The 56,995-nt window shown below is 60.4% G+C and carries 51 protein-coding genes and 1 pseudogene (2 of these 52 running past the window's edge); 21 read left to right on the top strand and 31 right to left on the bottom strand.

The window, feature by feature from the left end:
• Positions 1-708: the 5' portion of an NAD-dependent epimerase/dehydratase family protein gene (locus tag ACA043_RS17595; protein WP_187681090.1), read on the bottom strand. It extends 117 nt beyond the left edge of the window; only the first 708 of its 825 coding nucleotides appear in the window; the start codon lies at positions 706-708; its stop codon lies beyond the left edge, outside the window.
• A 295-nt stretch (positions 709-1,003) separates the two neighbouring features.
• A pseudogene (locus ACA043_RS17590) lies at positions 1,004-2,299 on the bottom strand (OprD family porin).
• Between the two features lie 230 nt (positions 2,300-2,529).
• Here ACA043_RS17590 and ACA043_RS17585 point away from each other — a divergent pair.
• Together ACA043_RS17585 and ACA043_RS17580 are read left to right on the top strand one after the other, a co-directional pair.
• On the top strand, positions 2,530-4,194 hold the full coding sequence (locus ACA043_RS17585) for an MFS transporter (RefSeq protein ID WP_497657547.1): 1,665 nt from the start codon (positions 2,530-2,532) through the stop codon (positions 4,192-4,194).
• On the top strand, positions 4,191-5,333 hold the full coding sequence (locus ACA043_RS17580) for an HlyD family secretion protein (protein WP_497657546.1): 1,143 nt from the start codon (positions 4,191-4,193) through the stop codon (positions 5,331-5,333). The genes ACA043_RS17585 and ACA043_RS17580 overlap by 4 nt, the downstream gene beginning before the upstream one ends.
• Before the next feature lie 85 nt (positions 5,334-5,418).
• Here the strand turns inward: ACA043_RS17580 and copD are convergent, their stop codons facing one another.
• Together copD and copC are read right to left on the bottom strand one after the other, a co-directional pair.
• On the bottom strand, positions 5,419-6,276 hold the full coding sequence (gene copD, locus ACA043_RS17575; RefSeq protein ID WP_497657545.1) for a copper homeostasis membrane protein CopD: 858 nt from the start codon (positions 6,274-6,276) through the stop codon (positions 5,419-5,421).
• A gap of 3 nt (positions 6,277-6,279) precedes the next feature.
• Complete coding sequence (gene copC / locus ACA043_RS17570) at positions 6,280-6,645, bottom strand: copper homeostasis periplasmic binding protein CopC (RefSeq protein WP_497657544.1); 366 nt, start codon at positions 6,643-6,645, stop codon at positions 6,280-6,282.
• A gap of 140 nt (positions 6,646-6,785) precedes the next feature.
• Between copC and ACA043_RS17565 the strand changes: the two genes are divergently transcribed.
• Positions 6,786-7,406 (top strand): TetR/AcrR family transcriptional regulator, encoded by a 621-nt coding sequence (locus tag ACA043_RS17565; protein ID WP_187681191.1) that lies wholly within the window; start codon positions 6,786-6,788, stop codon positions 7,404-7,406.
• Positions 7,407-7,451: 45 nt separating this feature from the next.
• On the opposite strand, the gene preA is transcribed toward ACA043_RS17565, so the two are convergent.
• The 3 genes from preA to hydA all read right to left on the bottom strand — a co-directional run bounded on the left by preA (position 7,452) and on the right by hydA (position 11,692).
• Positions 7,452-8,726 carry an NAD-dependent dihydropyrimidine dehydrogenase subunit PreA gene (gene preA / locus ACA043_RS17560; protein ID WP_187681190.1) on the bottom strand — a complete coding sequence of 425 codons (1,275 nt, stop codon included), beginning with the start codon at positions 8,724-8,726 and terminating at the stop codon, positions 7,452-7,454.
• A complete protein-coding gene (locus tag ACA043_RS17555; protein ID WP_187681189.1) occupies positions 8,727-10,094 on the bottom strand; it encodes an NAD(P)-dependent oxidoreductase in 1,368 nt (455 codons plus the stop codon).
• Between the two features lie 158 nt (positions 10,095-10,252).
• Entirely contained in the window at positions 10,253-11,692 is a 1,440-nt protein-coding gene (gene hydA, locus ACA043_RS17550) for a dihydropyrimidinase (protein WP_401264421.1), read from the bottom strand.
• A 624-nt stretch (positions 11,693-12,316) separates the two neighbouring features.
• Between hydA and ACA043_RS17545 the strand changes: the two genes are divergently transcribed.
• From ACA043_RS17545 to ACA043_RS17535, 3 genes are all read left to right on the top strand, one after another.
• Positions 12,317-13,801 (top strand): NCS1 family nucleobase:cation symporter-1, encoded by a 1,485-nt coding sequence (locus tag ACA043_RS17545; RefSeq protein ID WP_489880970.1) that lies wholly within the window; start codon positions 12,317-12,319, stop codon positions 13,799-13,801.
• A 132-nt stretch (positions 13,802-13,933) separates the two neighbouring features.
• The gene (locus tag ACA043_RS17540) at positions 13,934-15,217 is read left to right on the top strand and encodes a Zn-dependent hydrolase (RefSeq protein WP_497657543.1); all 1,284 of its coding nucleotides are present in this window, start codon (positions 13,934-13,936) and stop codon (positions 15,215-15,217) included.
• A 110-nt stretch (positions 15,218-15,327) separates the two neighbouring features.
• On the top strand, positions 15,328-16,269 hold the full coding sequence (locus ACA043_RS17535; RefSeq protein WP_497657542.1) for a DHH family phosphoesterase: 942 nt from the start codon (positions 15,328-15,330) through the stop codon (positions 16,267-16,269).
• On the opposite strand, the gene ACA043_RS17530 is transcribed toward ACA043_RS17535, so the two are convergent.
• Positions 16,239-17,105, bottom strand: coding sequence for a CAP domain-containing protein (locus ACA043_RS17530; protein ID WP_401264427.1), 867 nt, complete (start codon positions 17,103-17,105; stop codon positions 16,239-16,241). The genes ACA043_RS17535 and ACA043_RS17530 overlap by 31 nt on opposite strands.
• A gap of 256 nt (positions 17,106-17,361) precedes the next feature.
• Positions 17,362-18,132, bottom strand: a complete 771-nt coding sequence (locus ACA043_RS17525; RefSeq protein WP_497657541.1) for an alpha/beta hydrolase — start codon at positions 18,130-18,132, stop codon at positions 17,362-17,364.
• Between the two features lie 112 nt (positions 18,133-18,244).
• On the opposite strand from ACA043_RS17525, the gene ACA043_RS17520 reads away from it, so the two are divergent.
• The gene (locus tag ACA043_RS17520) at positions 18,245-19,189 is read left to right on the top strand and encodes an aldo/keto reductase (RefSeq protein WP_489880966.1); all 945 of its coding nucleotides are present in this window, start codon (positions 18,245-18,247) and stop codon (positions 19,187-19,189) included.
• Positions 19,190-19,196: 7 nt separating this feature from the next.
• Here ACA043_RS17520 and ACA043_RS17515 read toward each other — a convergent pair whose 3' ends face one another.
• Entirely contained in the window at positions 19,197-20,090 is an 894-nt protein-coding gene (locus ACA043_RS17515; RefSeq protein WP_497657540.1) for a LysR family transcriptional regulator, read from the bottom strand.
• Positions 20,091-20,185: 95 nt separating this feature from the next.
• Here ACA043_RS17515 and ACA043_RS17510 point away from each other — a divergent pair, with 95 nt between their 5' ends.
• A complete protein-coding gene (locus tag ACA043_RS17510) occupies positions 20,186-20,662 on the top strand; it encodes a (R)-mandelonitrile lyase (RefSeq protein ID WP_401264434.1) in 477 nt (158 codons plus the stop codon).
• A 90-nt stretch (positions 20,663-20,752) separates the two neighbouring features.
• Here the strand turns inward: ACA043_RS17510 and paoC are convergent, their stop codons facing one another.
• From paoC to ACA043_RS17490, 4 genes are all read right to left on the bottom strand, one after another.
• Positions 20,753-22,951: an aldehyde oxidoreductase molybdenum-binding subunit PaoC gene (gene paoC, locus ACA043_RS17505; RefSeq protein ID WP_497657539.1), complete on the bottom strand. Its 2,199-nt coding sequence runs from the start codon at positions 22,949-22,951 to the stop codon at positions 20,753-20,755.
• Positions 22,948-23,904: an FAD binding domain-containing protein gene (locus tag ACA043_RS17500; RefSeq protein WP_401264438.1), complete on the bottom strand. Its 957-nt coding sequence runs from the start codon at positions 23,902-23,904 to the stop codon at positions 22,948-22,950. The genes paoC and ACA043_RS17500 overlap by 4 nt, the downstream gene beginning before the upstream one ends.
• Positions 23,901-24,524: an aldehyde dehydrogenase iron-sulfur subunit PaoA gene (paoA, locus tag ACA043_RS17495; protein WP_497657538.1), complete on the bottom strand. Its 624-nt coding sequence runs from the start codon at positions 24,522-24,524 to the stop codon at positions 23,901-23,903. The genes ACA043_RS17500 and paoA overlap by 4 nt, the downstream gene beginning before the upstream one ends.
• 270 nt (positions 24,525-24,794) lie before the next feature.
• A complete protein-coding gene (locus ACA043_RS17490; protein ID WP_187680489.1) occupies positions 24,795-26,549 on the bottom strand; it encodes an L-lactate permease in 1,755 nt (584 codons plus the stop codon).
• Positions 26,550-26,793: 244 nt separating this feature from the next.
• On the opposite strand from ACA043_RS17490, the gene ACA043_RS17485 reads away from it, so the two are divergent.
• Positions 26,794-27,006: a hypothetical protein gene (locus ACA043_RS17485; protein WP_187680490.1), complete on the top strand. Its 213-nt coding sequence runs from the start codon at positions 26,794-26,796 to the stop codon at positions 27,004-27,006.
• 43 nt (positions 27,007-27,049) lie between these two features.
• Here the strand turns inward: ACA043_RS17485 and ACA043_RS17480 are convergent, their stop codons facing one another.
• Entirely contained in the window at positions 27,050-27,325 is a 276-nt protein-coding gene (locus ACA043_RS17480; RefSeq protein ID WP_305438430.1) for a hypothetical protein, read from the bottom strand.
• Between the two features lie 283 nt (positions 27,326-27,608).
• Between ACA043_RS17480 and ACA043_RS17475 the strand changes: the two genes are divergently transcribed.
• Both ACA043_RS17475 and ACA043_RS17470 read left to right on the top strand, forming a co-directional pair.
• A complete protein-coding gene (locus ACA043_RS17475; RefSeq protein WP_497657537.1) occupies positions 27,609-28,688 on the top strand; it encodes a hypothetical protein in 1,080 nt (359 codons plus the stop codon).
• Between the two features lie 2 nt (positions 28,689-28,690).
• Positions 28,691-29,044, top strand: coding sequence for a DUF1428 domain-containing protein (locus tag ACA043_RS17470; protein WP_187680494.1), 354 nt, complete (start codon positions 28,691-28,693; stop codon positions 29,042-29,044).
• A 111-nt stretch (positions 29,045-29,155) separates the two neighbouring features.
• On the opposite strand, the gene ACA043_RS17465 is transcribed toward ACA043_RS17470, so the two are convergent.
• A complete protein-coding gene (locus ACA043_RS17465; protein ID WP_187680495.1) occupies positions 29,156-29,350 on the bottom strand; it encodes a hypothetical protein in 195 nt (64 codons plus the stop codon).
• Positions 29,351-29,455: 105 nt separating this feature from the next.
• Between ACA043_RS17465 and thpR the strand changes: the two genes are divergently transcribed.
• The gene (gene thpR / locus ACA043_RS17460) at positions 29,456-29,974 is read left to right on the top strand and encodes an RNA 2',3'-cyclic phosphodiesterase (RefSeq protein ID WP_497657536.1); all 519 of its coding nucleotides are present in this window, start codon (positions 29,456-29,458) and stop codon (positions 29,972-29,974) included.
• 236 nt (positions 29,975-30,210) lie between these two features.
• Here thpR and ACA043_RS17455 read toward each other — a convergent pair whose 3' ends face one another.
• From ACA043_RS17455 to ACA043_RS17435, 5 genes are all read right to left on the bottom strand, one after another.
• Complete coding sequence (locus ACA043_RS17455) at positions 30,211-31,308, bottom strand: polyamine ABC transporter substrate-binding protein (RefSeq protein WP_497657535.1); 1,098 nt, start codon at positions 31,306-31,308, stop codon at positions 30,211-30,213.
• A gap of 107 nt (positions 31,309-31,415) precedes the next feature.
• The gene (locus ACA043_RS17450) at positions 31,416-32,291 is read right to left on the bottom strand and encodes an ABC transporter permease subunit (RefSeq protein ID WP_401264454.1); all 876 of its coding nucleotides are present in this window, start codon (positions 32,289-32,291) and stop codon (positions 31,416-31,418) included.
• On the bottom strand, positions 32,288-33,169 hold the full coding sequence (locus tag ACA043_RS17445; RefSeq protein WP_187680546.1) for an ABC transporter permease subunit: 882 nt from the start codon (positions 33,167-33,169) through the stop codon (positions 32,288-32,290). Before ACA043_RS17445 ends, ACA043_RS17450 begins: the two co-directional genes overlap by 4 nt.
• A 29-nt stretch (positions 33,170-33,198) precedes the next feature.
• Positions 33,199-34,341 (bottom strand): polyamine ABC transporter ATP-binding protein, encoded by a 1,143-nt coding sequence (potA, locus tag ACA043_RS17440; protein WP_187680499.1) that lies wholly within the window; start codon positions 34,339-34,341, stop codon positions 33,199-33,201.
• Between the two features lie 249 nt (positions 34,342-34,590).
• Positions 34,591-35,352, bottom strand: a complete 762-nt coding sequence (locus tag ACA043_RS17435; protein ID WP_187680500.1) for a gamma-glutamyl-gamma-aminobutyrate hydrolase family protein — start codon at positions 35,350-35,352, stop codon at positions 34,591-34,593.
• Positions 35,353-35,634: 282 nt separating this feature from the next.
• Between ACA043_RS17435 and ACA043_RS17430 the strand changes: the two genes are divergently transcribed.
• From ACA043_RS17430 to ACA043_RS17415, 4 genes are all read left to right on the top strand, one after another.
• Entirely contained in the window at positions 35,635-37,011 is a 1,377-nt protein-coding gene (locus ACA043_RS17430) for a glutamine synthetase family protein (RefSeq protein WP_095187561.1), read from the top strand.
• Between the two features lie 250 nt (positions 37,012-37,261).
• On the top strand, positions 37,262-38,752 hold the full coding sequence (locus ACA043_RS17425) for an aldehyde dehydrogenase (RefSeq protein ID WP_497657534.1): 1,491 nt from the start codon (positions 37,262-37,264) through the stop codon (positions 38,750-38,752).
• 52 nt (positions 38,753-38,804) lie between these two features.
• A complete protein-coding gene (locus ACA043_RS17420) occupies positions 38,805-40,088 on the top strand; it encodes an NAD(P)/FAD-dependent oxidoreductase (RefSeq protein ID WP_497657533.1) in 1,284 nt (427 codons plus the stop codon).
• Between the two features lie 368 nt (positions 40,089-40,456).
• Complete coding sequence (locus ACA043_RS17415) at positions 40,457-41,005, top strand: cupin domain-containing protein (RefSeq protein ID WP_042558757.1); 549 nt, start codon at positions 40,457-40,459, stop codon at positions 41,003-41,005.
• Positions 41,006-41,406: 401 nt separating this feature from the next.
• Here the strand turns inward: ACA043_RS17415 and ACA043_RS17410 are convergent, their stop codons facing one another.
• The gene (locus ACA043_RS17410; RefSeq protein ID WP_497614447.1) at positions 41,407-41,838 is read right to left on the bottom strand and encodes a hypothetical protein; all 432 of its coding nucleotides are present in this window, start codon (positions 41,836-41,838) and stop codon (positions 41,407-41,409) included.
• Positions 41,839-42,059: 221 nt separating this feature from the next.
• Here ACA043_RS17410 and ACA043_RS17405 point away from each other — a divergent pair, with 221 nt between their 5' ends.
• The 3 genes from ACA043_RS17405 to ACA043_RS17395 all read left to right on the top strand — a co-directional run bounded on the left by ACA043_RS17405 (position 42,060) and on the right by ACA043_RS17395 (position 44,238).
• Positions 42,060-42,491, top strand: coding sequence for an HD domain-containing protein (locus ACA043_RS17405; RefSeq protein ID WP_497657532.1), 432 nt, complete (start codon positions 42,060-42,062; stop codon positions 42,489-42,491).
• Between the two features lie 155 nt (positions 42,492-42,646).
• Positions 42,647-43,666 (top strand): AbrB family transcriptional regulator, encoded by a 1,020-nt coding sequence (locus ACA043_RS17400; RefSeq protein ID WP_497657531.1) that lies wholly within the window; start codon positions 42,647-42,649, stop codon positions 43,664-43,666.
• Positions 43,667-43,791: 125 nt separating this feature from the next.
• Positions 43,792-44,238, top strand: a complete 447-nt coding sequence (locus ACA043_RS17395) for a hypothetical protein (protein WP_497657530.1) — start codon at positions 43,792-43,794, stop codon at positions 44,236-44,238.
• Here ACA043_RS17395 and ACA043_RS17390 read toward each other — a convergent pair.
• The 3 genes from ACA043_RS17390 to ACA043_RS17380 are packed head-to-tail and all read right to left on the bottom strand — an operon-like array spanning position 44,223 to position 47,902.
• Positions 44,223-45,248: a DUF2955 domain-containing protein gene (locus ACA043_RS17390; protein ID WP_497657529.1), complete on the bottom strand. Its 1,026-nt coding sequence runs from the start codon at positions 45,246-45,248 to the stop codon at positions 44,223-44,225. The genes ACA043_RS17395 and ACA043_RS17390 overlap by 16 nt on opposite strands.
• Positions 45,238-46,356, bottom strand: coding sequence for an HlyD family secretion protein (locus tag ACA043_RS17385; RefSeq protein ID WP_497657528.1), 1,119 nt, complete (start codon positions 46,354-46,356; stop codon positions 45,238-45,240). The genes ACA043_RS17390 and ACA043_RS17385 overlap by 11 nt, the downstream gene beginning before the upstream one ends.
• Positions 46,349-47,902, bottom strand: coding sequence for an efflux transporter outer membrane subunit (locus ACA043_RS17380; protein WP_497614438.1), 1,554 nt, complete (start codon positions 47,900-47,902; stop codon positions 46,349-46,351). Before ACA043_RS17380 ends, ACA043_RS17385 begins: the two co-directional genes overlap by 8 nt.
• 118 nt (positions 47,903-48,020) lie before the next feature.
• On the opposite strand from ACA043_RS17380, the gene ACA043_RS17375 reads away from it, so the two are divergent.
• Together ACA043_RS17375 and ACA043_RS17370 are read left to right on the top strand one after the other, a co-directional pair.
• The gene (locus ACA043_RS17375) at positions 48,021-48,539 is read left to right on the top strand and encodes a transporter suffix domain-containing protein (protein WP_497657527.1); all 519 of its coding nucleotides are present in this window, start codon (positions 48,021-48,023) and stop codon (positions 48,537-48,539) included.
• Positions 48,540-48,792: 253 nt separating this feature from the next.
• The gene (locus ACA043_RS17370; RefSeq protein WP_497657526.1) at positions 48,793-49,578 is read left to right on the top strand and encodes a DeoR/GlpR family DNA-binding transcription regulator; all 786 of its coding nucleotides are present in this window, start codon (positions 48,793-48,795) and stop codon (positions 49,576-49,578) included.
• A 104-nt stretch (positions 49,579-49,682) separates the two neighbouring features.
• Here the strand turns inward: ACA043_RS17370 and ACA043_RS17365 are convergent, their stop codons facing one another.
• From ACA043_RS17365 to ACA043_RS17340, 6 genes are all read right to left on the bottom strand, one after another.
• Positions 49,683-50,966: an NAD(P)/FAD-dependent oxidoreductase gene (locus tag ACA043_RS17365; protein ID WP_401269423.1), complete on the bottom strand. Its 1,284-nt coding sequence runs from the start codon at positions 50,964-50,966 to the stop codon at positions 49,683-49,685.
• Positions 50,967-51,112: 146 nt separating this feature from the next.
• Positions 51,113-52,477 carry a glutamine synthetase family protein gene (locus ACA043_RS17360; protein ID WP_187680516.1) on the bottom strand — a complete coding sequence of 455 codons (1,365 nt, stop codon included), beginning with the start codon at positions 52,475-52,477 and terminating at the stop codon, positions 51,113-51,115.
• 538 nt (positions 52,478-53,015) lie between these two features.
• Entirely contained in the window at positions 53,016-54,359 is a 1,344-nt protein-coding gene (gene chrA, locus ACA043_RS17355; protein WP_497657525.1) for a chromate efflux transporter, read from the bottom strand.
• Positions 54,360-54,451: 92 nt separating this feature from the next.
• Positions 54,452-55,351 (bottom strand): bestrophin family protein, encoded by a 900-nt coding sequence (locus ACA043_RS17350; protein WP_497657524.1) that lies wholly within the window; start codon positions 55,349-55,351, stop codon positions 54,452-54,454.
• A 35-nt stretch (positions 55,352-55,386) separates the two neighbouring features.
• Positions 55,387-56,385 (bottom strand): GTP 3',8-cyclase MoaA, encoded by a 999-nt coding sequence (moaA, locus tag ACA043_RS17345; RefSeq protein ID WP_497657523.1) that lies wholly within the window; start codon positions 56,383-56,385, stop codon positions 55,387-55,389.
• A 152-nt stretch (positions 56,386-56,537) separates the two neighbouring features.
• Positions 56,538-56,995: the 3' portion of a CAP domain-containing protein gene (locus ACA043_RS17340; protein ID WP_489881259.1), read on the bottom strand. It continues 394 nt past the right edge of the window; the window shows 458 of its 852 coding nt (coding positions 395-852); its start codon lies beyond the right edge, outside the window; the stop codon is at positions 56,538-56,540.

Genomic DNA, 56,995 nt, shown 5'->3' with positions numbered 1-56,995 from the left:
CTTTGCTTCGAACCCGAGGTGGCTGGCGAAGCGGTTGTCCCACCACACGTCCTTGTTGTCGGACATGCCGTACACAACGGTGTGGCCAACGTTTGGGGTATAGAGGGAGCGTTCGAGCAGTTGGGTGAGGTCGTCGAAGCTCAGCCAGGTGTGCATCATTCGGCGGTTCTGTGGTTCGGGGAACGAAGAGCCGATGCGGATGCTGACGGTCTCGATGCCGTAGCGATCGAAATAGAAACTGGCCATGTCTTCGCCGTAGGACTTGGACAAACCGTAGTAACCGTCGGGGCGGCGGGCGGAGCTGGCGTCGAGTTGTTCGTCCTGTTTGTAGAAGCCGATGACATGGTTGGAACTGGCGAAGATCACCCGTTTCACACCATGGCGGCGTGCGGCTTCATAGATGTGGAAGACGCCGCAGATGTTGGCGCCGAGGATTTCTTCGAACGGCCTTTCAACGGACACTCCGCCGAAATGCAGGATGGCATCGACGCCTTCGACCAGTTGATGCACGGCCTGTTTGTCGGCGAGGTCGCAGACGACGATTTCTTCGCGATCATCGATGGCCGGGGTGAGGGCGGCGATGTCTGAAAGTCGCAGCACGTTGGCGTAGGGGCGCAGGCGTTCGCGCAGAACTTTGCCCAAACCACCGGCGGCGCCGGTAAGCAGCAGTCGATTAAACGGGGCGCGGGGAGTAGAGGTAGACGTCATGGCAATCCCTTACACGTTTTGTTTTTAGGTTTGTTGTAGGTTGTCGTATGACTGAGCTGAAGTATCGGTAGGGTTTCTGGATCTTGTCAACGCGACTTTTGGTGTAAATGACGGAAGGGCTGATCCATTCTCCTGCTGCGCGCTTCTGTGGCGAGGGGATTTATCCCCGATCGGCTGCGCAGCAGTCGTCAGCGTTTTTTCTGAAAAACCAAGGGGGCTGCTGCGCAACCCGTCGGGGATAAATCCCCTCGCCACAGGTCATCGGTTTGCCAGAGGTTTGCGCTTGTACTAACTGTTACAACAACGAAATCGGATAGCTGATAAAGATCCGGTTCTCATCAAACTCGTTGGTGCTGAAGTCCCGGCGAATCGTCGCGTTACGCCATTTCACATTGAGGTTTTTCAACGCGCCGCTTTGCACGGTGTAGGCCAGTTCAGATTCGCGGCCCCATTCCTTGCCGTCTGTGATTGTTCCCGTGTGCACGTTATCGCCGCTGATGTAGCGGTTCATCAGGGTCAGCCCGGGAATGCCAAGCGCGACGAAGTTGTAATCGTGGCGCAACTGCCAGGAGCGCTCCTTGGCGTTGTCGTAACTGGCGTTGTAGCTGTCGTTGGCGAGGGTGCCACCGCTGGTGCCGTTGACCCGCATCCACGCGCTGTCGCCGGTGAGTTTTTGCAGGCCGACGTAGAAGGTGTTGCCGCCGTACTTGGCCGAGAGCATGGCAAACGCGGTCTTGTTGTCGAGGTCGCCGGCCTGGGCACTGCCGTCTTCCTTGCCGGTGAAGAAGCCGAGGTTGGCGCCCAGGGTCCAGTCGCCCAGCGGTTGGCTGTGGCTCAGATTGAAGTACTGCTGCTGGTAGATGTCGGTGAGTTCGGCGTACCACACGCCGATCATCGTGCGCTTGTCGTTGAAGGTTTATTCGCCGCCACCGAAATTAAAACGATCCGAGGTGAACGCACCGCGGCCGTTCATCGACATGTCCTCCATGCTCGCGTCGTTGCGCGGGCTGTTACCGCGGAACTGACCACCGTAGAGGCTCAGGCCGTTGATCTCGGTGGAAGTGATCTGCCCACCACGAAAGGTCTGGGGCAGGGAGCGGCCATCGTCCGAGCGCAAAATCGGCAGCACTGGCATCCATTCGCCGACCTTCAGTTCTGTCTTGGAAACCTTGGCCTTCAGCGCCACACCCATGCGTCCGAAATTGTCGGCCGGACGCCCGTCATCGTGGATCGGCAGCAACTGCGTGCCACCGGTGCCTTTGCCGCCATCGAGCTTTTGCGAATACAGCCCCAGGATGTCCAGACCGAAACCGACGGTGCCTTGGGTGAAGCCGGATTTGGCATCGAGGATGAAGCTCTGCGTCCACTCTTCGGCTTTGCCCTGCGGGTAGGCTGGGTTGACGAAGTTGCGATTGAAGTAGGCGTTGCGCAGATTCAGCGTGGCTTTGCTGTCCTCGAGAAAGCCTTCGGCATCGGCGCTCATCGGCAAGGCGAGGGCAAGGCTGCTGCAACCGATCAGGCTTAGCGTGGAGCATGGGCGGGTGATTGAGAAGCGGGAATGGCGGACGGAATTGCAGACGAATGTGCTCACTGTAACGCTCCCTTATTGTTCTTGTTTTTATTAGTGTTGTGCGTTGTCGTACAACATCGGAGGCGATATTTACGGAGCTTACGGGGAATGTCAACTGGAAGTTATACGATGACTTCGCGGGCCTGGCAGCCCTCAATGCCCTCATCGCTGGCAAGCCAACTCCCACAGGGATATGGGTTTACCGGCAGTTTTGCGGCAAACTTCAGCAACTTCCAGCTCAAGGCCTTTTAATGGATCGATACGCCCCGCGCGACTGGCAGCCTCACGAGAAGCCCAGTCTGCCCGGTTCCCCCTCGACGCCGCTGCACTCCAACCCCAAGCGCCTGGCCTATGCGCTGGTCGGGTTGCTGGTGGCGTTGACCGGTGGGTTGGGTAATTCGCTGGTGGTCGCCAACCTGATTTACCTGCAAGGCGCGATCGGCGCGACCACGGCGGAAATGGCCTGGCTGCCGGCGGCGTATGTGATGACCAACGTGTCGATGAACCTGCTGCTGGTGAAGTTCCGCCAACAGTTCGGTTTACGCGCATTCACCGAGGTGTTTCTGGTGCTGTATGCGCTGGTGACCTTCGGCCATTTGTTCGTCAACGACCTGAACTCGGCGATTGCCGTGCGGGCGGCTCACGGTATGGTCGGCGCGGCGCTCAGTTCACTGGGCTTGTATTACATGGTGCAGGCGTTCCCGGCCAAGTGGCGGATGAAGGCGCTGGTGCTGGGTCTGGGGGCTTCGCAACTGGCTTTGCCACTGGCGCGTTTGTTCTCCGAAGACTTGTTGCAGATCGCCGAATGGCGCGGTTTGTATCTGTTCGAATTGGGCATGGCGCTGCTGTCGCTGGGTTGCGTGTTGCTGCTCAAGTTGCCGCCCGGCGACCGTTTCAAAACCTTCGAAAAACTCGATTTCCTGACCTTTGCCATTCTCGCCAGCGGCGTGGCTTTGCTCTGTGCGGTGTTGTCGTTGGGGCGCATCGACTGGTGGTTTGAGCAAGACTGGATCGGTGTCGCGCTGGCCGCCTCGATTGTGTTGATTCTTGCCGGACTCGCCATCGAACATAATCGCAGCAACCCGCTGCTGATGACCCGCTGGCTCGGCAGTGGTGTGATGATTCGTCTGGCGTTGGCGGTGGTGCTGATTCGCATGGTCACGTCCGAACAATCCACTGGCGCCGTGGGTTTCATGCAGTACCTCAACATGAGCAATCAGCAGTTGCACAGCCTGTACGTGGTGATGATGATCGGCAGCGTCGCCGGCCTGCTCACCAGTGCGCTGACCATCGACCCGAAACACTTGCTCCTGCCGTTGATCATCTCGCTGGCGCTGATGGCGACCGGCTCGGTGATGGACAGTTATTCGAACAACCTGACTCGCCCGGAAAACCTGTATTTCAGCCAGTTCCTGTTGGCGTTCGGCAGTACGTTCTTCCTTGGGCCAACCATGGTGCTGGGCACGCGCAACGTGCTGACCAATCCGCGCAATCTGGTGAGTTTTTCCGTGCTGTTCGGGATCTGCAATAACCTCGGCGGACTGCTCGGCTCGGCGTTGCTCGGCACCTTCCAGATCGTGCGTGAGAAGTTTCATTCCAGCCATATCGTCGAGCACCTGACGTTGTCCGATCCGCTGGTGGCGGCGCGCGTGCAGAGTGGTGGATCGGCTTACGGTTCGCTGCTGGCTGACCCGAGCTTGCGCAATCTGGCGGGCATTCGCAGTCTGTCGAACGCGGCGACTCGCGAAGCCAATGTGCTGGCCTATAACGATGTGTTCATGCTCATCGCGGTGATCGCGGTGCTGACCATGATCTGGATTTCCATTCGTGCGCTGTGGCTGATGAGCACCACCAAAGCCGTCGCCGCTCCCCCCGTTCAGCCTTCCGTAACTAATAGCGGTGCCATTTCTTCATGACCGAGCCGACCCCGACCACCACCAACGCCATCGCCGCCACGCCCGAGGGTGTCGCGCCGCCGTCATCACCGAACACCGAGCCGCGCTCGCTGCGGGTGCGGATTATCTCGTCGCTGGGTTTTGCCGCGATTGCCATCGTCGGTGTGCTGATCGTGCTCTACGCCTGGCAACTGCCGCCGTTCAGCAGCGCGGTCGAAACCACCGAAAACGCCTTGGTGCGCGGACAAGTGACGATCATTGGCCCGCAACTCGCAGGTTATGTCTATGAAGTGCCGGTGCAGGATTTCCAGTTTGTGAAGGCCGGCGATTTGCTGGTGCGTCTGGACGACCGCATCTATCAGCAGCGCCTCGACCAGTCACTGGCGCAACTGGCGGTGCAGAAAGCCTCCCTGGCCAACGTGGTGCAACAACGTAACAGCGCTGAAGCGACGATCAAATTGCGTCAGGCGGTTGTTGCCGACAGCGAAGCGCAGTTGCGTAAAAGCGAGGCGGACTTGCGGCGTAACAAGGAGCTGGTGCGTGACGGCTCGGTGTCCAAACGTGAGATGGACGTGGCGCTGGCGGCCAATGCGCAAGGCGTTGCTGCGGTAGCGCAAGCCAAGGCCAATCTGGAAATCGCTCGGCAGGATCTGCAAACAGTGATCGTCAATCGCGGTTCGCTGGAAGCGGCGGTGGCCAGCGCCGAAGCGGCAGTGCAACTGGCGCGCATCGACCTGTCGAACACACGCATCGTCGCCCCGCGCGACGGCCAGCTCGGGCAGATCGGCGTGCGCCTTGGTGCCTACGTCAACTCCGGGGCGCAGCTGATGGCGTTGGTGCCAAACCAGAAATGGGTGATCGCCAACATGAAGGAAACCCAAATGGACAACGTGCGGGTCGGGCAACCGGTGCGCTTCACCGTTGATGCGTTGAACCACCGTAAATTCACCGGGCATGTGCAGCATATTTCGCCGGGCACCGGTTCTGAATTTGCCCTGTTGCAGGCGGACAACGCCACCGGCAACTTCGTCAAAATCGCCCAGCGGGTGCCGGTGCGGATCACCATTGATGAGGGCCAGCAGGAAGAGGAACGACTACGGCCGGGGATGTCGGTGGTGGTGAGTATCGATACCGCAGCGGGCGACACCCAACCACATTAAGATCAAAAGATCGCAGCCTTCGGCAGCTCCTACATTGAAATGCAATCCCCTGTAGGAGCTGCCGAAGGCTGCGATCTTTTGCTTTTCAGGCTGTGATCATCGGGGGCAGGGTGCCGAGCAACGACACAGCCGCGACAGCACCAATCCCCAGCAACCACTCCAGCACCACACTGCGCCTGAGCGCGGCCATCCGCTGTTCGCAGTCGTCGATCCGCATACGATTGAACAGCGCCAGCCCGAGCATCCCCAGCACGATCATCGCCTTGATCAACAGAATCAGCGCAAACCCCGTGAATAGCGGTGTCGGCCACCACTGGCCGGTCAGCACGCGAACGTTGAGCAACCCGGTGATCAGCAGGCCTGCAACCAGCGCATATCCGATCCCGCTGAAGCGTCGCAGAATCTCGCGCATCGGTTCACTGGGCCGGCGCAAAATCATCATCAGCTGCAACAACCCGCCAAGCCACGCCGCCACGCAGGTCAGGTGGATGATCTGGTTGAGAATCAACAGTTGGCCGCTGAGACCATCAAGCATCGCGCCATGTCCGACCGGCGCCAGTGTCGCCAACAGCAGCGCGCTCAAGCCCAGGCGCAACGGCAGGTTCGAACGCCATGGCGTAAACAGCAACGCCAGCAACACTGCGTTGATCAACAGGTGCCAGCGCCAGACCTGACCAAAAAAGGTATTGCCCAACACCAGTGCAACCGTGTCCGGATCAAAAGCTGCCGCCGCCGAACCGGCCATGCTCGCGGTGATAAGCAACGCCCAGGCCATGCCACTGGCCAGCGCAACGGCAGCAAGCCAAGGTGCCAGCCGCGAAATACCAACGTCCAGCGCTGGCGCTCCACCCTTGAGCAGCAATGGCCTGAACAACCACACCCCGAACAGCATCAACACCACGGTGAAATGCAGGAACCGGCACAGCACCAGCGCTTCGCTCATGAATTACTGGCCAACCTTGAATTGGTAGGCGCCTTCGCTTTTATGTGTGTCGACCGACACGGCGTGCCATTCGACTTTGTATTCGCCGGCAGTCAGCGGTGCGGCGGGGGTGACGATCAGGGTTTTCTTGTCTTTGCCTTCGGTGGTCAGCGGTTTGACTGTGACTGGCGCGCCATCCTTGGTCAGGGTGACTTTGGTGAAGGTTGCTTCAACGCCTTCGGAGAAGTTCAGGCGCAGATCCGCCGGTGCCGCGACGGAGCTGTCGGCCGCCGGGGTCTGGCTTTTCAGGTGGGCGTGGGCAAATGCCGAGGATGCGGCCAACAGCGAGGCGAGCAGGGCAGTGGTGGTCAGGACATTCTTGAACAGCATCGCGGGTACCTCTGAGGCAGAATCGAAGAAGCCGCCAGTTTAGCCATCCGTCCTTGCCGGTACGAAGTTTTGTTTTCAGCGGTCGCCCCGGTGGCAGAGCGGATGCTAGTCTTGCGCAACGTTGTTGTCAGGGAGCCCACATGGGCAATCACAAGATCGAGATTCGTCGCAGTAACGTCGAAAAAATCCTCCTCGCCGCGGAAAAGGTTTTCGCCGAAAAAGGCTTCGGCAGCACCGCCATGGCCGACATCGCTGCCGAAGTGCAACTGCCGCGCTCCAACCTGCATTACTACTTTTCAACCAAGAGCGAGCTGTACAGCGCGGTGCTGTTCGATCTGCTGGAAGTTTGGAAACAGGACGCGCTGTGCTTCGAGATGTTCGACGATCCGCGTGTGGTGCTGAGCAGCTACATCCGCGCCAAGATGAACCACTCGCGCAGCCGACCTTACGGCTCGAAAGTCTGGGCCAATGAAATCATTCATGGCGCGCCTACCCTGGGCGAGGCGCTGGATGCCAGCCTGTATGACTGGGCAAAGATGAAAGAAGCGAAGATCCGCCAGTGGGTCGAGGACAAGCGCATCCTGCCGGTGGAACCGTCGAGCCTGCTGTACATGATCTGGGCCTCGACCCAGCACTACGCCGACTTCGATCATCAGGTGAATATCTTGAATGATCACCAGCCGCTGTCGGACATGCAGTTCGAGCGGGCGGTGCAGACGGTGACCAGTGTGATTTTGCGCGGGATCGGCTTGGAACCCTGAGCCTTTCCCTTGAGGCATTCCCACGCAGAGCGTGGGAACGATCAGTCAGAGAGCTACATGGTAGGGATTCCTCGGATCATGATTCCAATCCAGAAACGGCTTGCCCGTCTCCATCGGCACCATCTCGATGCAATCAGCCACCGGACAGGTGATCTGACACAAATTGCAGCCCACACACTCGTCATCGATCACTTCGTATTTATGCGTCCCGTCTGCTTGCTTCAGGCTACTGATCGCCTGATGTGAAGTGTCTTCGCAGGCAATGTGGCAACGCCCGCAACCGATGCACGCCTCCTGATCAATCTTCGCGATCACCTGATAGTTGATATCCAGATACTTCCAGTCCGTGGTGTTGCCCACGGCGCGTCCGGAAAACTCGGCAATGTTGGCGTAGCCCTGACTGTCCATCCAGCGTGACAGGCCATCCTTCATCTCCTCGACAATACGGAAGCCATGCAGCATCGCCGCCGTGCACACCTGCACCGCGCCGCTGCCCAGTGCCATGAATTCCGCCGCATCGCGCCAACTGCCGATGCCGCCGATCCCGCAGATCGGTAAACCTTGGGTCTGCGGATCACGAGCGATTTCCGCGACCATATTCAGCGCAATCGGTTTGACCGCTGAACCGCAGTAACCGCCGTGGGTGCTTTTGCTGCCGACGGTGGGCAGGGCGACCATGTGTTCCAGGTCGACGCTGGTGATCGAGTTGATGGTGTTGATCAGCGACACCGCATCGGCGCCACCCCGATGCGCGGCGCGGGCCGCGACGCGGATGTCGGTGATGTTCGGCGTCAGTTTGACGATCACTGGCAGCGAGCAGTAGGTCTTGCACCAGCGCGTCACTTGCTCGACGTACTCTGGCACCTGACCGACCGCCGCGCCCATGCCGCGTTCGGGCATGCCGTGGGGGCAGCCGAAATTCAGTTCGATGCCATCGGCACCGGTGGCTTCCACCAGCGGCAGGATGTGTTTCCACGACTCTTCGACGCACGGCACCATCAGCGAAACGATGAGGGCGCGATCCGGCCAGTCCTTTTTCACCTGGGTGATTTCACGCAGGTTGATCTCCAGCGAGCGGTCGGTGATCAGCTCGATGTTGTTGATGCCCAGCACTTCTCGGTTGTTACCGTAGTGCGCCGAGTAGCGCGAAGAGACGTTGACCGCCGCCGGGTCTTCACCCAGGGTTTTCCAGACCACGCCACCCCAGCCGGCCTCGAAGGCACGAACCACGTTGTAGGCTTTGTCGGTCGGCGGCGCGGAGGCCAGCCAGAACGGATTGGGCGCTTTGATGCCGGCGAAGACTATCGAGAGATCGGCCATTTACGCAGCCTCCACGTTGAGCATCAGTTGAGCGTTGATGGCCTCGGCGGCCAGTTTGCCGTGCTGCACCGCTTGCACGGTGAGGTCCTGATCGAGGCTGGTGCAATCACCGCCGGCGTACACACCGGGGATGCTCGTGCGCAGATTTTCGTCGACCTGAATTCGCTCGCCCTGACGCTTGAGTTCACGCGCCAACGGGTCGGCGAGAGCGCTGCCGTCGAAGGCCTGGCCGATGGCTTTGAAGATCGCATCAGCAGCCAGCTCGAAGGTTTCCCCGGTGGTTTGCAGGCGACCGTCGACCAGATCGGTACGGGCGAAACGCATGCCGCGGACCTTGCCCTGTTCGTCGAGCAAAACCTCCTCCGGTTGTGCCCAGGTCAACAGGCGTACCTGATTGGCCTTGGCGATGTCTTGTTCGTGGCCGGTAGCGCCCATGTCCGTGACACCACGGCGATACACCAGATTGACATCGCGGGCCCCCAGGCGCGCCATTTGCACGGCCATGTCGATCGCGGTGTTGCCGGCGCCGAGGACGATGCAGCGCTCGGCCAGTGGCAGTTGCGTCAGGTCATCGGCCTGGCGCAGTTCGCGGATGTAGTCAGTGGCGGCGAGCAGTCCGGGAGCGTCTTCGTGAGCCAGACCAAGTTGCTTGCTGGCGTTGAGACCGAGGCCGAGGAACACGGCGTCGAACTGCTGATGCAATTCGCTGAGGGTCAGGTTGTCGCCGAGTTTGTGTCCGTGACGGATTTCGATACCGCCGATTTGCAGGAGAAAATCCAGCTCCTTCTGCGCGTAGTCGTCGACCAGTTTGTACTTGGCGATCCCGTATTCATTCAGGCCGCCAGCCTTCTCCCGCGCTTCGAAAATCACCACGTCATGCCCGTGCATGGCGCTGCGGTGAGCGCAGGACAAACCCGCCGGCCCGGCGCCGACCACGGCGATGCGTTTGCCAGTGTTAGCGGCGCGCTGGAATGGGTGTTCAGTGAAATTCGCGTTGTCCACGGCGTAGCGCTGCAACAGGCCGATCAGCACTGGCGCGCATTCCTGGGCGTTGTTGCGCACGCAGGCTTGCTGGCAAAGGATTTCAGTGGGACAGACTCGCGCGCAACTGCCGCCAAGGATGTTCGCCGAAAGGATTTTCTGCGCAGCACCGGGCACGTTGTCCTGATGGATGTTGCGGATGAACGAGGGAATATCGATCTCGCTCGGGCACGCATTGACGCACGGCGCGTCGTAGCAATACAGGCAGCGCGAGGCTTCCAGATGCGCCTGCCGAGCGTTGAGCGGCGGTGCCAGATCGGTGAAATGACCGGCGAGAGCGGCCGCGCTTTCGTGCGGGTGGGGGAGATGGTTCAGGGTCTCGATCACGGTTTTTTGCCTCACGGTAATTTGAGGTTCTCTGCCTCTGATGGGCAGTGGTTTTTGTGTCGTTAGGGAGGGCCTCTTCGCGAGCAGGCTCGCTCCCACAGGGGAATGCATTTCAAATGTGGGAGCGAGCCTGCTCGCGAAGGCCGAAGGCCGGGATTTCAGCGTTTCACAGCAGTAGGCTTGTGCAATTCAGCCCGCTTGCTCAGCAAATCAAACACCGCCGGATACGCCGGCCGTTCGATGTAGCGTCCGGCCCCGCGCTCGGCACGCAGGTCGCCATCGGCCCAGACCACGCGGCCCTGGCTGACGGTGTGGCTCGGCACGCCGCGCACGGTCTTGCCTTCGAAGATGTTGAAGTCCACCTGCTGATGGTGGGTCTTGGCGGAAATCGTGCGGGTGCCTTGCGGGTCCCACAGCACCAGATCGGCATCGGCGCCGACCCGGATCGCACCTTTGCGCGGATAGAGGTTGAAGATCTTCGCGGTGTTGGTGGAGGTGAGGGCGACGAAGTCCTGCATCGAAAAGCGACCGCTGTTGACGCCTTCATCCCACAGCACCGCCATGCGGTCTTCGATGCCGGCGGTGCCGTTGGGAATCTTGCTGAAGTCGTCGCGCCCGGCGGCTTTTTGTTCGGCGCAGAAGCAGCAGTGATCGGTCGCGGTGGTGTGCAGATTGCCGTTTTGCAAACCGTGCCACAGTGCTTCCTGATGTCCGCGCGGGCGGAACGGCGGGCTCATCACGTAACCGGCGGCGGTCTGCCAGTCCGGGTGTTGGTAGACGCTGTCATCGAGCAGCAGATGCCCGGCCAGGACTTCGCCGTAAACCGGTTGACCCTTGCTGCGCGCGTAGGTGATCTCGTCGAGAGCTTCCTTGGTCGAAACGTGTACCAGATACAGCGGCGTGCCAATGGTTTCGGCGATACGAATGGCCCGGCTCGCCGCTTCACCTTCAACCTGCGAAGGACGCGACAGCGGATGCGCTTCCGGCCCGGTGATGCCCTGGGCCATCAATTTGCGTTGCAGGTGATAAACCAGCTCGCCGTTTTCCGCATGCACCGTCGGTACGGCGCCGAGTTCCAGACAACGCTCGAAGCTCGCTACCAGCGTGTCATCGGCGGCCATGATCGCGTTCTTGTAGGCCATGAAATGCTTGAAACTGTTGATGCCGTGATGGCTGACCAGTTCGGCCATTTCCTCGCGCACCTGTTCGCTCCACCAGGTGATCGCGACGTGAAAGCCATAGTCCGATGCGGATTTCTCCGCCCAGCCGCGCCACTGATGAAACGCTTCCATCAACGACTGCTGCGGATTGGGAATCACAAAGTCGATGATCGATGTGGTGCCCCCGGCCAGACCCGCAGCGGTGCCGCTGAAGAAGTCTTCGCTGGCCACGGTGCCCATGAACGGGAGTTGCATGTGAGTGTGTGGATCGATGCCGCCAGGCATCAGGTATTGACCGCTGCCGTCGAGCACTTCGGCACCAGCGGGAATATCGAGGTTTTCACCAATGGCTTTGATCACGCCGTCGGCGCAATAGACGTCGGCGCGATAACTTTCATCATGGGTAATAACGGTGGCGCCACGGATCAACAGAGACATTCCGAGTTCCTCGCAGGCATGACCGACTGGTGTCGGTTCTAAATGTTTTATTGATGTACGGCGGTGAAGGGCGTATTCCTGTCAGCGCTGTCAGGAATAGAAACTAGTCGCAGTTTTGCAATAGATCAAGATTATTTTTTATAAGCTTATGACTGTTTTAAGTTATTGAAAAATAAAGATAAAAATAGAAAATCACCAAAATGGTGAGGCTGCTCACCATTTTGACGCACTTGACAGGATGGAAATATGAGCAAGATTTCCTATGTGAAATCAGCCGCTTGAAGTTGAGCTGCGGTCGATCGCCAAGGAAGAAAAAAAGTGCAGTGCACCAGTTTGAGTCCTGACAGTTCGGACAACTTGCCCGGCGTTAAGCCTGAGCGTTCAGACAAGTTTTCGAAGACTCATTCGGTCAATAATTAAAACTGATAAATATCAGAAAGTTGCAAAGCGTTTAATGCACGGCCCAAGCGTTCAGCGCGGCACCCGGCACGTTTATTGATGCCGCCGCTGACACCATGGCCGGGGCATGAAAGTTGTCAGTTCCTCCGGCCATCGTCCGGCTCGCACCGTTATGTGCAGCCGCCTGATGAGCAAAAAAATAATCAGAAGAACAGTGGAGCGGCCATGCAACAGATCAGATCGCAAGTGACCGAGCGCGACGGCTTGTTTGAGCTTGAAGCCGGCAGCGACGTCCTCGACAGTCCCCGTTACAACCACGACATGGCACCGACCAAGGTGCGCGAACGAACCTGGAACAAATGGCACATCACCGCGCTGTGGGTCGGCATGTCGATTTGCGTGCCGACCTACACCCTCGGCGGCGTGCTGACGGCGTACTTCGGCCTGACCGTCGGCGAGGCGCTGCTGGCGATTCTGTTTGCCAACCTCATTGTGCTCATCCCCCTGACGCTCAACGCCTTTCCCGGCACCAAATACGGCATTCCGTTCCCGGTTCTGCTGCGCTCATCGTTCGGCATTCTCGGTTCCAACGTGCCGTGCCTGATTCGCGCGCTGGTGGCGTGTGGCTGGTTCGGCATTCAGACGATGTTTGGCGGGCTGGCGATTCACCTGTTTCTGGGCTCTATTTTCGATGGCTGGAAATCCCTTGGCGGCACGGGGGAGGTGATTGGCTTCATGATTTTCTGGGCGCTGAACCTGTGGGTGGTGATTCGCGGCGCCGAGTCGATCAAGTGGCTCGAAACCCTGTCGGCGCCATTGCTGGTGGCGGTTGGCATCGGGTTGCTGGTGTGGGCGATGCCCAATGTGTCGATGACCGAATTGCTGGCGATCCCGCCCAAACGTCCTGAAGGCGCAAGCGTGGTCAGTTACTTCGCTGCCGGGCTGACGGCGATGGTCGGCTTCTGGGCCACGCTGTCGCTGAACATTCCCGACTTCAGTCGCTACGCCAAAAGCCAGAAGGATCAAATCCTCGGGCAGATCTTCGGCCTGCCGCTGACCATGTTCCTGTTCGCCTCCCTCGGCGTGATCATGACCGCAGCGTCAGTGAAACTGGTGGGCGTAACCGTCTCTGATCCGGTCAGCCTGATCGGCCACATTCAGAGCCCGGTGTGGGTCGCGGTGGCCATGGCGCTGATCATCATCGCCACGCTGTCGACCAACACCGCCGCCAACATTGTCTCGCCGACCAACGACTTCCAGAACATCGCGCCCAAGGTCATCAACCGCACCAAAGCCGTGCTGCTGACCGGCGTTGTCGGGTTGGTGTTGATGGGGCATGAGCTACTGAAAAAGCTCGGGCTGATCGTCTCCGATGTGAGTCTGGAAACCGTGTATTCGAATTGGCTGCTGGGATATTCGAGTCTGCTCGGGCCGATTGCCGGGATCATGGTGGTCGACTATTTCCTGATCAAGAAACAGCAACTGGATCTGGCCGGGTTGTACCGCGACGACGTGTATCCGGCGTGGAACTGGGCCGGTTTTCTCGCGTTCGGCGTGCCGGTGGTGTTGACCTTGCTGTCGCTTGGAAGCGATGCGTTCAGCTGGTTCTACAGCTACGGCTGGTTTACCGGCTCGGCGCTGGGCGGAATTATTTATTACGGGTTGTGCGTGATGCGCGGTAACCCGGCGATGGCTAAAGCGCCTTCGTAATGATCGTTCCCACGCTCTGCGTGGGAATGCAGCCCGGGACGCTCTGCGTCCCAACAGCGGACGCAGAGCGTCCATGGATGAGGTCCCACGCAGCGCGTGGGAACTATCGGCATCAACACTGAGGAGATCCCCATGAACGCAGCCGTAGACGTTCTGCAATCGACCCATCAGCACATCAACCGCGACCGCCTCTGGGCGTCGCTGATGGAACTGGCCAAACTCGGCGCTACGGTCAAGGGCGGGGTCTGTCGCCTGGCCCTGACCGACCTCGACCGCCAGGCCCGCGACCTGTTCGTGCAATGGTGCAAGGACGCCGGATGCAGCGTCACGATCGACGAAGTCGGCAACATCTTCGCCCGCCGGCCTGGGCGTAATCCGAACCTGCCGCCGGTGATGACCGGCAGCCACATCGACACCCAACCCACCGGCGGCAAATTCGACGGCTGCTTCGGCGTACTGGCCGGCGTCGAAGTGCTGCGTACCCTCAACGACCTCGGCGTGGAAACCGAAGCGCCGCTGGAAGTGGTGGTGTGGACCAACGAAGAAGGCTCGCGCTTCGCCCCGTGCATGATGGGCTCTGGCGTGTTCGCGGAAAAATTCACCCTCGAAGAAACCCTCGCCAAAGTCGATGCCGATGGCGTCACCGTTGGCGAAGCCCTCAATGCCATCGGCTATGCCGGCCCGCGCAAGGTTAGCGGGCACAAGGTCGGCGCTTATTTCGAGGCGCACATCGAGCAAGGCCCGATCCTCGAAGACGAACAGAAAACCATCGGCGTGGTGCTCGGCGCATTGGGGCAGAAGTGGTTCGACCTCAAGCTGCGCGGCGTCGAAGCCCATGCCGGCCCGACCCCGATGCACTTGCGCAAAGATGCCCTGGTCGGCGCCTCAGTCATCGTCGGTGCGATCAACCGCGCCGCCCTCGGCCATCAGCCCCATGCCTGTGGCACGGTCGGTTGCCTGCAAGCCTATCCCGGCTCGCGCAACGTCATCCCCGGCGAGGTGCGCATGACCCTCGACTTCCGTCATCTGGAACCGGCACGCCTGGACTCGATGATCGCCGATGTGAAGCAGGTCATCGACGCGACTTGCGAAGAGCATGGCCTGACCTATGAACTGACGCCGACGGCCGACTTCCCACCGCTGTATTTCGAAAAGGGCTGCGTGGACGCTGTGCGTGGCGCCGCCAAAGGCCTGGGCCTGTCGCACATGGACATCGTCAGCGGCGCCGGCCACGACGCAATCTTCCTCGCCGAACTCGGCCCGGCCGGGATGATCTTCGTGCCGTGCGAGGGCGGCATCAGCCACAACGAAATCGAAAACGCTGCGCCGGATGATTTGGCAGCGGGATGTGCGGTTTTGTTGCGCGCGATGCTGGCGGCTTCGGCGGCTGTGGCGGGAGGTAAGGTCGCCGCCTGAAGATCAAAAGATCGCAGCCTTCGGGAAATGCACATCCCGTGTAGGAGCTGCCGAAGGCTGCGATCTTTTACGTCACCAAAATGCAATGAAACCGTGCGATGTTGCCGCCCATGAAAATCATCACCTCAGGCGCGGCCTATCTGGATATCGACGCCTACGCCTGCTGCATTGCCTACACTGAATTGCTCAACCTGCAAGGCATTCCCGCCCGCGCGGTCAGTAGCGCGCAACCCAACGCCAGCGTGTCGAAAACCGTACTCGGTTGGGGTTCCGGTCTGCATGACTATGCCCCGAAATCGCACGACGAATTTGTTCTGGTCGACGTGTCCGACTATCACCATTTCGACCCATTGGTGTTGCTCGATCAGGTGGTTGAGGTGATCGACCATCATCCGGGGTACGAAAGTTACTGGGCGCAGAAACTGGGTACTGCCGCTGATATCCGTCCGATAGGCGCCGCCGCTACTCAGGTTTTCCAGCGTTGGCTGGCAGCTGGTTTGTTAACGCAGATCAGCGAACCAAGCGCCGCGTTATTGGCCACGGCGATTCTGGATAACACGCTGAATTTCACCGGGCAGATGACTACATCGCAAGACTTCGACGCCTATGTCGAACTCACCTCCCGAGCAAAACTGAGCGCCGACTGGCCCGAACAGTATTTCCTTGAATGCCAGGCCAGCATCGAAGCAGATCTTGCCGGTGCTTTGGCGGCCGACTTGAAGCGCATGCAGCACGAGAGCAATCTGCCACAGATCTTCGCGCAAATGACGCTGTGGGATGCCGACGCGTTTGTGCAACAGCACCGCCCGGCGATCAATCGCTGGATGGCCGGGCAGGGCGATGACTGGCTACTGAACATCATTGGCATCCGTGACGGCAAAAGCTGTTTGCTGGCTCAACCTGAGGTCAGTCAGCAAAAGCTTAATAGCCTATTGGCGCTTGACTGGCAGGCTGGAGTGGCTGTTCTGCAGCCGTCAATTCTGCGCAAGGAACTGTTGAAACTGGGCCTTGGCGCTGGCCGTCAAGGCGCACCAAACAGCATCGTCCAGTAAACCCCTTCATCACTACGCGCTTCACTGGCGAAGCCGGCGCCGACTTGGGTAAAAATCGGGCTCATCAGGTTGGCGCAATGGCCAGGGCTGGCCAGCCATCCGGCCATGGCTTTGCCCGGTGAACTCTGTCCGGCTGCGATGTTTTCGCCAATTTGCCGACCTCGATAGCCGGCGGCGCGGGCGCGATCGGCAGGCAGGTCACCGTCCGGATCGCGATGGGCGAAATAGTTGCCGTAGGCCATGGCCTTGCTGTGCCCTTGGGCAGCGGCGCCGAGGGCGGCATTCCAGCTCAAGGGCCGGGCAGCGGCGAAGCGCTGGCGTCCACACATTCTTGGCCGGGCGCGGGCGGCGTTGACTTCGGCCAGCAGGGCTTTGCCGACGCTGCGGTTATCGCCTACACGGCTGTCGAGCACCGGTCGCGCCAACACCACTTGCCATTCGCTGCGCGCACGGCTGATGCCGATGTCGGCGTATTGAGTGTCCAGCAACGCGCCGCAGTAGTCGCTTTGCAGCATGTCGAATGCTTCTTCGGCGTCCTGCGCCCCGACAATGCGAATGCTGCGCACCGCTACGGCCGAGTATCCGGAAGACTTCAACGCTTCACGCAAACCGCCGCCATAGCGATAGCCGACCGGCAAGGCCAGGTTCGACTTCAACGCCAACGGTGCCAGCCGTTGCGCGGGACGCCGATCGCAGCGTTGCGGGTGGGCACGGTAGTCGTTGATGGCCGCCACCAATTGGCGCTCGGCGCCGGCATGGGCAGTTTCGGCGAGCAGGGGCGAAAGGATCAGCAGGCACAGCGAAACGAAGCGAGACGAACGAACGGCGTGGCGCATGGGACGGGCAGCTCTGGAGAGGGACGGTGCTTGAGTGGGTTAGTCGCAGAACGCGGCGCGAATAGGACTGGGGTTTTTTGACTTGGTTCAAGAGGCGGACGATTGCTTAGCATTGGATTTGATGTTGCCTGTACTGGCCTCATCGCTGGCAGGCCAGCTCCCACAGGTCAGATGTCGTTCACAGCATTTGTTTACACCGCAGAACCCTGTGGGAGCTGGCCTGCCAGCGATGAGGGCCGTTCTGCCCACACAAGGCTCACCGATTCAACACATTTCCCATCCACTGCAAGTATTCCACCCGCTCGGAAATCGAGTTATGACCCGAATCCGGCACCACCTTGAGCACGGCCACCCCCTTGGGAAAATTGCCCAGCAACTGCTCGGTGCTGACCCGGGGAATCACCTCGTCATCACTGGCCGCCAGCAGCAACGTCGGCACGCGGATATGCGCGGCGTACTTGCCCGACTCAAAGCGATCCTTGAGCAACCACTTCACCGGCACCCATGGATATTGCCGCGCGGCGATTTCTTCGAGGCTGTTGTAGGGCGTTACCAGAATCAACTGCTGCACCGGCCGTTGACTGGCCAGACGCACCGCGACGCCCGATCCCAGACTGCGCCCGACCACGGCAATCTGCGGGTGGCTGGCAGATACCTGATCAAACAACGCCAGCGCATCCTCGGCAATCGCCTCTTCGGAGGGTGAGCCGCCGCTGCCGGCAAACCCCCGGTAGTTCAGCAGGTACAGCGCGTAATCAGGAAACTCTTGGGCAAACTCCGGCAGGTTGCGTGACACGTCCTCGGCGTTGCCGCCGAAATAGATCAGCGCCCGCGGCCCGTCGCGCTCGCGGGTGTTGACCCAGATATCGGCATCCGGCATCGACAGTTTCAGCCGCGAATCGGTGGCACTGACCGCACTGGACTGCGGAAACCAGATCAACGAGCGCTGAAAAAAGAACAGTGCCGCGCACAGCGCCAGGTAAACGGCGACGATCAATGCGACGAGTGACATCAGGGTTCGGGACATTCGGCTACTTTTAACGGGGTGTGCGGGTTCGTTGTCGCAGTGTAGTCCAGCGCTTCACGCGGCCAGCGTTCGAACACAACGTGCAACAGATCCACGGAGCAGGGGAACCAGCATGAGCCACACTGAGGGTTACTCCCGTCGCCGATTGCTCACGCTGGCTGCCGGGGTGTCGGCGGTCTTCACCTTTGATCGGGCGCTGGCCACTGCCACATCGTCCGCCGCTACCGGAGGCCAAGCCATGCAGACTCGTGTCATCCCATCAAGCGCCGAGCCACTGCCCATGGTGGGGCTGGGCACATATCGCGGCTTTGACGTCGCCCCTGGCGATCCGGCTTACAAGCAACTGCCAGCGGTGCTCGACGAACTGTTCGCCAAGGGTGGCACCGTGGTCGACAGCTCGCCGATGTATGGCCGCGCCGAAGAAACCACCGGTGAACTGCTGTCGATCCACGAACCGCGCTCACCGGCCTTTCTGGCTACCAAGGTGTGGACGCGCGGACGTAAGGAGGGCATCGCGCAGATGGAACAGTCATTCAGCCTGTTGCGCGCCGAGCGCATCGACCTGATGCAGATCCACAACCTGCTCGACTGGCAAACCCACTTGCCGACGCTGCGGGAATGGAAGGAGCAAGGGCGCATTCGCTACATCGGCATCACCCATTACACACCCTCGGCGTACGAAGAAGTTGAAGCGGTGCTGAAGACTGAACAACTGGATTTCCTGCAGATCAACTACGCCCTTGATGACCGTGGCGTGGAAAAACGCATTCTGCCGCTATGCCGTGAGCGCGGTGTGGCGGTGATCTGTAACCGGCCATTCGGCGGCGGTGGCTTGCTCGCCCGGCTCAAAGGCAAGCCGCTGCCGGCGTGGGTGTCGGACGTGCAGGTCAACAGTTGGCCGCAACTGGCGCTGAAGTTTTTGCTGGCGCACCCGGCCGTTACTTGTGTGATTCCGGGTACCGGTAATCCAAGGTATATGGCCGATAACGTCAAGGCAGGGTTCGGGCCGATGTTGACGGATGCGCAGCGTCATCAGTTGATTGCGTTAGTGGGCTAGGCCGATTTCAACCGCGATAACGCAACGCCTCCAGGAACAGCGCAAATGCCGGCGCCGCCTGGCGTCGGCTCGGGTAGTAGAGGTGATAACCGGCAAAGGTCGGGCACCAGTCTTCCATCACCTGCACCAGCCGACCCTCCGCCAGATACGGCGCGACGATGTTTTCCGGGATATAGCTCAGGCCGAAGCCGTCCAGTGCGGCGTCGAGCAATGGGTAGACTCCGTTCAGGGTGATCTGGCCGGAAACCCGCACCTTGAGGCTTTCACCATCCTTTTCAAATTCCCAGGTGTACAGCCCGCCGTTGGTGGGCAGGCGCAGATTGTTGCAGGCGTGTTCGGTCAGATCGCGGGGAGTTTGTGGGGCCGGATGCCTGGCGAAGTAGGCGGGCGAACCGACCACGGCCATACGCATGTCCGGACCGATGCGGGTGGCGATCATGCCTTGGGCAACGTCTTCGCCCAGACGTATACCGGCATCGAAGCCTTGGCCTGCAATGTCGACAAAACCGTAATCGCAACAGACTTCGACGGCGATGTCCGGGTACTTCGGTAAAAACTCTTTGAGCACCGGGCGCAGCAGCCAGTCCAGCGAATGGTCAGTCGCGCTGATGCGGATCTTGCCCGCCGGGGTTTCGCGCAAATTGCTCAGGGCCGCCAGCTCCTGCTCGATCTCTTCGAAGCGTGGGCCGACGGTTTGCAGCAGGTGCTCACCGGCCTCGGTGGGGGAAACGCTACGGGTGGTGCGGGTCAGCAGGCGCAGGCCGAGGCGTGCTTCGAGGGCGCGGATGGTATGGCTGAGCGCCGATTGCGAGACGCCGAGTTTGGCGGCGGCTTTGGTAAAGCTGCGCTCACGCGCCACGGCGAGGAAGGCGAGCAGGTCACTGGCGTTTTCCCGAAGCATTAATGAGTTTCCTGCATAAGTTTTTTCGAATTCTAGTCGATTATCTGAAGAGTCATCGTCGGTAAAGTTCAGGCATCACTTTTGGAGATATCGCCATGAACCCGATTGCTGCTTCTGCGCTGACCCTTTCCTTGCTGGCTGGCGATGTTCAGGCCAATGAAGCGCCGCGAGTGACCGTCACGCCCAATGGATCACAACCTTCGGCCCGCGGCCCGGCGGATTGGTTCACCGGAATTGTGCGGGTCGACGCGCCGTTCAAAGGTTCGGATCAGGCGCGGGTCAGTGGCGCCACGGTGACGTTCGAACCGGGTGCGCGCACAGCGTGGCACACCCATCCGTTGGGGCAGACGTTGATCGTCACCGCAGGTGCCGGTTATGTGCAGGAGTGGGGGCAGCCGGTACGTGAGATTCGTCCTGGGGATACGGTGTGGATTGCGCCTGATGTGAAGCATTGGCATGGCGCGGCGCCGAGCACGGCAATGACGCATATCGCGATAGCTGAAGTACTGGATGGCAAGGTGGTGGAGTGGATGGAGCAGGTCAGCGAGGCGCAGTATCCCCGCGCTGAATAACCCCTTTGTAGGAGCTGCCGAAGGCCGCGATCTTTTGCTTTTTAAAGATCAAAAGATCGCAGCCTTCGGCAGCTCCTACAGGGTGAGATGTCAGATCATCTCCGGCAACGACGAAAGAATCTTGTCCAGCGTAATCGGATACTCCCGCACCCTGGCCCCGGTGGCGTTGTAGATCGCATTCGCCACCGCCGCACTCACCCCGCATATCCCCAACTCACCGACACCCTTGGCCTTCATCGGCGAAGAAATCGGGTCCGTCTCATCGAGGAAAATCACCTCCTGATGCGGAATATCGGCGTGCACCGGCACCTCATACCCGGCCAGGTCGTGATTGACAAAAAATCCAAGCTTCTTGTCCACTGCCAGCTCTTCCATCAGAGCCGCACCAACACCCATGGTCATCGCACCAATCACCTGGCTGCGCGCCGATTTTGGGTTGAGAATCCGCCCGGCCGCGCACACCGCCAGCATCCGTCGCACGCGCACTTCACCGGTCGCAGCGTCCACTGCGACTTCAACGAAATGCGCGCCAAACGTCGACTGCTGATACTGCTTGGCAAGGTCAGCGAATTCGATGCTGTCCTCCGCTTGCACCACGCCATTTTCTGCGGCGTGACGCAACGGCACACTTTTGCTGCCGAGCCGTACCTGACCGTCGACAAACTCGGCCTCACCGGCCGCCATGCCTAATTTGCCGGCCACCGCCTCACGCAGTTTCACACACGCGGCATACACCCCGGCCGTCGAGCAGTTGGCGCCGAATTGCCCACCAGAGCCGGCCGATACCGGGAAGTTCGAGTCGCCCAGTCGCACCACGACATCATCGATACCAACGCCCATCATCTCGGCCGCCGTTTGCGCGATGATCGTGTAGCTGCCGGTGCCGATGTCGGTCATGTCGGTTTCAACGGTGATCTTGCCGTCGCGTTCCAGTCGCACCCGCGCGCCGGATTTCAACAGCAGGTTGTTGCGGATCGCCGCGCCGACGCCCATGCCGATCAGCCAGCGACCTTCGCGACGTGAACCGGGTTTTGCGTTGCGTTTATCCCAGCCGAACTTCTCGGCACCGGTTTGCAGGCATTCGATCAGTTGTCGCTGGGAGAACGGCCGCTCGGTTTTCACCGGGTCGACCTGAGTGTCGTTGAGGATGCGGAACTGCACCGGGTCGAGTTTGAGTTGTTCGGCCATTTCGTCCATGGCGATTTCTAGCGCCATCAGGCCCGGGGTTTCGCCCGGTGCGCGCATGGCGTTGCCTTCGGGCAGATCCAGCGGCGCCAGGCGCATGGTCACCAGGCGGTTTTCGCCGGCGTAGAGCAACTGGCTTGGTTGCGCCGCGACTTCAACCTTGCCGTCTTGCAGATTGCCCGACCATCCTTCGTGGGCGATGGCCGTGAGTTTGCCGTCCGTCGTGGCGCCCATGCGGATGCGCTGGATGGTCGCCGGGCGATGGGTGGTGTTGTTGGCGATTTGCGGCCGCGCGAGGGCGACTTTCACTGGTCGGTTGGCCATGCGCGCACCGAGGGCAGCGAGGATCGCGTCGGCGCGGATGAACAGTTTGCCGCCGAAACCGCCGCCAATGTACGGCGAAATCAAGCGGACTTTCTCCTTGGGCAGGCCGAGGGTTTCGGCGATGTCGCTGACGCTCCAGGCGATCATCTGGTTGGACGTCCACAGGGTCAATTGATCGCCTTTCCACGCGGCCAGTGTCGCGTGCGGTTCCATCATCGCGTGTGACTGATCGGGGGTGGTGTAGGTCTGGTCGAACTGCACCGGGGCGGCAGCGAACGCCGTGGCAAAATCCCCGTGTTTGACGTCTGGCAGTTCTTCTTTCTGTTCGACACCCTGATCGCGAACGCTGGCCAGATCGAACTCGGCCTTGGCCGTGACGTAATCGACTTTGACCAGTTGCGCTGCGGCGCGGGCCTGTTCAAAAGTCTCGGCAACGACCAGCGCAACGGCCTGGTGATAGTGCTGAATTTCCGGCCCGGCCAGCAGATGCGCCGAGTTGTATTGGCCCTTGCCGAGTTTGCCGGCATTGGCGGCGGTGACGATGGCCAGAACCCCGGGGGCGGCTTTCGCCTCGTCGAGATCAATGTTGTTGATGCGGCCCTTGGCGATGGCCGAACCGACCATGAAACCGTAAGCCTGATTGGCCACCGCCTCATGCTGCTCGTAAGCGTACGGCGCCTGGCCGCAGGTTTTCAGTTTGCCTTCGATGCGGTCGGTGGGTTTGCCAATGACCTTCAATTGGTCGATCGGGTTGGTGGTGGCGGGCGTGTCGAATTTCATGCTTCGTCCCTCGCTTGGGCCAGCACCGAGCCGAGTGTGCGCTCGACCAGGGTCAGTTTGAATTGGTTGTCGTGGGTCGGCGTGGCGCCGTCGAGCAGGCGTTCGCTCACGACTTTGGCGCCCTTGGGCAGCAACGCCTCGGCGGCTTCCACCCGCCATGGTTTCGGCGCGACGCCACCGACGGAGATGCGGCCGCTGCCGTCCTTTTGCAGGATCAAACCGACGGAAACCAGGGCAAACGCGTAAGACGAACGATCGCGCACCTTGTGATAAACGTGGGTGCCGCCCACGGGCGCCGGCAGCGTCACGGCAGTGATGAACTCGCCGGGCGTAAGGCTGGTTTCAATATTGGGCGTGTTGCCCGGCAACTGATGGAAATCGACCATGGCGATGCTGCGAGTGCTGCCATCGGGTCTGACCGTTTCAATCTGCGCATCGAGAGCGCGCATCGCAATCGCCATGTCGCTCGGGTGGGTGGCGATGCAGGCATCGCTGACGCCGATGATCCCCAGTTGTCGACTGACCCCGCCAATCGCCGAGCAGCCACTGCCGGGATTGCGTTTGTTGCAGGCTTGATTCGTGTCGTAGAAGTACGGACAGCGCGTGCGTTGCAGCAGGTTGCCGGCCGTGGTCGCCATGTTGCGCAACTGCCCGGAAGCACCGGCAAGCAAGGCGCGGGAGAGCAGGGCGTAGTCTTTTCGCACGCGCGCGTCGGCGGCCAGATCGGTATTGCGCACCATGGCGCCGATACGCAAACCGCCCTCGGGCGTGGCTTCGATCTGGTCCAGCCCCAGGTGATTGATATCGATCAGGTGCAGCGGGGTTTCGATGTCGAGTTTCATCAAGTCCAGCAAGTTGGTGCCGCCGGCGATGAACTTTGCGCCTTCCACTTGCGCAGCTTGTGCTGCGGCTGCGGCGGGGGAGTCGGCGCGGCTGTAATTGAACGCTCTCATGCCGGCACCTCCGCGACTTCGGTGATGGCTTCGATGATGTTCGAGTAGGCGCCGCAACGGCAGATATTGCCGCTCATGCGTTCCTGAAATTCAGCGGCGATCAGTTGCGGTGGCTCGGTCAGGCTGGCGCTGGCGTGGCTGGGAATGCCATCGCGGATTTCCTTGATGACCGCCACCGCCGAACAGATCTGTCCCGGCGTGCAGTAACCGCACTGATAACCGTCGTGCTTGATGAACGCGGCTTGCATCGGGTGCAGGTTGTCCGGCATGCCGAGGCCTTCGATGGTGGTGATCTCGCTGCCTTCGTGCATCACTGCCAGGGTCAGGCAGGAATTGATCCGCCGGCCATCGGCGATCACGGTGCAGGCGCCGCACTGGCCGTGGTCGCAGCCTTTTTTGCTGCCGGTCAGGTGCAGGTGTTCGCGCAGGGCGTCGAGGAGTGTGGTGCGGTTGTCGACTTCAAGGGCCTGAGGCTTGCCATTGACTTGAATGGTCACTTTGCTCATGGCCGGTTGCTCCAGATTGGCCGCGTAGGCCTTGAGGCTGATGAAGGGGGGCATCGCGAACGCCGTCGCGGTCACGGCGCCGAGGATCAGAAATTTACGTCGGGAAATCGGCATGGTTCGATTCCTTTTTCTCTCAATCAGGCGGCAGGGTTGCGAATGGCCCATAAGGGCGCGCCGGCATGCTTGCCAGTCTCGTTCTAGGAGTGACCGCTGGAGGGAGGAAAAGGTTTTTGCGGATTTGCGCTATAGAGTTATGCGCATGGCTCATGAATCAACAGAGCCTGAGTATCCCTTGTGGGAGCGAGCCTGCTCGCGAAGAGGTCGGAACATCGAACATCTTCGCGAGCAGGCTCGCTCCCACATTGGAAATTTTGTTATGTGCAACTAATGCCCGCCGACGACCATGTAGGTGAACGGCGCCACATACGCCTGCAGCGTCACCAACCCGCCCACCAGAATCGCCAGCACAATCGAATGGAAGAACACATAGCGCAGAATCTCGCCCTCATGCCCGTACCATCGGGTGGCGGTGGAGGCGACCACAATCGACTGCGCATCGACCATTTTGCCCATCACCCCACCGGAGCTGTTGGCGGCGGCCATCAGCACCGGGCTGATCCCGAGCTGTTCCGCCGTCACCCGTTGCAAGCCGCCAAACAGCACGTTCGACGCGGTATCCGAGCCCGTCAGCGCCACGCCAAGCCAGCCGAGCAAGGTGCCGAACATCGGGTAGAAAATCCCCGTCGCCGCAAACGCCAGGCCCATGGTTGCGTCCAGCCCCGAGTAGCGCGTGAGGAACCCCAGCGCCAGCATCGCCGCAATGGTGATCAGCGAAAACCGCACCACCCACAGCGTGCGCAGGTACTGCTTGATCAGTTGCGGGATTGAATAGCCCATCAGCAAGCCACCGACAATCGCCGCCAGCAGGATGCCGCTGCCGGTGGAGGTGAGCCAGGTGAACTTGTAGACCGCTTCTTCAGCTTTCGGCGCCGCCACCACCGGCGGGACTTTTTCGATTTGCAGGTGCAGATTGGTGAAGGTGATGGCTGGAGCGAAAATCGGATTGGCCTCGCGCAGCGGTTTGCCCTGCGGATCAAGCTTGGCCGATTGCGTGACCGGATCGATGGCAGGGCGGGTGTCGAACATATTCTTGAAGCCCTGTGTGCCCCAGGCGAACACGAACACGGTGAGGATGATCCACGGCATCCACGCGCGCATCACCGCCGGGCGCGCCTGATCGCTGAACGCTGCGCTGGCGGTGACTTTCTCTTCGTCGACTTTGGAATTGTCGACCCGCCCGGACAGCGCCGCCGAGGTATGGATCGTCGCCGGTTTCCAGACCTTCAAAAACAGCGTCAGACTGGCCATGGAAATCAGCGCAGCAATCACATCCACCAGCATCGGCCCGTGATAGTTCGATACCAGGAATTGCGGCACGGCGAAACTGACACCGGCCACCAGAATCGCCGGCCAGATCTCGAGCATCTTGCGCCAGCCGGCAAAGGCCCAGATCAGCCAGAACGGCACCAGCACCGAGAAGAACGGCAACTGCCGACCGACCATCATCGACAGCTCCATCTCATCCAGCCCGGTGACTTTGGCCAGGGTGATGATCGGCGTGCCGAGGGCGCCGAAAGCCACCGGCGCGGTATTGGCAATCAGTGCCAGACCGGAGGCCGCCAGCGGTGAGAAGCCCAAACCAATCAGAATTGCCCCGGTCACTGCCACCGGTGTACCGAAACCGGCCGCCCCTTCGAAAAACGCACCGAAGCAGAAGGCGATCAGCAGCAACTGCAAGCGTCGGTCATCGGTGATCCGCGCCAGTGAATCCTGCAGCACTTTGAAGGAGCCGTTCTCGGTGGTCAGGCGATGCAAAAAGATGATGTTGAGGACGATCCAGCCAATCGGCAGCAGACCGTTGGCCGCGCCGAACAACGCCGCCGAACCGGCCATGCTCGCCGGCATGCCGAAGGCGAAGATCGAGATCAACAAGGCCGACGCCAGCGCCAACAGGGCGGCCAGATGCGCCTTGACGTGGAAGAACGCCAGCGCCGCCAGCATCACGACCACCGGCACCGCGGCCATGAGCGTGGAGATCATCGGGTTGCCGAACGGGTCGTAAATCTGCTGCCAAACCATGGTGCACCTCTGCTTTTTGTTATTGAGGGCGCAGTTCCATTGCGTGGTGATGGGTTGGGAGCAGTATAGGTGGCATTACGCCGTCGTTTGGCCGATCAGGACGAGGCGATAAACGGTCGTGGGCGGGCACTGAATCAAAGCCGATTTGCCCGGTCGTATTTGCGGCAGCGCGCACCGAGTCCCGGAGGCGAGGGCAGCGCTGGCCGATTCCGTCGTCAAAACCTTGGTTTTAGGGAAGTATTGAATGAAGCGCGCTACAACGATGCTGTTGACCGTGACTGCCGCCGTACTGCTGAGTGGCTGTATTGCGGACTTTGATGATGATCACCGCCATGGCCGGCATTACGACCGCGACCATGGGCGCAATTACGACCATGATCGTCGGGATAACCGTTGGGATGACCGCGATGACCGCCGCGATGGCCGTCGCTATCACCGCGATCGGGATGACGACTGATCGAACAAGAGAGGGCGTTCCCGCAAAGGAGCGCCCTCGGTTCTCAAGAAAAATGAGCGCTCGCCTGGACGCGGGATCGCGCAGGCACTGAGGCCTCGATGTCCAGCAAATGGGTGGCGAGAATGTCGCTCAGAAAACGGAACTGATCGTTGATGCCGACCACTTCATTGCTGAAATGGTTAGTGGCGGCGGGCATCAGCAGATCTTCGAAATCTTCGTTGAACACCAACGTCTGCGCCTTGCGGTTTACGACGTGTTGTTCGTAGTAGTTGCTGCCGAACACCGGAAAACTCACGGAGAGTGCGATGGTGTGAATCATGATGTGTACTCCTCGTTGTGGTTCGGATGACGCAATCGTGCCTTCGCCGGCCGGTGGGCGGAAGGCAATCGTCGCGATGGTGAATATCGACGGTATTGATGGTCGGGATTTTCACTGGGTTTGCCGGCCCCATCGCGAGCAGGCTCGCTCCCACATTTGAAATGCATTCCCCTGTGGGAGCGAGCCTGCTCGCGAAGGGGCCAGCCCAGCCACAACCAGACAAACGGCCCACCACCGGCACCTATACTCAAATCTGTCTCTCCTGTTTCAAGGACATCCCACCGTGAACCTGCGCGCGCTGGTCGTCGCCGCACTGTGTCTGTTGGCCGGCTGTGCCTCTACGGCGCGGGCCCCGGTAACGGCGCCTGCCGTGGTGGTGTCGCCCGCGACCTGGCAGCGGATCGACCGCGAGATCGTCAGCGCTTCGCAACAATCCACCGAGCAGGTCAAGCTGTTCGCCCGTGGTTCGATGGAACATTGGCGCACTCGCGTCTATCAGCAAACTGAAGAAAATTTCATCCCGTGGTTCAGCAGCTACTGGACCCAGGAATGGCTGTCGATGAAGGTCAGTTGGTACACGATCAGTGCCGGCGGTGAGCAGGACGCTTCGGCCAAAAAGCTGGCGGCGTATCTGCTTGATCAATATCAGGAAAAGGTGCTGGCGCCGGTCGCCGTGGAGATCGATCCGGACGCTATCCTCAGTCAGGCCACGGCGTTCTATGCGCAACTGATGGCCCAGCAAATGCCGCTCATCGCCCAGCGTCACGGCGTGCCGGTTGCCCAGCTCAACGATCGCTTGCAGAGAGTCCCGGCCATCGCCCTCGGCCCGCCAGCGGCGCGGGATGCCTCGTTGTATAAGGTCATCAGCACAGAGCCGTTGAACACGCTGCCGGCCTACGCCGCGTTGATCGACAAGATTCACACCGACGGCGGCGCCAAAGGCATCGCCTCGACCGATGCCGGCATGGCGCCCGTGGCCAAACGCGCGAGCCAACGCATCGAAGCGGAAATGGCCCCGCGCGGCGCGGCCAGTGCGGTGGCCGCAGCGGCGGGCAAACTGGCCGGGGCGATGATTTCCGTGGGGGTGATGGGCATCCGCGCCATTATCCAGGCCAACGACCGCCCCGACAGTGAAGCGCTGATCCGCAGCAGCCTGGGCAACACTTTCGACAAGGCCTGGCTGAAACTGGTGCAAAACCCGACCACCGGCGTGATGGCCGGCACGCTGCACATGGCCGGGCAGGTCGAGCGCAATTTGGGTGGGGGAGAAGAGCCGTCGGTCGGGCTGGGGGCGAATCGTGTCGAATGGCAGCCGCCGCAATCGACTACCCAGCAGATCGAACCCACCGTACAAGGAGAATGAACATGGCTTACATCGATATTTTTGTAGCACCTGTCCCGACTGCCAATCGTGAACAGTACAAAAAACACGCCGAAATCGCGGCAAAAATCTTCAAGGAGTACGGCGTCCTGAGTGTGGCGGAATGCTGGGGTGATGATGTCCCCGATGGCAAAGTTACGTCGTTCCCGATGGCGGTCAAACTCAAGGACGGTGAAACCGTGGCGTCGGGCTGGCTGATCTGGCCGGACAAGGCCACCCGCGATGCGGGCATGGCGAAAATGATGGAAGACCCCCGCATGCAACCGGACGTCAACCCGATGCCGTTCGATGGGCAGCGGATGATCTTCGCCGGGTTCAAATACCTCATTGAACCTTGATTCCCTTGTAGGAGCTGTCGAGTGAAACGAGGCTGCGATCTTTTTGATTTTGTTATGAAAGATCAAGATCAAAAGATCGCAGCGTGCCGCAGCTCCTACGGGTAACCGGGGTCACTCGGAGGAGGGGGTGATCCGGCAGCCCTTGCGGTTGCGTATCTGCTCGTCCGTTGGCCGTTCGCGGACGAACTCAAAACGCGGTTCGCCTTCGCTGTAATGCACCAGCCAGCCCCATTCCAGTTCGGCTTCATCCTGCCCGGGGCTCGGTGGTCTGGCCCACCACGGTTCTTTGCTGAGGATCTCGCGCATGGCGGCCTCCGGTTGATGGCAATCCTTGAACTATAGACTTGTGTGGCGAGTCGTCAGAAAGGGACGGGTAGAATCGGCGATCACGAACCTTAAAGGAGTCAGGCCATGACGGATGAAAAGCGGCTGTTCTTTGCCCTCGACTGCCCACCGGCGCAGCGCAAGGCGATTGCTCAGTGGCGCAGCGAGTTGAGCCTGCGAGCCGGCAAGTCAGTGCCTGCGGATAACTTTCATCTGACGTTACTGTTTCTCGGCGCAGTGCCGTTGGCGCAGATTGGCGAGGTCTGCGAGGCCGCAAGCAAGGTACGCACGCCGGGGGAGGCGTTGAAAATTTCGCTGGATCGCGTGCAGGTCTGGCACCGTGCCGGGGTGTTGTCATTGGCGCCCGAGCAGGCACCGCAGGCGTTGCTGCGCCTGGTCTATGCGCTGGAACAGGCCATGCTGCCATTTGGTTTTGAAGAGCCGTCGCACGAGTTTCGCCCGCACCTGACGCTTGCCCGGGACTATCGCGCGCCAGAGCCGGAGTCCGCCACGCCGCCTGAGTTCTTGCTGCGTGCCGAGCGCTTTGCCTTGTTCGAATCGCACAAGGGCCGTTACCGGATTGTGCAGGAATGGCCGATGACCTGAGTGACAAAAAAAGGCGCCCGAGGGCGCCTGAAATTCACCTGAGCCGAGGGAGCCAGGTGAGGCCGTTCATTTGCAGGGTGCAGCGGTGGTAAGGCGCTGCTTGAACGGGAAAGCACTGCACACAACCAGTGTGGGAGCGAGCCTGCTCGCGAAAGCTGTGGGTCAGGCAATGAATGGGTTAAGTGTGCCGACGCCTTCGCGAGCAGGCTCGCTCCCACAGTTGATTTGCGCTTGAATCACTTGCCGAGCTTCACCCGGGTCCAGCCGCGGGTCATGATGCGCTGGGTCGCTATCGGCTGATCCGGCACCGCGTACAGCGTCGCCATCACCGCTTGCGACGGGTACGAGCCCGGGTCGTTGCGGATCGCTTCGTCCACCAGCGGCGTGGCCGCCGAGTTGGCGTTGCTGTAGCCGTTGCTGTTGGTGATCTCGGCGATGATGTCCGGACGCATCAGGAAGTCCATGAACAGGTACGCGTTGTCGACGTTCGCCGCATCGCGCGGGATCGCGACCATGTCGTAGAAACTGCCGGCGCCTTCCTTCGGAATGCTGTAGTCGATCTTCACCTTGTTGCCCGATTCCACCGCGCGGGCCTTGGCCTGCAGCACGTCACCGGAGTAACCGACCGCCACGCAGATGTTGCCGTTGGCCAGGTCCGAGATGTACTTCGAGGAATGGAAGTACGCCACGGATGGGCGGATTTTCATGAACAGCGCTTCGGCTTCGAGGATGTGCGCCTTGTCCTTGTCGTTCACCGGATAACCCAGGTAGTGCAGGGCGGCCGGGAGCATTTCGGTCGGCGAATCGAGGAAGCTGATACCGCAGGCTTTCAGCTTTTCAGCGTTCTCGGGCTTGAACAACAAGTCCCAGGAGTTGGTCGGGGCATTGGCGCCGAGCACTTCCTTGACCTTGTCCGGGTTGAAACCGATACCGATCGAGCCCCACATGTACGGGAACGCGTGAGCGTTGTCCGGATCACTGGCGGCGGCGTTCTTCAGCAGCACCGGGTTGAGATTTTTCCAGTTCGGCAGCTTCGATTTGTCCAGCGGCTGATAGACGCCAGCCTTGATCTGCTTGGCCAGGAAACTGTTGGATGGCACGACGATGTCGTAGCCGGATTTGCCCGCCAGCAAGCGCGCCTCAAGGGTTTCGTTGCTGTCGAAGACGTCGTAGGTCACACGGATGCCGGTCTCGTCTTCGAACTTCTTGACGGTGTCCGGCGCGATGTAATCGGACCAGTTGTAAACACGCAGCACCTTGTCGTTGGCTTGGGCGCCCATGACCATTGCGCCCATTAAGGACAGTGTCAGCAGAGTCCTGCCAAACATTTTCATCGGTACAACTCCATTCTTTTTATTCACATTACGCAAAGCCCCTCACCCTAACCCTCTCCCAGAGGGAGAGGGGACTGACCGAGGGGCTGATTCCAGTTCCTGCAGGGTTATGCGGTGGCGGCGCGTGGCGGTTGCTGCCACGACTCGTTCGCCGTCTGATCCATCGCGTCCTGAATCGCACGCTTGCGGTTGGCTTCTGCCTTGCGACCGAAGTACCAGACGAGGAAGGTCACCAGCGACACCGCCAGCAAAATCAGGCTGGCCACGGCGTTGATCTCAGGCTTCACGCCCAGACGCACCGCCGAGAACACTTCCATCGGCAGCGTCGTCGAACCCGGGCCGGACACGAAGCTCGCCAACACCAGGTCATCCAGCGACAAGGCGAACGACATCATCCCGCCCGCCGCCAGCGACGGCGCGATCATCGGGATGGTGATCAGGAAAAACACCTTGAACGGTTTGGCCCCAAGATCCATCGCCGCTTCTTCGATCGACAGGTCCAGTTCACGCAGGCGGGCGGAGACTACCACCGCCACATAGGCTGCACAAAACGTGGTGTGGGCGATCCAGATCGTGACGATGCCACGCTCCTGCGGCCAGCCGATCAACTGCGCCATCGCCACGAACAGCAGCAACAGCGACAGACCGGTGATCACCTCAGGCATTACCAACGGCGCGGTGACCAGACCACCGAACAGCGTGCGGCCCTTGAAGCGAGTCACGCGAGTCAGCACAAACGCCGCCAACGTACCCAGCGCGACAGCGGCAATCGCCGTGTAGCAGGCGATTTCCAGCGAGCGCAGCACCGAGCCCATCAGTTGCGTGTTGTCGAGCAGGCCGACGTACCACTTCACCGACCAGCCGCCCCATACCGTCACCAGTTTCGAGGCGTTGAACGAGTAGATCACCAGGATCAGCATCGGCAGGTAGATAAACGCCAGGCCGAAGATCAGCATGAATTTTGCAAAACCGAAGCGTTTCATCCCCGTGCCTCCATCTCTTTGGCCTGGCTGCGGTTGAACAGCAGAATCGGCACAATCAGGATCAACAGCATCACCACCGCCAGGGCAGACGCCACCGGCCAGTCGCGGTTATTGAAGAACTCTTGCCACAGCACACGACCGATCATCAGCGTCTCCGGGCCACCCAGCAGTTCCGGAATCACAAACTCACCGACCACCGGAATGAACACCAGCATGCAACCGGCAATAATGCCGTTCTTGGCCAGCGGCACGGTGATTTTCCAGAAGTTGTTGAAGTTGCTCGAACCCAGATCCGACGCGGCTTCCAGCAGGCTACCGTCGTGCTTCACAAGGTTGGCGTACAGCGGCAACACCATGAACGGCAGGTAGGCGTAGACCACGCCGATGTACACCGCCGTGTTGGTGTTGAGGATCTCGATCGGGTGATCGGTGAGCCCGGTCCACATCAGAAATCCGTTGAGCAAACCGTTGTTGCTGAGGATGCCCATCCACGCGTAAACGCGGATCAGGATCGCCGTCCAGGTCGGCATCATGATCAACAGCAGCAGGACGTTTTGCGTTTCCTTGCCGGTTTTGGTGATCGCGTAGGCCATCGGGAAACCGATCACCAGGCACATCAACGTGCTGAGTGCTGCGACCTTCAGTGAGCCGAGGTAGGCGGACAGATACAGCTCGTCTTCGCCGAGCATGGTGTAGTTGCCGATGTTCAGCAGCAGCTGGAATTTCTGTTCGGCATAGGTGTAGATCTCCGAGTATGGCGGGATCGACAGCGCGGCTTCCGAGAAACTGATCTTCATCACCAGGAAAAACGGCAGCATAAAGAACAGGAACAGCCAGATGAACGGAATGCCGATTACCAGTTTTCGTCCGCTGGGCACCAGGCGCAGGAATTGCTGATTGAAGGTTCTCATGAGCGCAGTACCACGCCGCTGTCGTCTTCCCACCAGACGTAGACCGTGTCGTCCCAGGTCGGTCGCGCGCCACGGCGTTCGGCGTTAGCCATGAACGACTGGACGATCTTGCCACCAGGCAATTGGACGTAAAACACCGAGTGGCCGCCGAGGTAGGCGATGTCATGCACTTTGCCTTCGGACCAGTTGTAGCGAGTCTCTGGCTTGATCGTGCTGACGAGCATTTTTTCCGGACGAATCGCGTAGGTGATCGACTTGTCCTGCACCGAGGTGCTGACGCCGTGGCCGACGTAAATCTTCTGCTGCAAGTCCGGGCTGTGGATGATCGCGTGACCTTCAAGGTCTTCCACCACGGTGCCGTCGAAAGCGTTCACGTTACCGATGAACTCGCAGACCATGCGACTGACCGGCGCTTCATAGATGTCGACCGGGCTGCCGATCTGGGCGATCCAGCCCAGGTGCATGATCGCGATGCGCTCGGCCATGGTCATGGCTTCTTCCTGGTCATGGGTCACCATCACGCAGGTCACGCCGACGCGTTCGATGATCTCGACCAGTTCCAACTGCATCTGCGAACGCAGCTTTTTATCCAGCGCCCCCATCGGCTCATCGAGCAACAGCAACTTCGGACGCTTGGCCAAAGAGCGGGCGAGGGCGACACGCTGGCGCTGACCGCCGGACAACTGATGCGGTTTGCGTTTGGCGTATTGGGTCATGTGCACCAGACGCAGCATTTCTTCGACGCGGGCGTCGATTTCGCTGGCCGGCAAACGGTCCTGCTTGAGGCCAAAGGCGATGTTCTGCGCGACGGTCATGTGTGGGAACAGCGCGTAGGACTGGAACATCATGTTGATCGGCCGCTCATAGGGCGGCATGTCGGTGATGTCCACGCCGTCGAGCAGAATTCGCCCTTCAGTCGGGCGCTCGAAACCGGCAAGCATGCGCAGCAGGGTCGATTTGCCCGAACCGGAGCCGCCGAGCAGGGCAAAGATTTCACCCTGATGGATCTCCAGGGACACATCGTCCACGGCGGTGGTTTCGTCGAACTTCTTGGTCACGCGATCGACTTTCACCAGAACCTTTTTCGGTTGCTGATGACCTTCAAGAGCCTTCCTGTAAGTGCTGGAGGCGTTTGCCATGTGAAACTCCCAACAGATTTCAGTCGCCGGGCCAATGTGGCCTGGCTTAAGTGGATTGCAAGCCCAGGGCAACAATCCCCGTCACCACACGGCAGCGGGTTGCCCATTGCTTGTTCGGCGCCGCCGTCCTGGCTGCCTGGGTCGTACTTGTTGTTATTACGGTTTGTTGTTTTCACGGATGACGGATGCGCACACGCACAGCCGCCGACCCCGTGGGGGCAGTCAACAGTTATTGAATCCTGGGTTGTGTCAGCGCTTGTTGCGTCGCGCGGCCCGTTGCCGACAAGCCTCACCGAATGCCTGGAAAATCTTCAGGTAGTTCGGGTTGTCCAGCACCTGCCATTCCGGGTGCCATTGCACACCGAGGGCGAAGGTCGGGCTGTGCTCCACCGAGATCGCCTCGATCAGACCATCCGGCGCCACCGCTTCGGCGCGCAGGCCGGGAGCGAGGCGGTCGATGCCCTGACTGTGAATCGAGTTCACCTGGAACTCGCCCGGCAACTCCAGCGCTTCGAACACGCCGCCGCCAAGCACCGTGACGGCGTGAGCCGGTGCGTATTGCACAGCCACGTCCGGGCTGTCGGCTTCGCGGTGATCGAGCATGCCCGGCAGCTCATGCACCTTCTGATGCAGGCTGCCGCCGAAGGCCACGTTCATTTCCTGGAAGCCACGGCAAATGCCCAGCACCGGAACGCCCGCCGCAATGGCTGCACGCAATAAAGGAAGGGTGGTGGCATCCCGCGCCGGATCGTGATCCGTACCGGGAGCGCTGGCCGGGCCTTGATAGTGGAAAGGTTCCACATTCGAAGGAGAGCCGGTCAGCATCAGACCGTCGAGTTGACCGAGCAGGTCTTCGATTTCAGTCAGGTTGCCAAGGGAAGGAATGACCACCGGCAACCCCAGCGCCGCAACGCTGACAGCGCGAACGTACTTGTCGCCGCTGATGTGATAGGGGTGCAGGCCAATCTGTTTGACGCACGCTGTAACGCCGATCAATGGCTTGAATGCCATTTTTATTCACCTCGAAGTTTGACACTTGAACGAGCTTGTCCGGAGCTTAGCCTCGTTGATTTTAATTAACAACCGCCATGTAAAAAATTCTAAACGCCGCTCATCAAATCGTCAGGGTTTCTGGGCGTCTGGCGCTCGTATTGGCACGCAAGTGTTAAAAAAAGCCCTAAAAATAAAGGCTGAGCGGCAAGCTGTTCGCTATTGACTTCACTTTGCCGTTCGGGTTGACTGGCTCGGCGAAACAGCAGTGAACATAATAATTAACAGCTAAATAGGTGCATCATGTCGGTCCCTCTGCGTACCGTTCAACTCAACGAAGCAAACGCATTCCTTAAGAAATATCCTGAGGTTTTGTACGTCGACCTTCTGATTGCGGATATGAACGGTGTGGTGCGCGGCAAGCGCATCGAACGCACCAGTCTTCATAAGGTTTACGAGAAAGGCATCAACCTGCCGGCCTCGCTCTTCGCCCTCGACATCAATGGCTCCACAGTGGAAAGCACCGGCCTGGGCCTGGACATCGGCGACTCTGACCGTATCTGCTACCCGATCCCCGGCACCCTGAGCATCGAGCCGTGGCAGAAGCGCCCAACCGCGCAATTGCTGATGACCATGCACGAACTTGAAGGCCAGCCGTTCTTTGCTGACCCGCGTGAAGTGTTGGCCAACGTCGTGCGCAAGTTCGATGACATGGGCCTGACCATCTGCGCCGCGTTCGAACTGGAGTTCTACTTGATCGACCAGGACAACGTGAACGGCCGTCCGCAGTCGCCGCGTTCGCCGGTTTCGGGCAAGCGCCCGGTGTCGACTCAGGTCTACCTGATCGACGACCTCGACGAGTACGTCGACTGCCTGCAAGACATCCTCGAAGGCGCGAAAGAGCAGGGCATCCCCGCTGACGCCATCGTCAAGGAAAGCGCCCCGGCGCAGTTCGAAGTCAACCTGCATCACGTCTCCGATCCGATCAAGGCGTGCGACTACGCCGTCCTGCTCAAGCGTCTGGTGAAAAACATCGCCTACGACCACGAGATGGACACCACCTTCATGGCCAAGCCGTATCCTGGCCAGGCGGGCAACGGTCTGCACGTGCACATTTCGATTCTGGACAAAGAAGGCAACAACATCTTCGCCAGCGAGGATCCCGAGCAGAACGCCGCGCTGCGACACGCGATCGGCGGTGTGCTGGAGACCCTGCCTGCGCAAATGGCGTTCCTCTGCCCGAACGTCAACTCGTACCGTCGCTTCGGCGCACAGTTCTACGTGCCGAACTCGCCGAGCTGGGGCATCGACAACCGCACGGTTGCGGTACGTGTGCCAACCGGTTCCGCCGACGCCGTGCGTATCGAGCATCGCGTAGCCGGTGCTGACGCCAACCCGTACCTGCTGATGGCTTCGGTGCTGGCCGGTATTCACCACGGCCTGACCAACCAGATCGAACCGGGCGCGCCTGTCGAAGGCAACAGCTACGAGCAGAACGAGCAGAGCCTGCCTAACAACCTGCGCGACGCCCTGCGCGAGCTGGACGACAGCGAAGTCATGGCCCGCTACATCGATCCGCTGTACATCGACGTATTCGTCGCGTGCAAGGAAAGCGAGCTGGCCGAGTTCGAAAACTCGATCTCTGACCTTGAGTACAACTGGTATCTGCATACGGTGTGATTGTTTGAGGGCCCCAAAAGCCCCTCACCCTAACCCTCTCCCAAAGGGAGAGGGGACTGACGGAGTTGTCTTGAGATATTCAGCGACCTGAACGATCCAGTCGATTATGGATTCGGCAAAGATTTTTCAGGTCGGCGGAGATTCTGAGCATCCCCCAATCGGTCCCCTCTCCCACCGGGAGAGGGCTAGGGTGAGGGCAGCCATCTCAAGCCAGACAACCCCCCCAATTCCCCCTTGTCGAGCCACAACAATGACTACAACCCGCAACGACTGGGAACAACGCTTCCAGTCCCTGAGCATCGAATCCCGCGCCTTCATCAACGGCGAATACCGCCCTGCGATCAGCGGCGACACCTTCGAATGCCTGAGCCCCGTTGACGGCCGTTTCCTCGCCTCCGTGGCCAGCACCGACGAAGCCGACGCCAACCTCGCCGTTGAGGTCGCGCGCCAGTCTTTCGAATCCGGCGTGTGGGCGAAAAAAGCCCCGGCCGAGCGCAAGCGCATCCTGATCCGCTTCGCCGATCTGATCCTGCAACACCAGGAAGAGCTGGCGCTGCTCGAAACCCTGGACATGGGCAAACCGATCAGCGACTCGATGAGCATCGACATCCCGGCGACCGCCAACGCGATCCGCTGGAGCGCCGAAGCCATCGACAAGATCTACGACGAAGTTGCCGCCACGCCGCACGACCAACTGGGTCTGGTTACTCGCGAACCGTCAGGTGTTGTCGCCGCGATCGTGCCGTGGAACTTCCCGCTGATCATGGCCAGCTGGAAATTCGCTCCGGCGCTGGCGGCGGGCAACTCGTTCATCCTCAAGCCTTCGGAAAAGTCGCCGCTGACTGCCATCCGCATCGCTCAGTTGGCGTTGGATGCAGGCATTCCAAAAGGCGTGTTCAACGTTTTGCCAGGCTTCGGTCACACCGTCGGCAAAGCATTGGCGCTGCACATGGACGTCGACGTGCTGGCCTTCACTGGCTCCACGGCGATTGCCAAGCAACTGATGATTTATGCCGGCCAAAGCAACATGAAGCGCGTCTGGCTCGAAGCAGGGGGCAAGAGCCCTAACGTGGTGTTCGCCGACGCACCGGACTTGCGCGCGGCAGCACAAGCGGCGGCCGGCGCCATTGCCTTCAATCAGGGCGAAGTCTGCACTGCCGGTTCGCGCCTGCTGGTCGAGCGTTCGATTCGCGAGCAGTTCATCCCGATGCTGGTGGAAGCGCTGCAAGCGTGGAAACCCGGTCACGCCCTCGACCCGGCCACCACTGTCGGCGCCGTGGTCGATCAGCGCCAACTCGACAACGTGCTGCGCTACATCAGCATCGGTCGCGAGCAGGGCGCTGAACTGATCGCCGGCGGCAAACGCACTCTCGAAGAAACCGGTGGCTTGTACGTCGAGCCGGCGCTGTTCGACGGCGTGACCAACGCCATGACCATCGCCCAGGAAGAAATCTTCGGCCCGGTCCTGTCGCTGATCACCTTCGACACCGCTGAAGAAGCACTGCAAATCGCCAACGACAGCATCTTCGGTCTCGCCGCCGGGGTCTGGACCAGCAACCTGAGCAAGGCGCACACCTTCGCCCGAGGCCTGCGCGCCGGCAGCGTGTGGGTCAACCAATACGACGGCGGCGACATGACGGCGCCGTTCGGTGGCTTCAAACAATCAGGTAACGGTCGCGACAAATCGCTGCACGCGTTCGACAAGTACACCGAGCTGAAAGCGACCTGGATCAAGCTCTGATTTTTCTAAAGCGGTGGTCGCCTTCAATGGGCGACCCTCGGAGAACAATAAAATGAAACAACAACACGTCAACAGCTACTACGCCGCCACCCGCAACGAAGTCATCGACTTCCCGGTTCTGGAAGAAGCGGTGGATTGCGATGTCTGCATCATCGGCGCCGGCTACACCGGCCTGTCCTCGGCACTGTTTCTCAGCGAGGCCGGCTATAAAGTGACCGTGCTTGAAGCGGCGAAAGTCGGCTACGGCGCCAGCGGTCGCAATGGCGGTCAACTGGTCAACTCCTACAGCCGCGACGTCGATGTGATCGAAGAGCGCTACGGCGACAAGACCGCAGAAATCCTCGGCAGCATGATCTTCGAAGGCGCCGACATCATCCGTTCGCGCATCAAGGACTACGACATCAAATGCGACTACCGCCCGGGCGGTATCTTCGCAGCGATGAACAAGAAGCAGCTCAACGGCCTGGCCGAGCAGAAGCGCAACTGGGAACGCTACGGCAACCACAACCTGAAGATGCTCGATGCGGCGGACATTCGTCGCGAAGTCGGCTCCGACGCCTACGTCGGCGGCCTGCTCGACCTGCAGGGCGGCCACGTACATCCACTGAACCTGGCCCTCGGCGAAGCCGCCGCAATCACGCGTCTGGGTGGCAAGATCTACGAGCAATCCGCTGCCGTGGAAATCACCTACGGCGAGCCAAACATCGTGCGCACCGCCAAAGGCCTGGTACGCGCCAAGTACCTGCTGATCGCCGGCAACGCCTACCTGCCGCAAGGCCTCGACAACCGCGTCACCGCGAAAAGCATGCCGTGCGGCTCACAGATCGTCGTCACCGAACCGTTGACCGAAAAACAGGCGCGCAGCCTGATCACCAACAACTACTGCGTCGAAGACTGCAACTACTTGCTCGATTACTACCGCCTCACCGCAGACAACCGTCTGCTCTACGGCGGCGGCGTGGTCTACGGCGCCCGTGAACCGGACGACATCGAACAACTGATCCGCCCGAAGATCCTCAAGACCTTCCCGCAGCTCAAAGACGTGAAAATCGACTACCGCTGGACCGGCAACTTCCTGCTGACCATGTCACGCATGCCGCAATTCGGCCGCATCGAGAAAAACGCCTACTACATGCAAGGCTACAGCGGCCACGGCGTCACCTGCTCGCACCTGGCTGGCAAACTGATCTCGGAAATGATCCGCGGCGACGCCGAACGCTTCAACGCCTTCGCCTCGCTCCCACACATGCCAATGCTCGGCGGCCGCACCTTCTCCGCACCGCTGACAGCCCTCGGCGCGGTCTACTACTCGCTACGCGACCGCTTCGGCCTCTAAGTTAGCAATGTTCAAAATGTGGGAGCTGGCTTGCCAGCGATGACGGCCTGACAACCTCCACAAAGCCAACTGACACAAAAGAGATCCAACTGTGGGAGCGAGCCTGCTCGCGAAGAGGTCATTCAGCCAACATCGCCGTCGTCTGACACACCGCTTTCGCGAGCAGGCTCGCTCCCACAGTGACTCTACTACCAAGGCAGGAAAGACTTTTCCCCCACCATCCATCGAACCTGCTGAGCTACACCATCAAACGTGATTTAATAGCCGCCTTTCACGGTTCCGGGACACGGGAGCAACGTGATCCGCGCCCCGGCGCGTCACCCGCCACCCACCCCCATTACCCTTAAGTACCTCAACATAAGGCAGTCATGGATACGGGTTCTCGACTCAAACTAGTACGCGAAAGCTACAAACTCTCCCAGCGCGAGCTGGCCCGGCGTAGCGGCGTGACCAATGCCACCATCTCCCTGATCGAACAGAATCGCGTCAGCCCCTCCGTCAGCTCCCTGAAAAAGCTGCTCGAAGGCATCCCGATGTCCCTGGCCGACTTCTTCACCTTCGACCAGCCGCCACGCGAACACCAATACGTCTTCCGCGCCAACGAACAACCGGATCTTGGCCGCCATGGCCTGCGCCTGCTGCTGATCGGCGCCTCCGTGCCGAGCCGGCAGATGCGCTTGCTGCGCGAGCAATACGCACCGGGCGCGAGCTCCGGGGAAGAGCCGATTGTGCATTCGGAAGGTGAGGAGTGTGGGTTGGTGACGCGCGGGACTGTTGAGTTGACCGTGGATGGCTCGGTGAGTGTTTTGAATGCGGGGGATGGGTATTACTTTCCGACCACGCTGCCGCATAAGTTCCGGAATATCGGGGCGGATGAGGCTGAGATTATTAGTGCGAATACGCCGGCGAATTTTTGATAATGCCCCGTGGCCGATATTGGCGACTGGTTACTGCCGGGGTTGTCGAGTTTAGGCAATAAACAAGTGTGGTGGCGGAAATACACTGTGGCGAGGGGATTTATCCCCGATCGGCGACGCAGTCGTCGTAATCCGGGGCGTGCGGGGTGTCTGGAGAAATGAACTCGCCGGGTTGGGGCCGCTTCGCAGCCCATCTGGGATGAATCCCCTCGCCACAAGGGGTGTTTTCCTACGAGTTTTTCAGACTTCAAATTCGGTCGATCTCAAGTCATGGCTTTGTATGTTTGGTACAAGGGCCGCTTCGCAGCCCAGCGGGAGCAAGCTCCCTCGCCACGGTGATTGCATCGATATTTAAAAAGGGACACCCAGCGGTGTCCCTTTTTATGTGCGCTAAACAGCCGTTACTTCGCCTTCCAATCCCCACCCCCACTTTCGCAATCAATCTTCGCCTGCCCCAGATTCTCCGCACCGTAGTAATAAGTAGTCACCTGCGCACCATCAGGAATATTCAACGCTTTGGCGTTTTTGTCCTTGCTGGTGGAGTGCGGGTTGGCCAGGGATTCCTGGGTGAGCGTGGCGATGCAGGTGGCCTGGTAATGGTCATCGCACTGTTGGACCTTTTTCTTGACGGCGTTGACCATGTCTTTGCTTTCGTTGCTGCACGACCAGTCGATGGAATTGACGGGCACACCCTCATATTCGTAGCAACTGTGGCTGGAGACGGTGGGCACGGAGGCGCTGGAGGAGCGGGTTTCGACGTCGCAGCCTTCGGCCATGACGCAGGTGGGGATGACGCTGAAAGTGGCGATCAGAAGCAGGAATCGAATGTTCATCGGGCTTTCCTCTTCAATGGCGCCGGTTCTGATCAATGAGTGGGCGCTTATGGTTTCGAGATAGCGCAGGGGAAGGAGGTTCAATCAGGTTTTTGATTTGCGCTGTTCGCGTAGACTGAGAAACAATCGGACACATCTAGCGCCCCAAGGATTGGAATATTGCCCATGATTGAAATCTGTAGCCGCAATGGCACATCCGTTTCGCGCATTCGGAGACTTCCATGACGCAAACACTGGAACGCGCAATCGCCATCGCCGCCATCGCCGCCACTGCGCACGCGGGGCAGGTGGACAAGGGCGGGGCGCCGTACATTCTGCATCCGCTGAAGGTGATGCTGCGCATGACCACGCTGGAGGAACGCATCGTCGCGGTGCTGCACGACGTGGTCGAGGATTGCGATATCAGCCTGAATGACTTGCGCAAAGAGGGCTTCAGCGAAGAGGTGCTGACGGCCATTGCCTCGGTGACCAAAGTGCCGGGCGAGTCCTATGAGGATTTCGTCGAGCGCGCGGCGCAAAACCCGATCGGCCGGGTCGTGAAACTGGCGGATCTGGAAGAGAACAGCGACCTGTCGCGGATCGCCTCGCCGAGTTGGGAGGATCTGGAACGAGTCGAAAAATACCGTCGCGCAATCGGTCGGTTGCGCTCATAAAAATGGACACGCCCCTGTAGGAGCTGCCGAAGTCTCGGGCCGCGATCGGACGATCTTTTGATCTTGTTTTTTAGATTCAAAGTCAAAAGATCGCAGCCTGCGGCAGCTCCTACACGGGATCGTGTCGGGTCAGTTGAATAGCCAGGAAGGCGAATATGAAATCCATTCTATGTTTGTTGATCGCCGCCGGTTTTGGCGCCGTGTTGCAGTCCCTCGGTGTGCCTCATGGGTTGCTGCTGGGGTCGATCCTTGTCACGGCATTGGTCGTCACTAAATCCGGTTTTGCACCCGCGACACCTTATGGTTTGGGCTACATCCAGGTCACGCTGGGCATCGCCACCGGGCTGATGTTCGAAGCGTGGGACGGTGCGACGGCGTCGACGATGTTGCCGAGCCTTGGCGTGTTGCTGCTGTGCTTGACGGTGCAGATTGCCCTTGCCGGATGGTGGCTGACGCGCGGGGCAGGGTGGAATCGCACGGATGCACTGCTGGCGGTGTATCCGGGGGCTTTGGCGGCGGTGTTTGATTTGCTTGAGTCGGAGAAGGCGTCGAGCAAGGTAATCATCGTGCACCTGATGCGGTTGCTGTTGATCACGGTGTTGGTGAGCTTTTTGATTCCGGGGCAGGTGTCGGTTGCTGCTGTTGATAGCGATCCGTTGACCACCGGCATGGCGTTGACGGTTTTCTCGGTAATCGGCTTGAGCGTCGTGCTCGGTCGATTGCTGCTGGTAATCGGCGTGCCGGCGCCGTTCATGCTGACGGCGATTCTGCTGACTGCGGTGTTCGTGAAGTCGGGATGGCTGCAGGGCTTTCACATGCCGGACTGGAGTTTGAATCTGGCAGCCCTGGTGCTCGGCGTACGGATTGGATCGCGGTTCCAGGGTTTGGGCCTCAAGGAATTGGGGCTGCATGGTCGTACGGCGCTGGTGTCGGTCGGGTTGATGATCGTGGTGGCGGCGGCATTTGCCGAAGGGGCGGCGCGATGGTTGGGCAGCGATCCGCTGTCTCTGTGGCTGGCGTACATGCCGGGGGCGATCGAGACGATTGCGATTGTCGCGTTTGGGGGTGGGCTGAATGTGGTGTTTATCCTCACTCACCACTTGGCGCGGATGGTGCTGCTGCATTTTGCGCCGGCGTTGTTGGTGCAGGTGCGGCGGGTGCGGGAAGAGTCCTGATTACACATCATCCGTCGCGGTGAGGGAGTTTGCTCCTTCACCACTTAAATGAGTTTGCCACTGGTGAACTACACTATTTGATTACCCCGCATCACAGCCAACCCCAGGCCCCGCCGGAGGTAATCATGAATCGTTTGTCGTCCACCGCTCTCTTGATCGCCGCTCTTTGCGCCACGCAAGCCAATGCGCAAACCATCGTCCCGCTAAAGGGCCAGACTTCGCAACAAACCCAGATCGACATGAACGACTGCCATTCGGTCGCCGCCAGTTCCACCACTTCAACCCCGCAAACCGGTGGTCGCCTGAGGGGCGCTGCCGTCGGTGCTGCGGCCGGTGCAACAGCGGCTGAGGTGCGCGGTCGCCAGCACGACGAGTTTTATGATGCGGTCGACGATGATCGCAAGCAGGATTACCGGCAGAACCGCGCCGGGCAATCGGCTGCCGTCGGCGCGGTGGTGGGTGGTGCGCGACAGCGTCAGGATCGACGTGCGCAGAGCAAGACTGATGCAGCAGCCAGTTCCAGTGCTTACACCGGGTGTCTGCAAGGGCGCGGCTATCAGGTCACGCCTTGACGGCTGGGTTTGTGCGCTTCGAGCAGGCGCATCATCAACGCGCTGTAGAGCGTGACCAGAATGAACAGACCCATGCGCACGGCGAACGCGCTGTAGACGTCTTTGCCCGCGGCGCTGTCCTGCACCGATTGGCCGAGCAGGATGATCATCGTCACCAGGGTGTTCAGCCAGAAGCCGGGGCTGAAGGTTGTCGGGCTGAGGCGATAGAGTTTGCGCGCCAGCCACAGCCCGAACAGCAGCGTCCACAGAAAGAACATCCACACATGCACGAACAGGCTCAAGCCACACCAGAGCAGCACGGCCAGCAAGCCTCCGAGCAGGGTCGAGCCGAGCAGTTCGCGCCCGGCGTGATGGGTGTTGGGCGTGGAGGTTTGCTGGCCGAGGCTGACGGCTTTGAGGATGATCGGCAGGTAACTGGCCGGGTCGCTCAGGGCCAGCAAGAATGTCGGCATGACGATCAGGGTGGCGCGCAGTGCCACACGCGGGACTTCATCGGCGGGTAAGGCGGGCGGTTTCGGTGGGACAGGGCTGTCGGGCCGTTCTGGAAACAGTGTATGGCTGATGCCCACTACCGCGACCGCCAGCAACAAGCCTTTGACGAGGGCGCCGATCACCGCCATCGCCAGATCGAATTCGGCAAATCCGGCGGCAGAAATCATGGTCATGCCGATCACCAGAAAGGTCACGATCAACGGGTTACCGCCGCGCAGGCCAAAGCGAAACACCACAAACAAACCGAGCCCAATCAACAACACACCACTCACCGGGTAATAGCGCAGCAACGGCACCAGCAGCAGGCCGATGCTCGTTGTCAGCGCGGCAACCAGTGCCAACACTATCGCGCCTTTGAGCGGTAATGGCCTTGGCAGACTGGCCAGCAACAACACCGCCAGCACGGGCGAAATAAACGCCAGCGGAAGCGCTAGCGCATAACTGGCGGCGGTACACAGCGCGGTGCCGAACGCCAGGCGCAAGGCCCGTTGCGCCGGGACGCTGCGCTCAGTAGGCATACGACAGCCAGCTCATCAGCCCGACAAACAAGCGCCCCAACGGGTTGAGCGGATTGCCTTCGCTGGGGAAGGCCATGACTTCCGCCTGACCGCCGGCACGGATGGCGCGGCTGTCGATCAGGCGTTTTTTCGCCTCTTCAGTGAATTCGATGATCACCGGAAAACGTTGCGCCGGACGCAGCCAGTCGCGGCTGTTCTGGATGCTCGGCAGGGTGCCGGGCGCCGGCGTCTGGCCGACACTGACGCCATAGCCGACGCTGCGCACCCGGCCGTCGAGGACTTCGCCGGGCAGTGCGTCAAGGACGATGGCCACCGGGGTTCCAGGTTGCACGCGGCCGAGGTTGTTTTCGGTCAGGTCAGCGCTGATCCATACGTCGTGGATCGCTATCAGGGTCATCAGCGGGCTGCCGGCGGCGGTGAACTGGCCGACGTCAGTGCGCAGGTCGGTAATCAACCCGGCCGAGCGTGCGCCGATGCGGGTGTTGGCCAGATCCAGCTCGGCTTTGGCCAGTGCCGAGGCGGCGCTGCGTAACTGCGCGTTGGTGTCGGTATTGCCACCTTCCTGTTCCTGCGCCCGTTGCACTTCGGCGCGGGCGGCGGCAACTTGGGCGACCGCTTGTTCACGGTTTGCTCGCGACACCTCAAGAAGGCGAACGGAGACCGTGCCGGGATCTTGTTTGTACAAACCCTCGAGGCGCTGATTGTCCTGTCGTGCCTTGAGTTCGTTGGCTTGTGCGGCCCTTAAGGAAGCCTGTGCCGAGGCGATTCCGGCGGTGCTGGCGCCGACCTGCCGACGGGTCGATTCCAGATCGGCTTTTGCTCGATCGACGGCGATTTGCAACGGCTGTGGATCAAGTTCGAAGAGGGTGTCGCCCGCTTTCACATCCTGGTTGTTGCGCACGTTAACCCGGATTACCCGACCCGCGACTTCCGCCGCCACCGGAATCACGAACGCACCGACCCGCGCCTGCTGGGTGTAGGGCGTGTAGCGGTCGGCGAGCAGATACCAGGCCAGGCTCAGTACGATCAGCAGTAGCACCCAGCGGATGCCTTTTTTCGCTGCGTCGGGCTGGACAGGGGCAGGAGCGGGCGTCGTGTTTTCAGTCATGGCGGCTTTCCTGCGATGGAAGGGGATACGCCGGTTGGGCGGGTGGCGCGGTGAGCAAATCGCCCCAATCGGTGCGTTGTTGCATCTGTTGTCGGGTCGGCTCGTCGATCTGCGGCGCGTTGCTCTGCCAGCCGCCTCCGAGGGATTTGTACAGAGCGATCAGATTGCTCACGGCGTTGCTGCGGCTGACCAGATAGTTGTCCTGCAATTCCAGCAACGCACGCTGGGCGTCGAGCACCCTCTGGAAGTCCGAATAACCTTCGCGGTATTGCGTGTTGGCCAGCACCAGCGAACGCCGTGCGGCACCTTCGGCCTCACGTAAAATGCGTTCGCGTTCCAGCGCCTTGCTCAAGCCACTGGCGGCGTCGTCAGCCTCGCGCGCGGCTTGCCGAACCTTGTCGCGATAGGCTTCGATCAGTTGCTGCAAGCGTGCGTCCTGCACCCGCACGTTATTGCGGATGCGGCCGTAATCGAAGATGTTCCAGCGCAGGCTCGGGCCACCGATCAAGTCGAGGCTGCGTGGGGTAGCGCCGAGGGAATCAGTCGACCAGACGATGCTGCCGAGCAAGGTCAGCGACGGGTACAGATCAGTCTCGGCAACACCGACCAGCGCCGATTGCGCGGCGACATTCAGCTCCGCCGCGCGCACGTCCGGGCGGCGCAGCAGCAGGTTGGCCGGGACGTCTTGCAGCACGGCGCGATCCAGCAAAGGAATCAGCCCGGTTTGTTCGGCCAGCATCGCCGCGCCACCGGGCGGCTGGCCGACGAGCACCGCCAGCGCATTGCGCGTGCGCAGCAATTGGTCTTCGAATGCCGGAATGCTGCTCAGCGTGCCGAGGTATTGGGTTTTCGCCTGTTGCAGGTCGAGTTCGGCGCTCTGGCCGCTGGTGAAAAGCTTTTCGGTGATCTCGAAATTGCGTTTTTGCTGGACGGCGTTTTCCCGGGCGACGCGCAGTCGTGCTTCGGTGGTGCGCAGGGAAAAATAGGTGTCGGCGACTTGCGCGCGCAGCAGTACAAGGGCGTCTTCGTAGTTGGCCTGAGCGGCGAAGTAGCTGGCATCGGACGATTCGATGGCGCGACTGAAGCGCCCCCAGAAATCCAGCTCCCAACCGATATCGAACGCGGCGCTGTGTTGCCAGAAGTGCAGATCCTGCGGGTTGCTGCCGCCGGACTGGTGGCGGTCGATGTAGAGGCTGTCGACCCCGACCTGTTGCAGTTGCGGGTAGCGGCCGCTTTCGGCGATGCCCAGTTGGGCGCGGGCTTCGAGCACCCGCAGGCCGGCGATTTTCAGGCTGCTGTTATGTGCATCCGCTTCGGCAATCAGGCGATCCAGCACCGGGTCGGCGAACACCTGCCACCACTGGCGCAGGTCTGGCTGGGCCGCACGTTCGCTGGCCTGCTCCAGCGCTGCGCTGTTCCATTGCTTGCTCCAGGCTTCGGCCGGCGGCTGGAAATCCGGCCCCAGACGCACACAGCCGCTGAAGCTCAGCGCGCCGAGCAACAACAGGTGACCGGGCCGCGTCAGCAGGGCTGTCGGTGCAGGCATTGCGTGTGTCCCCAATCGCCAATATCACTGGAGCATAGACCGCGAATTGCAGGTTGTTCGGGCGAATCTGCTGCTACGCTTTTCAGGCACGGCATCCCGCCAAAACAGGTACGAAACCATGGACACTGCCCAAGATCCGGTAACGCCGACCACCACCGCCAACTGGCGCTTCAAGGTCGGTGTGGCGATCATCTGCCTGATGCTCGGTTCGTGGCTGATGTTGCCACTGGCCGCCGCCCTCGATGTGCCCGGCTCGAAAGTGGCGGCGCTGACCGGTGTGCTGTTTATCAGTAACAAAGTGCTGTTGCTGCTGGTGATCGCGGTGATGGGCAAGGCCGGATTCGCCGAACTCAAGCGCAAGATCGGCGGGTATGTCTCGGGGATGATTCCGACACCGGTCGACGAGGTCGGGCCGCTGCGGCACAGGATCGGCGTGGTGATGTTTTGCCTGCCGTTGCTTGTCTCGTTTCTGGAACCGTATTTCGATAACTTCTGGCCGGGGTTGCGGCCCAATCTGTGGCAGCTGCAATTGCTTGGGGATCTGATGTTCGTTGGCAGTTTCTTTGTGCTGGGCGGCAACTTCTGGGAGAAGGCCCACGCGCTGTTTGTGCGTAAGGCGCGGGTGGTATCGGCCTGACGCCTCAGGCGTGGCCCAAAGCGATCGCGAACGACACGACGATCATGCAAGCAAACGCGAAATTGAGATTCATAAGGTGGTCATCCTGAGCCTGTTGAGAGTGGGGCCATTCTGAACAGGCTGAATGCAAAGGAAAAATTCGGCTTTGTGATTCCAATGATCGAAACAATTGATATCCGCCGATTTGTGTTTACCCGAGGCTTTCGCTAGTCTCGGCGAAAACCTGCAACTACAAGCATAAACAGGCAGATCCATGCACGATCATTCGGTCACCGAACTTCCCTCCCTGCGCCGGCAGAAAATCCTCCTGATTCTTGAGCGTGACGGCAAGGTCATGGCCTCCGAGTTGAGCCAGCATTTCGCCGTGTCCGAGGACACCATCCGCCGCGACCTCGCCGAGCTGGATAACGCCGGCCTGGTGCAGCGGGTACACGGCGGTGCGTTGCCGAGGCCGAAAGACACCGGCAAGGATTACTTCACCCGCATCAGTGAGACCGACGAGGTGAAAACCCGCTTGGCGCAACTCGCCGCCGGACGGGTGAAGGATGGCCAGATCGTGCTGTTCGATTCCGGCACTACCACGTTGCAGATCGCGCGTTCGTTGCCGGCGGATATCAAGATCACAGCGGTGACCACCTCGCCGATGACCGCCATCACCCTCGCCGAATACAAGGGCATCAAGGTAATCCTGGCGGGCGGGCAGTTGAACCTGGCGACGATGTCGGTCAGCGGCCACGAGACCGTGCGCCTGCTGCAAAGCATCAAGGCTGATCTGCTGTTTACCGGGGTGTGTGCGATTCATCCGGAGGTGGGGTTGAGTTCGCTGTATTTCGATGAGGTGCCGGTGAAGCAGGCATTGTTCGAGAGCGCCGCGCAGGTGATCGCGGTGACCACGGCGGACAAGTTGGGCGCGGTGGAGCCGTTTGTGGTGGCGCCGTGCACGCGGGTGCATACGTTGATTACCGAGCGGCACCTGGCGTCGGGGAGTGTCGAGGATTATCAACGGTTGGGGATTGAGGTGGAGCAGTTGCCTGACTGAGATTTGTATAGCGGCTTAGGGTCTCATCGCGAGCAGGCTCACTCCTACAGTTGGAATGCATTCCCCTTGTAGGAGTGAGCCTGCTCGCGATGGGGTCAGTCCAGTCAACGCAACTTTTCAAGCATCTGGTAGTACCACATCCCCGCCGCCAGTAACGGATTGCCCAGCAAATCCCCCATCGGCACGCGAATGTGCTGGCACGCCGCAAACGTATCGAACTGCTCCATCTGCCCGGTGATCGCCCGACTCATGATTTCGCCCATGATGTGGGTCGAGGCGATGCCGTGCCCGGAGTAACCCTGGCAGTACCAGACATTGTCCGAAAGCTTGCCCAGTTGCGGGATGCGGTTGATCACGATGCCCATCGCGCAGCTCCACTGGTAGTCGATCTGCACGCCTTTGAGCGCCGGAAAAGTCTGCTCGATGCACGGGCGCAGTTCGGCGGCGATGTCCCGCGAGTCCTTGCCGCTGTAGTTGGCGCCGCCGCCGAACAACAAGCGGCCGTCGGCGGTGAGGCGGTAGTAATCGAGGACGAAACGGCAGTCGTACACCGCTAGATCTTCAGGGTTGATCTGCCGCGCCAGATCGCCGAGCGGGGCCGTGGTGACGATGCCGCCCATGGCCGGAAAAATCTTGCCCTTGAGCTGGCCCGGTTCGAGTTTGTGATAGACGTCGCCGGCGAGCATTACCTGATTGGCGTCGATCTGGCCGTGGGCGGTTCTGACGCCGGGCGTATCGCCGTGAATGATCTCCAGCACTTCGCTGTTTTCGAAGATCAGCGCACCCAGACTTTCCGCCGCTCGCGCTTCGCCGATGCACAGGTTGAGCGGGTGCAGGTGCATGTTGCGGGTGTTCTTGATCGCGCCGTGGTAGAGGTCACTTTGCAGCAGGTCGCGTACTTGGCTGCGGTCGAGCAGGCTGACTTCATCACCCAGTCCGCGTCGCACGGCTTCTTCGTAATCGCTGCGCAGATCGGTCATGTGGCTGGGTTTGTAGGCGGCGTGCAGGTGACCGTGTTTGAGGTCACAGGCGATGCCGTATTTCTCGACGCGCTGTTTGATGATCTCGTGCCCGCGCCAGCGCAGATGCCAGATGAAATCGTCGACCTCATCACCCAGTTTCGGGCGCATCTGTTTGCGCATCGCGCCATCGCCAGAGAGGCTGCCGGTGACCTGGCCGCCATTGCGCCCGGTGGCGCCCCAACCGATTTTGTTGCTCTCGACGATGGCGACTTTCAGGCCTTTTTCGGCGAGTTCGACAGCGGTGGCGACGCCGGTGAAACCGCCGCCGATGATCACCACATCGACTTTGTGCCGGCCTTGCAGGGTCGGGTAGTCGGTGTCCTGGTTGAGGGTGGCGGTGTAGTAGGAATTGCAGCGATTGGTCATGTCAGTGTCCACACAAAATTCGAGTTCGGTACGCGGTCCCTTGTGGGAGCGAGCCTGCTCGCGAAAGCGGTTCGTCAGTCACCCAAATGTTGAATGTGACGACGCCTTCGCGAGCAGGCTCGCTCCCACAGGGGAGATGTGAATATTCAGGCTTCAGTCAGATACCAGCGCCAATCCTGCTCACCCACTTCAGCCATGAACTGCCGGTACTCAGCGCGCTTCACCGCCAGATAAACCCCAAGAAATTCCTGCCCCAACGCATCCCGTGCCCAACTTGAATTTTCCAGCGCCTGCAGCGAAGTCAGCCAATCGGTCGGCAGTAATTCCTTCGCTTGCGCATAGCCGTTGCCCTCGACCGGTGCGCCCGGATCAAGGTTTTCGCGAATGCCGCGATGAATGCCGGCAAGGATTGCCGCTGCCGCCAGATACGGGTTGGCGTCGGCGCCGCAGATACGGTGTTCGATGTGTCGGGTATTGGCCGGGCCGCCGGGCACGCGCAGGCTGACGGTGCGGTTGTCGACGCCCCAGGTCGGCGCCAGTGGCGCATAGCTGTTGGCCTGAAAACGGCGATAAGAGTTGGCATTCGGGCAGAACAGCAGCAGCGAATCGAGCAAGGACGCGAGCATCCCGCCAATCGCCGTGCGCAGCAGCGGGGTACCGGCCGGGTCTTCGGAGGCGAACAGGTTACGGCCTTCGGCATCGGCGAGGCTGACGTGCATGTGCATGCCGGTGCCGGCCAGATCATCGAACGGCTTGGCCATGAATGTCGCTTGCATGCCGTGCTTGTGCGCCACGGCTTTGACCAGGCGCTTGTAGCGCACTGCTTGATCCATCGCCTCCAGCGCATCGCCATGTTCGAGGGTGATTTCTACCTGACCCGGCGCGTATTCCGAGATAGCTGTGCGCGCCGGAATGCCGTGCAGTTTGCAGGCGCCGTAGAGGTCGGCGAGGAACGGTTCGATCTGCTCCAGTTCACGCAAACCGTAGACCTGGGTGTGTCGCGGTCGACCGCCGTCAGCATCCAGCGCCGGTTGCGGGCGGCCGTTGTGATCGCGTTTGGCGTCGAGCAGATAGAACTCCAGTTCGCAGGCCATCACCGGGTAATAACCCTCGGCTTTGAGCGCGTCGACCACCTTGATCAACAGGTGGCGCGGGTCGGCGATGCTCGCCGGCATGCCCTCGGTGGGGTGCATGCTGACCTGCACCGCAGCGGTCGGAATCTGCCGCCACGGCAGGCGCACCAGACTGCCTTCCAATGGATAGGCGCGGCAGTCGATATCGCCGACATCCCAGACCAGACCGGAGTTTTCGACGTCTTCACCCTGTACGGTCAGACCGAGAATAGTGCTGGGCAGTGGGCGGCCGCTTTCATACACGGCGAGCAGTTCTTCACGGTGCAACAGCTTGCCGCGCGGTACGCCGTTGGCATCGAGGATGAACAGTTCGATCATGTCGATATCGGGGTTCTGTTCAAGGAAAAGGCGTGCGTCTTCAATGGCTGCGAATTTCATAATCAATCACTCAAATGGCGCCGCACAGGCGCGCAGATTCGGGCCGGACGCGATGGATGGCGTCCTGGCAGGGATTTCAAAAAGGTCTTCAGTCAGTCAGACGCGACGATGAACCTGTGGCGAGGGGATTTATCCCCGATGGGGCGCGAAGCGGCCCCCAAAAGGCGTGACTGCTACGCAGTCCATCGGGGATAAATCCCCTCGCCACAGGCCATCATCCAGTTTGTGTTGTTGACTGACGGTAATCAGGAAATCAGCAGGCGATATCCGGCGGGCGTGCGGAGTGACGCAGCTTGGAACGGCGCAGGGCCATGGGGAGATTGACGATGCGATTCATGCGCGGCCTCTTTGACAGAGGGCGCACACAGCGGAGACGTTCAACGATTTTGGTTGTTGTAGTGACGTACTCATGACGCGTGTTTCCGTTGGCGGAAAACTTCGGTGGCGGGACTGACCCGCCGACCGGTGTGCCCGGATAGTAAGGGGCATTCCTCGGGCGTGTAAACGATTGATTGCGCATCGGCGATGCGACGGTTGTTTAGCGCAACAGGTGAAAGCCCAGCCCGACAAGGGCGCAAACGATCAACACTTCAATCACACCACGTTTGAAAACGAACAGCGCCAGTGCCGCCAGGACTGCCAGCGCTATCGAAAAAACATCCGGTTGCCCGACGAAACCGCTCGGCCAGAACACGTGATACGCGAAAAAACACGCGAGGTTGAGAATCACCCCGACCACTGCTGCCGTGATCGCGGTCAGCGGCGCAGTGAACTTCAGTTCATTGTGAGTCGATTCCACCAACGGCCCGCCGGCGAGAATGAACAGAAACGAAGGCAGAAAGGTGAACCACGTCACCAGCGTCGCTGCCATTGCGCCGGCGGCGAACGCATGTTCCGCGCCGAATACCGGTTGCACATAACCGCCGATGAAACCGACAAACGCCACCACCATGATCAACGGCCCCGGGGTGGTTTCGCCAAGCGCCAGGCCGTCGATCATCTGCGTCGGCGTCAACCAGCCGTAATGCCCCACCGCGCCCTGATAGACATAGGGCAACACCGCATAGGCCCCTCCAAAGGTCAGTAATGCGGCTTTGGTGAAGAACCAGCCCATCTGCGTGAAAGTGCCGTCCCAGCCGAACAACGCCGTCAGCAAGGCCATGGGCAAACACCACAGCGCCGCGCCGACCAATGCCAGCCGCGAGAGCTTCGACAGACTGAAGCGAGCGTGTTCGGGCGTCGGGGTGTCGTCATCAATCAACGCCGGGCCAAAGGATTTTTCACTGCTGCGCTGGCCGCCGTTATCGAATCGCTGCGGCGCCAGACGCCCGCCGAGATAACCGATCAACGCGGCGCCGAGCACGATCAGCGGGAACGGCACATTGAACGCAAAAATCGCCACGAACGAGGCCCCGGCAATCGCCCAGAGCCAGCCATTCTTCAAGGCCCGTGAGCCGATGCGATGCGCCGCGTGCAGCACAATCGCCGTCACCGCCGGTTTGATCCCGTAAAACACCCCGGCCACCGCCGGCACGTCACCGTAGGCGATGTACAGCCATGACAGCGCAATCAGGATAAACAGCGACGGCAGCACAAACAGCACGCCCGCAATCACGCCGCCCCAGGTGCGATGCAACAACCAGCCGATGTAGGTCGCCAGTTGTTGAGCCTCGGGGCCGGGCAGCAACATGCAGTAGTTGAGGGCGTGGAGAAAACGTCGTTCGGAGATCCAGCGGCGGCGTTCGACCAACTCCTGATGCATGATCGCGATTTGCCCGGCGGGGCCGCCGAAACCGATACAGCCGAGCTTGAGCCAGAAGCGCCAGGCCTGACGCAGGGTGACGGGATCGGGGCGGGGAAGATCCTGCGGCGGTGTACTCAAGTGCGGCTCCTGAGTCGAATTCTGGCGGAGCCGCTATCTAATCAGGCTTTTGTTAAATCCAATAGTGCTCAGACAAGGCTGTGACTGGCCGATCAACTCAGGACGTAATCGACGGGCGTCAACGCCGGTGGCAGTTGCGCAACACCCAGTTCAGCCAGAATGTCGCGCTCGATCGTGCGGACCAGGGCATCGGTTGGCAGGTCGTTTTCATCGCGGCCGAATGGGTCTTCCAACTCATCGGCAATCGCATCCAGGCCGAAAAAGGTGTAACTGACAATCGCGGTGAACAGCGGCGTCAGCCAGCCCAGTGGCTCGGCCATGGCGAACGGTAACAGGATGCAGAACAGGTAAATCGTGCGATGTAGCAGCAAGGTATAGGGGAAGGGCAGCGGCGTATTCTTGATCCGCTCGCACACGGCTTGAGCTTGCGTGAGGCTGGTCAGGTGATTGGCCAGCAGCATGTAGCGCCATTCGCTCAGTGCGCCGGCCTGTTGCAGATCGGAGCATTGTTCGCCGATCCGGTGCAGGATCTGTGCGCTGTAGTCGGGCACCTGAGCGTCGGGTTTCGGGTCGACCCACGCGCCGCTGGCCGCCGCCTCGTCTTCACGCCGCAGTCGCGCGTTGAGGGAGTGGGCGAAGCCGCACAGATTGAGCAGCAGCGGCCGGCGTTGCTCCGATTCGCGGATGATGTGGGTTTCGCGAATGATCGAGCGCACATGGACGATCACTTCGCCCCAGGCCTTGCGCGCTTCGTACCAGCGGTCATAGCAGGCGTTGTTACGAAAACTCATGAAGATCGACAGCGACAAGCCCAGCAGCGTGAAGGGCGTGGCGTTGACCTTGGTGAAGCTGCTGGGATGGAGGGTTTCCACCAGCACAATCGCCGACGCCAGCAGGGTGACCATCAGGGTGCGCAAGGCGATTCGCTTGGCAATCGAACCCTTGAGGGTAAAAAGGATGGCGAACTGACTGACCTTGGGTCTGATGATCATGCTGGGTGATCCCGATTACGCGTGGACGTGACGCATCAACCGCCGGTCATGTTCATGAATCGCACGATTTGTACGTCATCGTTCACTTCAAAGTTGTGCCTGTAGGGCTTGAGCTTCATCGCTTCGATGATCGCTTTCTCCAGACGTTCCGGTTGCCCGGGATGGGCGCGTAGCACGGCTTTCAAGTCCAGCGAATGCTCGTTACCTAGACACAGTAGCAAACGCCCCTCCACCGTCAGCCTCACCCGGTTACAGGTAGCGCAGAAGTTGTGGCTGTGCGGAGAAATAAAACCCAGGCGAATCTGCGGGGCTTCGGCCAGCCGCCAGTAGCGCGACGGGCCTTGGGTCGATTCGGCCGAGTCGATCAGGGCGTAGCGTTCGGCGATCCGTTCGCGCACTTGTGCGCTAGAGAAAAACGATTCGGCGCGGCTGTGTTCGTCAATCACGCCCAGCGGCATTTCTTCAATGAAAGAAATGTCCAGCTCACGGTCGATGGCGAAGCTCACCAGATCATTGATCTCTTGATCATTTCGGCCCTGCATCACCACGCAGTTGAGTTTGGTGCGAGTGAAACCGGCCTTGCGCGCGGCATCGATACCCTCGATGACCTGTGCCAGATCGCCGGTGCGGGTCATCTGTTTGAAGCGCTCAGGGCAGAGGCTGTCGAGGCTGACGTTGAGGCGTTTAACGCCTGCGTCGAACAGCGGTGCGGCGAGTTTGCCCAGTTGTGAGCCGTTGGTGGTCAGGCACAATTCGCGCAGGCCGGGCAGGGCGGCGATCTGCTCGCACAGTTGCACCACGCCGGGACGGATCAGCGGTTCGCCGCCAGTGAGACGGATCTTGCGCGTGCCCAGTGCGACGAAGCTTTGTGCCAGTTGGTAGATTTCCTCCAGCGTCAGCACTTGCTGGCGCGGCAGAAACTGCATGTCTTCAGCCATGCAATACACACAGCGAAAGTCGCAACGGTCGGTCACCGACATGCGCAGGTAGTCGACGCGGCGATTGAAGCCATCGATCAAGACGCGCTCTGACATGACAGCCTCGCTGTGGGGAAAACCGCTAACCGCGGATCTGGACGGCGCAGGGTATGGGCAATGTCGAACAGCGTCCAATCACTCTTAATGACCGGGTGATTGATGCCGTCGATGATCAGCAGAACACCACAAAAAGACTGTGGGCTTGAGATTTACTGCGCCCCAAACATCGCCGTCCAGTAAATCCCTGCATCGCTCCTCGGGTCGGTCGCATAAGCGGCGCCGAGTTCCTTGTACTGCGGGTTCATCAGGTTGGCGCAATGGCCGGGGCTGGCGAGCCAGCCGTCGACGACTTTGCCCACAGTGTCCTGGCCGGCGGCGATGTTTTCGCCGACCAGTTGACCGCTGTAGCCGGCCAGTTCGGCGCGGTCACCGGGGGTGCGGCCGTCGCGGTCCTTGTGGTCGAGGTAGTTTTTGTTGGCCATGTCGCGGCTGTGATCCTGGGAGACCGTGCCCAGCGTCGCGTTCCAGGCCAGCGGTGCGGCAGCGGCGAAGGCCTGGCCGCCGCACTGGCGTGGCTGGCTGCGTGCGGCGTTGAGCTGCTCAAGCAGTTTTTGCCCTTCACCCTGCGCATCGCCAAGTTTGGCCGACAACAATGGCCGCGCCAGCA

This window comes from Pseudomonas sp. LBUM1648, from assembly GCF_059716145.1.
The sequence above is the reverse complement of the archived record's forward strand: the minus strand, read 5'-3'. Positions and strand labels throughout refer to the sequence as shown.

Coding starts and splice junctions, on each gene's coding strand:
- ACA043_RS17545 (WP_489880970.1), top strand. CDS start 12,317: ATGCAACAGATCAGATCGCAAGTGACCGAGCGCGACGGCTTGTTTGAG.
- ACA043_RS17375 (WP_497657527.1), top strand. CDS start 48,021: ATGGACACTGCCCAAGATCCGGTAACGCCGACCACCACCGCCAACTGG.
- ACA043_RS17480 (WP_305438430.1), bottom strand. CDS start 27,325: ATGATTCACACCATCGCACTCTCCGTGAGTTTTCCGGTGTTCGGCAGC.
- hydA (WP_401264421.1), bottom strand. CDS start 11,692: ATGTCTCTGTTGATCCGTGGCGCCACCGTTATTACCCATGATGAAAGT.
- ACA043_RS17390 (WP_497657529.1), bottom strand. CDS start 45,248: ATGCCTACTGAGCGCAGCGTCCCGGCGCAACGGGCCTTGCGCCTGGCG.
- ACA043_RS17425 (WP_497657534.1), top strand. CDS start 37,262: ATGACTACAACCCGCAACGACTGGGAACAACGCTTCCAGTCCCTGAGC.
- paoC (WP_497657539.1), bottom strand. CDS start 22,951: ATGAAATTCGACACGCCCGCCACCACCAACCCGATCGACCAATTGAAG.
- paoA (WP_497657538.1), bottom strand. CDS start 24,524: ATGCCGATTTCCCGACGTAAATTTCTGATCCTCGGCGCCGTGACCGCG.
- ACA043_RS17370 (WP_497657526.1), top strand. CDS start 48,793: ATGCACGATCATTCGGTCACCGAACTTCCCTCCCTGCGCCGGCAGAAA.
- ACA043_RS17535 (WP_497657542.1), top strand. CDS start 15,328: ATGAAAATCATCACCTCAGGCGCGGCCTATCTGGATATCGACGCCTAC.
- ACA043_RS17435 (WP_187680500.1), bottom strand. CDS start 35,352: ATGGCATTCAAGCCATTGATCGGCGTTACAGCGTGCGTCAAACAGATT.
- ACA043_RS17410 (WP_497614447.1), bottom strand. CDS start 41,838: ATGAACATTCGATTCCTGCTTCTGATCGCCACTTTCAGCGTCATCCCC.
- ACA043_RS17500 (WP_401264438.1), bottom strand. CDS start 23,904: ATGAGAGCGTTCAATTACAGCCGCGCCGACTCCCCCGCCGCAGCCGCA.
- ACA043_RS17530 (WP_401264427.1), bottom strand. CDS start 17,105: ATGCGCCACGCCGTTCGTTCGTCTCGCTTCGTTTCGCTGTGCCTGCTG.
- ACA043_RS17490 (WP_187680489.1), bottom strand. CDS start 26,549: ATGGTTTGGCAGCAGATTTACGACCCGTTCGGCAACCCGATGATCTCC.
- ACA043_RS17450 (WP_401264454.1), bottom strand. CDS start 32,291: ATGAAACGCTTCGGTTTTGCAAAATTCATGCTGATCTTCGGCCTGGCG.
- ACA043_RS17430 (WP_095187561.1), top strand. CDS start 35,635: ATGTCGGTCCCTCTGCGTACCGTTCAACTCAACGAAGCAAACGCATTC.
- ACA043_RS17395 (WP_497657530.1), top strand. CDS start 43,792: ATGAATCGTTTGTCGTCCACCGCTCTCTTGATCGCCGCTCTTTGCGCC.
- ACA043_RS17520 (WP_489880966.1), top strand. CDS start 18,245: ATGAGCCACACTGAGGGTTACTCCCGTCGCCGATTGCTCACGCTGGCT.
- ACA043_RS17485 (WP_187680490.1), top strand. CDS start 26,794: ATGAAGCGCGCTACAACGATGCTGTTGACCGTGACTGCCGCCGTACTG.
- potA (WP_187680499.1), bottom strand. CDS start 34,341: ATGGCAAACGCCTCCAGCACTTACAGGAAGGCTCTTGAAGGTCATCAG.
- ACA043_RS17580 (WP_497657546.1), top strand. CDS start 4,191: ATGACCGAGCCGACCCCGACCACCACCAACGCCATCGCCGCCACGCCC.
- ACA043_RS17360 (WP_187680516.1), bottom strand. CDS start 52,477: ATGAAATTCGCAGCCATTGAAGACGCACGCCTTTTCCTTGAACAGAAC.
- ACA043_RS17515 (WP_497657540.1), bottom strand. CDS start 20,090: ATGCTTCGGGAAAACGCCAGTGACCTGCTCGCCTTCCTCGCCGTGGCG.
- ACA043_RS17420 (WP_497657533.1), top strand. CDS start 38,805: ATGAAACAACAACACGTCAACAGCTACTACGCCGCCACCCGCAACGAA.
- ACA043_RS17540 (WP_497657543.1), top strand. CDS start 13,934: ATGAACGCAGCCGTAGACGTTCTGCAATCGACCCATCAGCACATCAAC.
- ACA043_RS17385 (WP_497657528.1), bottom strand. CDS start 46,356: ATGACTGAAAACACGACGCCCGCTCCTGCCCCTGTCCAGCCCGACGCA.
- ACA043_RS17400 (WP_497657531.1), top strand. CDS start 42,647: ATGAAATCCATTCTATGTTTGTTGATCGCCGCCGGTTTTGGCGCCGTG.
- ACA043_RS17525 (WP_497657541.1), bottom strand. CDS start 18,132: ATGTCCCGAACCCTGATGTCACTCGTCGCATTGATCGTCGCCGTTTAC.
- preA (WP_187681190.1), bottom strand. CDS start 8,726: ATGGCCGATCTCTCGATAGTCTTCGCCGGCATCAAAGCGCCCAATCCG.
- ACA043_RS17510 (WP_401264434.1), top strand. CDS start 20,186: ATGAACCCGATTGCTGCTTCTGCGCTGACCCTTTCCTTGCTGGCTGGC.
- ACA043_RS17565 (WP_187681191.1), top strand. CDS start 6,786: ATGGGCAATCACAAGATCGAGATTCGTCGCAGTAACGTCGAAAAAATC.
- ACA043_RS17380 (WP_497614438.1), bottom strand. CDS start 47,902: ATGCCTGCACCGACAGCCCTGCTGACGCGGCCCGGTCACCTGTTGTTG.
- ACA043_RS17585 (WP_497657547.1), top strand. CDS start 2,530: ATGGATCGATACGCCCCGCGCGACTGGCAGCCTCACGAGAAGCCCAGT.
- copD (WP_497657545.1), bottom strand. CDS start 6,276: ATGAGCGAAGCGCTGGTGCTGTGCCGGTTCCTGCATTTCACCGTGGTG.
- ACA043_RS17415 (WP_042558757.1), top strand. CDS start 40,457: ATGGATACGGGTTCTCGACTCAAACTAGTACGCGAAAGCTACAAACTC.
- ACA043_RS17365 (WP_401269423.1), bottom strand. CDS start 50,966: ATGACCAATCGCTGCAATTCCTACTACACCGCCACCCTCAACCAGGAC.
- ACA043_RS17465 (WP_187680495.1), bottom strand. CDS start 29,350: ATGCGCGAGATCCTCAGCAAAGAACCGTGGTGGGCCAGACCACCGAGC.
- ACA043_RS17405 (WP_497657532.1), top strand. CDS start 42,060: ATGACGCAAACACTGGAACGCGCAATCGCCATCGCCGCCATCGCCGCC.
- ACA043_RS17350 (WP_497657524.1), bottom strand. CDS start 55,351: ATGATCATCAGACCCAAGGTCAGTCAGTTCGCCATCCTTTTTACCCTC.
- ACA043_RS17470 (WP_187680494.1), top strand. CDS start 28,691: ATGGCTTACATCGATATTTTTGTAGCACCTGTCCCGACTGCCAATCGT.
- thpR (WP_497657536.1), top strand. CDS start 29,456: ATGACGGATGAAAAGCGGCTGTTCTTTGCCCTCGACTGCCCACCGGCG.
- moaA (WP_497657523.1), bottom strand. CDS start 56,385: ATGTCAGAGCGCGTCTTGATCGATGGCTTCAATCGCCGCGTCGACTAC.
- ACA043_RS17455 (WP_497657535.1), bottom strand. CDS start 31,308: ATGAAAATGTTTGGCAGGACTCTGCTGACACTGTCCTTAATGGGCGCA.
- copC (WP_497657544.1), bottom strand. CDS start 6,645: ATGCTGTTCAAGAATGTCCTGACCACCACTGCCCTGCTCGCCTCGCTG.